At 71.9% G+C, this 55,649-nt stretch carries 55 protein-coding genes and 1 tRNA gene (2 of these 56 cut by a window edge); 28 read left to right on the top strand and 28 right to left on the bottom strand.

The genetic code is table 11. The annotated features are described in order from the left end of the window. The 5 genes from ACWCO8_RS35210 to ACWCO8_RS35190 all read left to right on the top strand — a co-directional run. Positions 1 to 961, top strand: partial view of a cytochrome P450 gene (locus tag ACWCO8_RS35210; RefSeq protein ID WP_451035611.1) — the 3' portion only. 287 nt of this gene lie to the left of the window's left edge; 961 of the gene's 1,248 nt are visible here — the last part of the coding sequence; its start codon lies beyond the left edge, outside the window; it ends in the stop codon at positions 959 to 961. 203 nt (positions 962 to 1,164) lie between these two features. Next, entirely contained in the window at positions 1,165 to 2,319 is a 1,155-nt protein-coding gene (locus tag ACWCO8_RS35205; protein ID WP_451035610.1) for a DUF2330 domain-containing protein, read from the top strand. Next, positions 2,316 to 2,987: an O-methyltransferase gene (locus tag ACWCO8_RS35200; RefSeq protein ID WP_451035609.1), complete on the top strand. Its 672-nt coding sequence runs from the start codon at positions 2,316 to 2,318 to the stop codon at positions 2,985 to 2,987. The genes ACWCO8_RS35205 and ACWCO8_RS35200 overlap by 4 nt, the downstream gene beginning before the upstream one ends. Before the next feature lie 97 nt (positions 2,988 to 3,084). Then, positions 3,085 to 3,420: an antibiotic biosynthesis monooxygenase family protein gene (locus ACWCO8_RS35195; RefSeq protein ID WP_451035608.1), complete on the top strand. Its 336-nt coding sequence runs from the start codon at positions 3,085 to 3,087 to the stop codon at positions 3,418 to 3,420. Next, entirely contained in the window at positions 3,417 to 3,896 is a 480-nt protein-coding gene (locus ACWCO8_RS35190) for a GNAT family N-acetyltransferase (protein ID WP_451035607.1), read from the top strand. Before ACWCO8_RS35195 ends, ACWCO8_RS35190 begins: the two co-directional genes overlap by 4 nt. Positions 3,897 to 3,915: 19 nt before the next feature. Here the strand turns inward: ACWCO8_RS35190 and ACWCO8_RS35185 are convergent, their stop codons facing one another. Continuing rightward, positions 3,916 to 5,973, bottom strand: a complete 2,058-nt coding sequence (locus tag ACWCO8_RS35185) for a DHA2 family efflux MFS transporter permease subunit (RefSeq protein WP_451035606.1) — start codon at positions 5,971 to 5,973, stop codon at positions 3,916 to 3,918. A gap of 436 nt (positions 5,974 to 6,409) precedes the next feature. Between ACWCO8_RS35185 and ACWCO8_RS35180 the strand changes: the two genes are divergently transcribed. Together ACWCO8_RS35180 and ACWCO8_RS35175 are read left to right on the top strand one after the other, a co-directional pair. Next, a complete protein-coding gene (locus ACWCO8_RS35180) occupies positions 6,410 to 7,183 on the top strand; it encodes a peptidoglycan-binding domain-containing protein (RefSeq protein ID WP_451035605.1) in 774 nt (257 codons plus the stop codon). Positions 7,184 to 7,375: 192 nt separating this feature from the next. Next, positions 7,376 to 8,026 carry an HAD-IA family hydrolase gene (locus ACWCO8_RS35175; RefSeq protein WP_451035604.1) on the top strand — a complete coding sequence of 217 codons (651 nt, stop codon included), beginning with the start codon at positions 7,376 to 7,378 and terminating at the stop codon, positions 8,024 to 8,026. 60 nt (positions 8,027 to 8,086) lie between these two features. Here the strand turns inward: ACWCO8_RS35175 and ACWCO8_RS35170 are convergent, their stop codons facing one another. Continuing rightward, positions 8,087 to 8,863: an ABC transporter permease gene (locus ACWCO8_RS35170; protein WP_451035603.1), complete on the bottom strand. Its 777-nt coding sequence runs from the start codon at positions 8,861 to 8,863 to the stop codon at positions 8,087 to 8,089. Between the two features lie 270 nt (positions 8,864 to 9,133). Here ACWCO8_RS35170 and ACWCO8_RS35165 point away from each other — a divergent pair, with 270 nt between their 5' ends. The 4 genes from ACWCO8_RS35165 (at position 9,134) to ACWCO8_RS35150 (ending at position 12,986) form a co-directional block, all read left to right on the top strand. Continuing rightward, complete coding sequence (locus ACWCO8_RS35165) at positions 9,134 to 9,832, top strand: HNH endonuclease family protein (RefSeq protein ID WP_451035602.1); 699 nt, start codon at positions 9,134 to 9,136, stop codon at positions 9,830 to 9,832. An 84-nt stretch (positions 9,833 to 9,916) separates the two neighbouring features. Beyond that, the gene (locus tag ACWCO8_RS35160) at positions 9,917 to 11,632 is read left to right on the top strand and encodes an alkaline phosphatase D family protein (protein WP_451035643.1); all 1,716 of its coding nucleotides are present in this window, start codon (positions 9,917 to 9,919) and stop codon (positions 11,630 to 11,632) included. A gap of 156 nt (positions 11,633 to 11,788) precedes the next feature. Next, the gene (locus tag ACWCO8_RS35155; protein ID WP_451035601.1) at positions 11,789 to 12,265 is read left to right on the top strand and encodes a DoxX family protein; all 477 of its coding nucleotides are present in this window, start codon (positions 11,789 to 11,791) and stop codon (positions 12,263 to 12,265) included. A gap of 91 nt (positions 12,266 to 12,356) precedes the next feature. Then, positions 12,357 to 12,986, top strand: a complete 630-nt coding sequence (locus tag ACWCO8_RS35150; protein WP_362015365.1) for a DedA family protein — start codon at positions 12,357 to 12,359, stop codon at positions 12,984 to 12,986. Here the strand turns inward: ACWCO8_RS35150 and ACWCO8_RS35145 are convergent. Both ACWCO8_RS35145 and ACWCO8_RS35140 read right to left on the bottom strand, forming a co-directional pair. Beyond that, positions 12,940 to 13,194: a DUF2277 domain-containing protein gene (locus ACWCO8_RS35145; protein ID WP_451035600.1), complete on the bottom strand. Its 255-nt coding sequence runs from the start codon at positions 13,192 to 13,194 to the stop codon at positions 12,940 to 12,942. The two genes, ACWCO8_RS35150 and ACWCO8_RS35145, sit on opposite strands and share 47 nt — an antisense overlap. Before the next feature lie 63 nt (positions 13,195 to 13,257). Further along, the gene (locus ACWCO8_RS35140; protein WP_362015290.1) at positions 13,258 to 13,482 is read right to left on the bottom strand and encodes a hypothetical protein; all 225 of its coding nucleotides are present in this window, start codon (positions 13,480 to 13,482) and stop codon (positions 13,258 to 13,260) included. Between the two features lie 191 nt (positions 13,483 to 13,673). On the opposite strand from ACWCO8_RS35140, the gene ACWCO8_RS35135 reads away from it, so the two are divergent. Further along, positions 13,674 to 14,432, top strand: coding sequence for a GntR family transcriptional regulator (locus ACWCO8_RS35135; RefSeq protein WP_451035599.1), 759 nt, complete (start codon positions 13,674 to 13,676; stop codon positions 14,430 to 14,432). Here ACWCO8_RS35135 and ACWCO8_RS35130 read toward each other — a convergent pair. The 3 genes from ACWCO8_RS35130 to ACWCO8_RS35120 all read right to left on the bottom strand — a co-directional run bounded on the left by ACWCO8_RS35130 (position 14,429) and on the right by ACWCO8_RS35120 (position 16,087). Then, positions 14,429 to 14,959: a DUF4231 domain-containing protein gene (locus tag ACWCO8_RS35130; protein WP_362015284.1), complete on the bottom strand. Its 531-nt coding sequence runs from the start codon at positions 14,957 to 14,959 to the stop codon at positions 14,429 to 14,431. The two genes, ACWCO8_RS35135 and ACWCO8_RS35130, sit on opposite strands and share 4 nt — an antisense overlap. A 260-nt stretch (positions 14,960 to 15,219) precedes the next feature. After that, positions 15,220 to 15,888 carry an HAD family hydrolase gene (locus tag ACWCO8_RS35125; protein ID WP_451035598.1) on the bottom strand — a complete coding sequence of 223 codons (669 nt, stop codon included), beginning with the start codon at positions 15,886 to 15,888 and terminating at the stop codon, positions 15,220 to 15,222. Between the two features lie 124 nt (positions 15,889 to 16,012). Continuing rightward, a tRNA-Val gene (locus ACWCO8_RS35120) sits at positions 16,013 to 16,087 on the bottom strand. Positions 16,088 to 16,262: 175 nt separating this feature from the next. Between ACWCO8_RS35120 and ACWCO8_RS35115 the strand changes: the two genes are divergently transcribed. From ACWCO8_RS35115 to ACWCO8_RS35105, 3 genes are all read left to right on the top strand, one after another. Then, complete coding sequence (locus tag ACWCO8_RS35115) at positions 16,263 to 16,994, top strand: DUF4097 family beta strand repeat-containing protein (protein WP_451035597.1); 732 nt, start codon at positions 16,263 to 16,265, stop codon at positions 16,992 to 16,994. A gap of 110 nt (positions 16,995 to 17,104) precedes the next feature. Next, positions 17,105 to 18,463, top strand: coding sequence for a hypothetical protein (locus ACWCO8_RS35110; protein WP_451035596.1), 1,359 nt, complete (start codon positions 17,105 to 17,107; stop codon positions 18,461 to 18,463). A gap of 10 nt (positions 18,464 to 18,473) precedes the next feature. Then, positions 18,474 to 18,683: an FmdB family zinc ribbon protein gene (locus tag ACWCO8_RS35105; protein WP_362015246.1), complete on the top strand. Its 210-nt coding sequence runs from the start codon at positions 18,474 to 18,476 to the stop codon at positions 18,681 to 18,683. A gap of 18 nt (positions 18,684 to 18,701) precedes the next feature. On the opposite strand, the gene ACWCO8_RS35100 is transcribed toward ACWCO8_RS35105, so the two are convergent. The 5 genes from ACWCO8_RS35100 to ACWCO8_RS35080 form a co-directional block, all read right to left on the bottom strand. Beyond that, a complete protein-coding gene (locus tag ACWCO8_RS35100) occupies positions 18,702 to 19,349 on the bottom strand; it encodes a response regulator transcription factor (protein ID WP_451035595.1) in 648 nt (215 codons plus the stop codon). Continuing rightward, complete coding sequence (locus tag ACWCO8_RS35095; RefSeq protein WP_451035594.1) at positions 19,340 to 20,542, bottom strand: sensor histidine kinase; 1,203 nt, start codon at positions 20,540 to 20,542, stop codon at positions 19,340 to 19,342. The genes ACWCO8_RS35100 and ACWCO8_RS35095 overlap by 10 nt, the downstream gene beginning before the upstream one ends. A 170-nt stretch (positions 20,543 to 20,712) precedes the next feature. Further along, entirely contained in the window at positions 20,713 to 21,570 is an 858-nt protein-coding gene (locus ACWCO8_RS35090; RefSeq protein ID WP_451035642.1) for an HAD family hydrolase, read from the bottom strand. A 20-nt stretch (positions 21,571 to 21,590) separates the two neighbouring features. Beyond that, positions 21,591 to 24,116 carry a phosphoribosyltransferase gene (locus ACWCO8_RS35085; protein ID WP_451035593.1) on the bottom strand — a complete coding sequence of 842 codons (2,526 nt, stop codon included), beginning with the start codon at positions 24,114 to 24,116 and terminating at the stop codon, positions 21,591 to 21,593. 18 nt (positions 24,117 to 24,134) lie between these two features. Further along, a complete protein-coding gene (locus ACWCO8_RS35080) occupies positions 24,135 to 25,316 on the bottom strand; it encodes an HpcH/HpaI aldolase/citrate lyase family protein (protein WP_451035592.1) in 1,182 nt (393 codons plus the stop codon). Between the two features lie 201 nt (positions 25,317 to 25,517). On the opposite strand from ACWCO8_RS35080, the gene ACWCO8_RS35075 reads away from it, so the two are divergent. Then, entirely contained in the window at positions 25,518 to 26,387 is an 870-nt protein-coding gene (locus ACWCO8_RS35075) for a TerD family protein (protein WP_451035591.1), read from the top strand. 9 nt (positions 26,388 to 26,396) lie between these two features. Here the strand turns inward: ACWCO8_RS35075 and ACWCO8_RS35070 are convergent, their stop codons facing one another. The 6 genes from ACWCO8_RS35070 to ACWCO8_RS35045 all read right to left on the bottom strand — a co-directional run bounded on the left by ACWCO8_RS35070 (position 26,397) and on the right by ACWCO8_RS35045 (position 30,784). Continuing rightward, positions 26,397 to 27,137, bottom strand: coding sequence for a TerD family protein (locus ACWCO8_RS35070; RefSeq protein ID WP_451035590.1), 741 nt, complete (start codon positions 27,135 to 27,137; stop codon positions 26,397 to 26,399). A 96-nt stretch (positions 27,138 to 27,233) separates the two neighbouring features. After that, the gene (locus tag ACWCO8_RS35065) at positions 27,234 to 28,376 is read right to left on the bottom strand and encodes a DUF475 domain-containing protein (RefSeq protein ID WP_362015227.1); all 1,143 of its coding nucleotides are present in this window, start codon (positions 28,374 to 28,376) and stop codon (positions 27,234 to 27,236) included. A gap of 29 nt (positions 28,377 to 28,405) precedes the next feature. Next, positions 28,406 to 28,981: a TerD family protein gene (locus tag ACWCO8_RS35060; RefSeq protein WP_451035589.1), complete on the bottom strand. Its 576-nt coding sequence runs from the start codon at positions 28,979 to 28,981 to the stop codon at positions 28,406 to 28,408. 122 nt (positions 28,982 to 29,103) lie between these two features. Continuing rightward, complete coding sequence (locus ACWCO8_RS35055; RefSeq protein ID WP_260226644.1) at positions 29,104 to 29,679, bottom strand: TerD family protein; 576 nt, start codon at positions 29,677 to 29,679, stop codon at positions 29,104 to 29,106. A gap of 113 nt (positions 29,680 to 29,792) precedes the next feature. Further along, positions 29,793 to 30,251, bottom strand: a complete 459-nt coding sequence (locus ACWCO8_RS35050) for a peroxiredoxin (RefSeq protein WP_451035588.1) — start codon at positions 30,249 to 30,251, stop codon at positions 29,793 to 29,795. A 110-nt stretch (positions 30,252 to 30,361) separates the two neighbouring features. Beyond that, entirely contained in the window at positions 30,362 to 30,784 is a 423-nt protein-coding gene (locus ACWCO8_RS35045) for a DUF3052 domain-containing protein (protein WP_362015218.1), read from the bottom strand. 409 nt (positions 30,785 to 31,193) lie between these two features. Here ACWCO8_RS35045 and aceE point away from each other — a divergent pair, with 409 nt between their 5' ends. Next, positions 31,194 to 33,926 carry a pyruvate dehydrogenase (acetyl-transferring), homodimeric type gene (aceE, locus tag ACWCO8_RS35040; RefSeq protein ID WP_451035587.1) on the top strand — a complete coding sequence of 911 codons (2,733 nt, stop codon included), beginning with the start codon at positions 31,194 to 31,196 and terminating at the stop codon, positions 33,924 to 33,926. A 66-nt stretch (positions 33,927 to 33,992) separates the two neighbouring features. Beyond that, positions 33,993 to 34,781 carry a potassium channel family protein gene (locus ACWCO8_RS35035; RefSeq protein WP_451035586.1) on the top strand — a complete coding sequence of 263 codons (789 nt, stop codon included), beginning with the start codon at positions 33,993 to 33,995 and terminating at the stop codon, positions 34,779 to 34,781. Here ACWCO8_RS35035 and ACWCO8_RS35030 read toward each other — a convergent pair. Both ACWCO8_RS35030 and ACWCO8_RS35025 read right to left on the bottom strand, forming a co-directional pair. Further along, the gene (locus ACWCO8_RS35030) at positions 34,762 to 35,157 is read right to left on the bottom strand and encodes a peptidase inhibitor family I36 protein (RefSeq protein ID WP_451035585.1); all 396 of its coding nucleotides are present in this window, start codon (positions 35,155 to 35,157) and stop codon (positions 34,762 to 34,764) included. The genes ACWCO8_RS35035 and ACWCO8_RS35030 overlap by 20 nt on opposite strands. A 178-nt stretch (positions 35,158 to 35,335) precedes the next feature. Beyond that, entirely contained in the window at positions 35,336 to 36,958 is a 1,623-nt protein-coding gene (locus ACWCO8_RS35025) for an MFS transporter (RefSeq protein ID WP_362015207.1), read from the bottom strand. A gap of 126 nt (positions 36,959 to 37,084) precedes the next feature. Here ACWCO8_RS35025 and ACWCO8_RS35020 point away from each other — a divergent pair, with 126 nt between their 5' ends. The 7 genes from ACWCO8_RS35020 to ACWCO8_RS34990 all read left to right on the top strand — a co-directional run bounded on the left by ACWCO8_RS35020 (position 37,085) and on the right by ACWCO8_RS34990 (position 44,657). Then, the gene (locus ACWCO8_RS35020) at positions 37,085 to 37,714 is read left to right on the top strand and encodes a TetR family transcriptional regulator (RefSeq protein WP_451035584.1); all 630 of its coding nucleotides are present in this window, start codon (positions 37,085 to 37,087) and stop codon (positions 37,712 to 37,714) included. Between the two features lie 194 nt (positions 37,715 to 37,908). Next, a complete protein-coding gene (locus ACWCO8_RS35015; protein ID WP_451035583.1) occupies positions 37,909 to 39,120 on the top strand; it encodes an alpha/beta hydrolase in 1,212 nt (403 codons plus the stop codon). Between the two features lie 111 nt (positions 39,121 to 39,231). Continuing rightward, positions 39,232 to 40,107 (top strand): DUF4429 domain-containing protein, encoded by an 876-nt coding sequence (locus tag ACWCO8_RS35010; RefSeq protein ID WP_451035582.1) that lies wholly within the window; start codon positions 39,232 to 39,234, stop codon positions 40,105 to 40,107. A gap of 163 nt (positions 40,108 to 40,270) precedes the next feature. Next, entirely contained in the window at positions 40,271 to 41,566 is a 1,296-nt protein-coding gene (locus tag ACWCO8_RS35005; protein ID WP_451035581.1) for a sensor histidine kinase, read from the top strand. After that, complete coding sequence (locus tag ACWCO8_RS35000) at positions 41,563 to 42,249, top strand: response regulator transcription factor (protein WP_362015195.1); 687 nt, start codon at positions 41,563 to 41,565, stop codon at positions 42,247 to 42,249. The genes ACWCO8_RS35005 and ACWCO8_RS35000 overlap by 4 nt, the downstream gene beginning before the upstream one ends. Positions 42,250 to 42,483: 234 nt before the next feature. Next, positions 42,484 to 43,464: an alpha/beta hydrolase gene (locus ACWCO8_RS34995; protein WP_451035580.1), complete on the top strand. Its 981-nt coding sequence runs from the start codon at positions 42,484 to 42,486 to the stop codon at positions 43,462 to 43,464. Beyond that, the gene (locus ACWCO8_RS34990; protein WP_451035579.1) at positions 43,461 to 44,657 is read left to right on the top strand and encodes an acyltransferase family protein; all 1,197 of its coding nucleotides are present in this window, start codon (positions 43,461 to 43,463) and stop codon (positions 44,655 to 44,657) included. The genes ACWCO8_RS34995 and ACWCO8_RS34990 overlap by 4 nt, the downstream gene beginning before the upstream one ends. A gap of 32 nt (positions 44,658 to 44,689) precedes the next feature. On the opposite strand, the gene ACWCO8_RS34985 is transcribed toward ACWCO8_RS34990, so the two are convergent. Beyond that, positions 44,690 to 45,703, bottom strand: a complete 1,014-nt coding sequence (locus ACWCO8_RS34985; RefSeq protein WP_451035578.1) for an aldo/keto reductase — start codon at positions 45,701 to 45,703, stop codon at positions 44,690 to 44,692. Beyond that, the gene (locus ACWCO8_RS34980; protein WP_451035577.1) at positions 45,700 to 46,143 is read right to left on the bottom strand and encodes a MerR family transcriptional regulator; all 444 of its coding nucleotides are present in this window, start codon (positions 46,141 to 46,143) and stop codon (positions 45,700 to 45,702) included. The genes ACWCO8_RS34985 and ACWCO8_RS34980 overlap by 4 nt, the downstream gene beginning before the upstream one ends. Positions 46,144 to 46,195: 52 nt before the next feature. On the opposite strand from ACWCO8_RS34980, the gene ACWCO8_RS34975 reads away from it, so the two are divergent. After that, positions 46,196 to 47,023 carry a serine hydrolase domain-containing protein gene (locus tag ACWCO8_RS34975; RefSeq protein WP_362015184.1) on the top strand — a complete coding sequence of 276 codons (828 nt, stop codon included), beginning with the start codon at positions 46,196 to 46,198 and terminating at the stop codon, positions 47,021 to 47,023. A gap of 21 nt (positions 47,024 to 47,044) precedes the next feature. Here the strand turns inward: ACWCO8_RS34975 and ACWCO8_RS34970 are convergent, their stop codons facing one another. Genes ACWCO8_RS34970 through ACWCO8_RS34950 form a run of 5 tightly spaced genes read right to left on the bottom strand, consistent with a single transcriptional unit; the run spans position 47,045 to position 52,682 of the window. After that, entirely contained in the window at positions 47,045 to 47,644 is a 600-nt protein-coding gene (locus ACWCO8_RS34970; RefSeq protein ID WP_451035576.1) for a hypothetical protein, read from the bottom strand. Then, entirely contained in the window at positions 47,641 to 49,068 is a 1,428-nt protein-coding gene (locus ACWCO8_RS34965; RefSeq protein ID WP_451035575.1) for an ATP-binding protein, read from the bottom strand. Before ACWCO8_RS34965 ends, ACWCO8_RS34970 begins: the two co-directional genes overlap by 4 nt. Then, positions 49,065 to 49,748 (bottom strand): response regulator transcription factor, encoded by a 684-nt coding sequence (locus ACWCO8_RS34960; protein ID WP_362015177.1) that lies wholly within the window; start codon positions 49,746 to 49,748, stop codon positions 49,065 to 49,067. Before ACWCO8_RS34960 ends, ACWCO8_RS34965 begins: the two co-directional genes overlap by 4 nt. Positions 49,749 to 49,797: 49 nt before the next feature. Next, positions 49,798 to 51,510, bottom strand: coding sequence for a murein biosynthesis integral membrane protein MurJ (gene murJ, locus ACWCO8_RS34955; RefSeq protein ID WP_451035574.1), 1,713 nt, complete (start codon positions 51,508 to 51,510; stop codon positions 49,798 to 49,800). Then, on the bottom strand, positions 51,507 to 52,682 hold the full coding sequence (locus ACWCO8_RS34950) for a lipid II:glycine glycyltransferase FemX (RefSeq protein WP_451035573.1): 1,176 nt from the start codon (positions 52,680 to 52,682) through the stop codon (positions 51,507 to 51,509). Before ACWCO8_RS34950 ends, murJ begins: the two co-directional genes overlap by 4 nt. Before the next feature lie 206 nt (positions 52,683 to 52,888). Between ACWCO8_RS34950 and ACWCO8_RS34945 the strand changes: the two genes are divergently transcribed. Then, a complete protein-coding gene (locus tag ACWCO8_RS34945; RefSeq protein ID WP_451035641.1) occupies positions 52,889 to 54,076 on the top strand; it encodes an Ig-like domain-containing protein in 1,188 nt (395 codons plus the stop codon). Positions 54,077 to 54,110: 34 nt separating this feature from the next. On the opposite strand, the gene ACWCO8_RS34940 is transcribed toward ACWCO8_RS34945, so the two are convergent. After that, complete coding sequence (locus ACWCO8_RS34940; protein ID WP_451035640.1) at positions 54,111 to 54,773, bottom strand: pirin family protein; 663 nt, start codon at positions 54,771 to 54,773, stop codon at positions 54,111 to 54,113. Between the two features lie 196 nt (positions 54,774 to 54,969). Between ACWCO8_RS34940 and fasR the strand changes: the two genes are divergently transcribed. Continuing rightward, positions 54,970 to 55,649: the 5' portion of a fatty acid biosynthesis transcriptional regulator FasR gene (fasR, locus tag ACWCO8_RS34935; RefSeq protein ID WP_362015164.1), read on the top strand. It continues 502 nt past the right edge of the window; 680 of the gene's 1,182 nt are visible here — the first part of the coding sequence; the start codon lies at positions 54,970 to 54,972; its stop codon lies off the right edge, out of view.

The raw sequence follows: 55,649 nt of genomic DNA, 5'->3' as shown, positions 1-55,649 counted from the left end.
GCTGATCATGCTCAACATGGACCCGCCGGAGCACACCCGGGTCCGCCAGATCGTCCAGCGCGGCTTCACCCCGCGCGCGATCCGGAGCCTGGAGTCGGCCCTGCGCGCCCGCGCCCGCACGATCGTCGAGGAGGCGAAGCGGAACGCCGCCGCCGACGGCTCCTTCGACTTCGTCACCCAGGTCGCCGTCGAGCTGCCGCTCCAGGCGATCGCCGAACTCATCGGCGTACCGCAGGAGGACCGCGCCCGGATCTTCGACTGGTCCAACAAGATGGTCGCGTACGACGACCCCGAGTACGCCATCACGGAGGAGATCGGCGCCGAGGCCGCCATGGAGCTCATCGGCTACTCGATGAACCTGGCCGCCGAGCGCAAGGAGTGCCCGGCCAAGGACATCGTGACCCAGCTCGTCGCCGCCGAGGGCCAGGGCAACCTCTCCTCCGACGAGTTCGGCTTCTTCGTACTCCTCCTCGCCGTGGCCGGAAACGAGACCACGCGCAACGCCATCAGCCACGGCATGCACGCCTTCCTCACCAACCCCGAACAGTGGGAGCTCTACAAGCGGGAGCGGCCGGCGACCGCCGCCGAGGAGATCGTGCGCTGGGCGACCCCGGTGGTCTCCTTCCAGCGGACGGCCACGCAGGACACCGAGATCGGCGGCCAGAAGATCCGGCGGGGCGACCGCGTCGGGCTCTTCTACTCCTCCGCCAACAACGACCCCGAGGTCTTCGAGAACCCCGAGGTCTTCGACATCACGCGCGACCCGAACCCGCATCTCGGCTTCGGCGGCGGAGGCCCGCACTTCTGCCTCGGCAAGTCGCTCGCGATCAACGAGATCGAGCTCATCTTCAACGCGCTCGCGGACGAGCTGCCCGACCTGACGCTCGCGGGCGAACCGCGACGGCTGCGCGCGGCCTGGCTCAACGGCATCAAGGAGTTGCAGGTCCGCGCAGGCGCCTGACGAAAGCCTGACGAAGCCTGACTACAGTCTGCGTACAGCCCGCCGACAGCCCGGGAGGCGGGGGCCTTCCCCCCTACGCCACGGCCCCCGCCGCCCGCCCTGCTGCCCGTTGGCCGTTGGCCGATGCCTTCCGGAACCGGACCCTCCCCCACCACGTCTGACCCGGCATGCGGGGGACACGAAGGACACACAGAATACTGGCCATGATCATCGCGCTGCTCGGGCTCCAGCTCGGCTCGCTGATCGCGCCGGCGTACGCGTGCGGCTGCGGGGCGATGATCCCGGACCGCAACCAACGGATCGGCGTCGACCGGGAGACCTCGGCGGTGCGCTGGGACGGCCGTACGGAACAGATCGTCATGCGCTTCAGCGTGCGCGGAAACGCCGAACGCGCCGCCTGGATCATGCCCGTACCCGCCCGCGCGGACGTGACGCTCGGCGACCCGGAGCTCTTCGACGCACTGGAGGACCTCACCGGGCCCGAGTACCGGACCCGGCACTACTTCTGGCCGCGCAGCCGCGACTGGCCCTTCGACCTCACCACCACGGACGGCGCGGCGGCCGAGCCGCCGTCGGCGGGCGCCCCGGACGTCGGCGTCGTCGGGCGCGAGCGGCTCGGCCCCTTCGACGTGGCCCGGCTGACGGCCACGGACCCGAAGGCGCTGAGCGGCTGGCTGGAGGAGAACGGCTTCGAGCTCTCCGACCGACTGTCCGCCGAACTGACGCCGTACGTCGAGCGGAAGTGGGAGTACGTCGCGGTACGCCTCGCCCCCGAGCCCACGGACACCGCCGACACCGGCACCTCGGGCACCTCGGGCGCCTCGGGCGCCACCGGCGACACCGGCACCTCGGGTACGAACCCCGCCCCCGCCCTCTCCGGCGACCTCACCCCGCTCCGGATCACCTTCGCCAGCACCGAACTCGTCTACCCCATGCGGCTCTCCCGCCTTGCCAAGAACCCGCAGTCCCTCGGCCTGTACGTCCTCGCCGACCACCGCATGGAACCGCGCGACGACATCGGCGGCGCGCGCCCCGAGGTGACGTTCGCGGGCGGGATCGAGGGGACGGAGGACGAGGCGCTCGCCGCGCTCACCGGCGGCCGGCCGGTCTTCCTGACCGCCCTCGACCAGGAGTTCCCCGAGCCGTCCCGGATCGACGGCGACCACGAACTCCGGGCCGTCGCCGACACTCCGTACCGCGAGGTCGTCTACACCGACCGGCTGCTCACGGTCGGAGACGGGATCCCGGTCTGGATCCTGACGGTCTCGGGCGTTCTGCTCGCGGCCGCGGGGACGGTCGGCGCGGTCGTGGCGGTCCGGCGTGCGCGGGCGAGGACTGAGGTACGTTCGGCCGTATGACTCAGGATCAATGGACCACGGTGGACCGTTACTTCACCGATCTGCTCGCCCCGAACGACGAGGCGCTCACCGCCACGCTCGCCGACTCGACGGCCGCCGGACTCCCGGAGATCGCCGTCGCCCCCAACCAGGGCAAGCTCCTCAACCTGCTCGTCGCCATGGTGGGCGCGCGTTCGGTCCTGGAGATCGGCACGCTCGGCGGCTACAGCACGATCTGGATGGCCCGGGCGCTGCCGGCCGACGGGGGCCGGATGGTCTCCCTCGAGTACAACGCGGCCCACGCGGACGTGGCCCGCGCCAACATCGCCCGGGCCGGCCTCGACAAGATCGTCGAGGTCCGGACGGGCGCTGCCCTGGACAGCCTGCCCCAGCTGGAGGCGGAGGGCGCGGGTCCGTTCGACTTCGTCTTCATCGACGCCGACAAGGTGAACAACCCGCACTACGTGGAGTGGGCCCTGCGCCTCTCCCGCCCCGGCACGGTGATCGTCGTCGACAACGTCGGGCGCGGCGGCGCGGTCGCCGACGCGGACTCGACGGAACCGGCGATCACCGGCACCCGCGCGATGTTCGAACTGATCTCCCGCGAACCCCGCCTGGACGCGACCGCGTTCCAGACGGTCGGCGTGAAGGGCTACGACGGCCTCCTGGTGGCCCGCGTCGTGGCGTAGGGGTGAACCCTCCGTTTCCCTCCGCGCGTGAGGGCGATGCCGGGCGCCGGCATCGCCCTCACGCCGCTTTGACCGGCGGATGTAGGAGACTGCACTCATGAGCATCGTCAAGATCAATGTCCTGACCGTCCCGGCCGAGCAGCGTGAGGTGCTCGAGCAGCGGTTCGCCGCCCGTGCGGGCGCCGTGGAGGGCTCCGACGGCTTCGAGTGGTTCGAGCTGCTGCGGCCCGTGGAGGGGACCGACCAGTACCTGGTGTACACCCGCTGGCGCAGCGAGGAGGACTTCCAGAACTGGATGAACGGTTCGATGAAGGCCGCGCACGGCGGCGGTGGCGGTGGCGCCGAGGGTTCCGGTGGGGAGCGGCCCAAGCCGGCGGCCTCGGGGTCGACGCTCTGGTCGTTCGAGGTCGTCCAGCAGGCCTCCCCCAAGTGACCGGCTGGTCGTTCTCGCCCGAGGACGTCCACACCCCCGAAGCGACGGCCCTGCGCCGCGACTACTACGACGACGTGGCGAGCCGCTACTGGCAGCGGCCGGCCACCGAGGCGGAGGTCGACGAGGGCCTGGCGGGCGACGGGGTCGAGCTGCTGACCCCGCCGACGGGCCAGTTCCTGGTCGGCCGGTACGAGGGAAAGCCGGCCGCGTGCGGTGGCGTGCTACTCCTCGACGCCGAACGCGCCGAGCTGACCCGGGTGTTCCTGCGCCACGCTTTCCGCGGCACGGGCGGCGCCGGGGCCCTGCTGGGCCGGCTCGAGGACGCGGCCCGTGACCTGGGCGCGCGGCGGATGGTCCTCAACACCCGCCTCGACCTCGTCGAGGCGCGCGCCCTGTACACGCGCCACGGGTACGGAGAGATCCCGGCGTACTGCGAGGGCCCGTACATGGACGTCTGGTACGGCAAGAAGCTGTAGACGCGCGCCCCGAAGGGGCTTACGCGTGGTGGTCGCGGGGCGGTTCCGGTGAGTGCGGCCGCTCCGCGTCCGAGCCGCTCAGCTCGGCCGTCAGCTCCTCCACCAACTGCACCAGGTCCGTGGGCCGGTCCGGCCCCCACCAGTCGCCGAGCAGTTCGGCGAGCGACTCCTCGCGCGCCTTCGCCAGCTTGATCGCCGTCGCGAGCCCCTCCTCGGTGAGGATCAGCTGCAGCCCCTCCCGGCGCGCCAGATGACGCTCCTCGACCTGCCGGGACGCCTCCGTGATGGCCCGCAGCGGTACGGGCGTGGTCTCGGCGAGCCGGGCGGGTTCCACGGTCCCGTGGCGGCGGATCCGCAACACCAGCCAGCTCGCGGCAGGGAGCAGATCGAGCCCCGCCTTCGCGGTGATCTTCTCGTAGATCGCCTTGCGGCCTTCGCGCGAGCCGAGCACGGACAGGGCCCGTGCGCACTCTTCGTACGAGGAGCGCTCCACGGGGTTGGAGGCCAGGGTCTGGCTGGTGTCGGGCGCGGTGACGGAGCCGCGCAGCTTGTCCTCCTTGAGGAACCAGGCGACGACGAAGGCGACGAGGACGACCGGCGCCGCGTAGAGGAAGACGTCGGTGATGGACGTCGAGTACGCGTGCACGACGGACTGCTGGAGGTCGGGCGGGAGGGCGTCGATGGCGCGCGGGTCGGCGGCGATCTGCTCGGGTCCGGTCCCCGGCGGGAGCGTCTGGCCGGCGAGGGCGTCGTCGAGTTTGGTGCGGAGCCGGTTGGTGAAGATCGTGCCGAAGACGGCGACGCCGAAGGAGGCTCCGATGGACCGGAAGAAGGTCGCGCCGGAGGTGGCGACGCCCAGGTCCTGGTACGAGACGGCGTTCTGCACGACGAGGACGAGGACCTGCATGACGAGGCCGAGTCCGGCGCCGAAGACGAAGAAGTAGAAGCTCATCTCCCAGGTGGAGCTGGTCTCCGTCAACTCGTTGAGCAGCAGGAGGCCGAGGGCCGTGATGCCGGTGCCGGCGATCGGGAAGACCTTCCAGCGGCCGGTGCGCGAGACGATCTGGCCGGACGCGGTGGAGGTGATGAGCAGGCCGAGGACCATCGGCAGCATGTGCACGCCGGACATGGTCGGGGTGACGCCCTGGACGACCTGGAGGAAGGTCGGCAGATAGGTCATCGCGCCGAACATCGCGAAGCCCACGATGAAGCTGATGACCGAGACGAGGCTGAACGTCCGGATCCGGAAGAGCTTCAGCGGCAGCACGGGCTCGGCCGCGCGCCCCTCCACGTACACGAACCACACCAGGAGTACGGCTCCGAGGACGGCGAGCCCGATGATCTGCGGGGAGCCCCAGGCCCAGGTGGTGCCGCCGAGGGAGGCCACGAGGACCAGGCAGGTGGCGACCGAGGCGATGAGGAACGTACCGAGGTAGTCGATGCGGTGCTTCGTGCCGTGCACCGGGATGTGCAGGACGGCGGCGATCACGAAGAGCGCGACGACGCCGATGGGCAGGTTGATGTAGAAGACCCAGCGCCAGGAGAGGTGCTCGGTGAACAGCCCGCCGAGCAGCGGTCCGAGGACGCTGGTGGCGCCGAAGACGGCGCCGAAGAGCCCCTGGTACTTTCCGCGTTCCCGGGGCGAGACGAGGTCGCCGACGATCGCCATGGACAGCACCATGAGCCCGCCGCCGCCGAGGCCCTGGACGGCGCGGAAGGCGATGAGCTGCGGCATGTTCTGCGCGATGCCGCAGAGGGCCGAGCCGACGAGGAAGATGACGATGGCGGCCTGGAAGAGCTTCTTGCGGCCGTACTGGTCGCCCAGCTTGCCCCAGAGCGGGGTCGCGGCGGTCGACGCGAGCATGTAGGCCGTGACCACCCAGGAGAGGTGCTCCATGCCGCCGAGCTCGCTGACGATCGTCGGGAGGGCGGTGGAGACGATGGTCTGGTCGAGCGCGGCGAGCAGCATGCCGAGCAGCAGGGCCCCGATCGCCACCATCACCGAGCGGTGGCTCCCGCCCTCCCCTGGTACCGGGCCGCCACCGCCGAGGTTCGCCGTGCGTTCGTCCTGGGCCATGGACACTCCTCGCTTCCGTTCCCTGCCACTGCCTCCACTGCCTCCGCTGCCTCCATCCTGAGCGGAATGTCCGATTACGGCCTGCGGAGGGGCACGGCTGTTCGCCTCGCCCACGTGGGCGGGCTGCATAATCGCTGCCAGTTGAACTGGGGAACTGGGGAGGGGACCCGCGATGACCGGACACATATGTCCTGAATGCGGTGGACAGAGACCGGGCTGCGCCTGCTACCAGGCGGAGGTCGCGGCGGCGGAGGACTTCGATCCGCTACGGATCCGTCCGTACGTGACGCTGGAGGAGCCGGGGGCGGGTGGGGCTCCTGGGGTGCCTGGGGCGCCTGAGGCTCTTGGGGCGCCTGGGGCGCCTCAGGCCTGGCCTGGCGAACCGCCGGTGCCGGTGCCGCCGCCGACGGCGGGCAGGCAGGACGCGGCGGAGACGATGCCGCTGCTTCTGCCGGGGATCGCGGATGCGCCGAAGGGCGGGGAGGGTCCGGAGGCTTCGGGTCCGGGGCCGGGTCCAGGTCCGGGTCCAGGCCTGGGGGAGCCGTACGACCCGTACGACACCGACCTGTACGGCGAGGAGGGCTACGGCGACGAGTCGTACGAGCCCGAGCGCCCCGTCACGCGGCGGCGCGGCGCCCTCGTGGCGCTGGCGGCGGCGGTCGCGGTCGCCGTGGTCGCCACGGCGGCGATCGCGACGGGGCTGCTCGGCGACGGCGGGACGGACGACCGGGCGGCCGTGCCCACGCCCACGGTCAGCGCGTCGGAGAACGTCGTCGTGTCGGAGGCTCCGTCCTCCCCTTCGTCGTCACCCCCGCCGCCCCCCACGGCCTCCGCCTCGCGCTCGGCGTCCCCCTCCGCCTCGCCGACGGCCACCCGGTCGCCGGCGGCCACCTCCACGGGCACCACGCCGACCGGACGGCCGACGCCCTCGGCCACCCGGACGACGACGGCACCCACACCGACCCGTCCCCCCACCCAGGCCGCACCGGGCCCGACCCTGCGCTACGGGGACACGGGAGCCGAGGTCGAGGAGCTGCAGCGGCGGCTCACGCAGGTGTACGCGTACGACGGCGACATCGACGGCAGATACTCCCGGCAGGTGCGGCGGGCGGTGGAGTGGTTCCAGTCGTACCAGTACATCGAGGAGGACGAGGAGGGCGTGTACGGCCCGGAGACGCGCCGCGCACTGGAGGCGCAGACGACGGGCTGAAGCCGGCCCGAGGTCACGGGCCGAGGCCGCCCCGGAGTCCGACCGAGGCCGGCCCGAGGTCCGCGATGCGGGACGGATTGGCGGAGAGGGCCCCTCGTTTTGTATCGTCGAGGAACAAAGTGGCCCCGCCCGCACCCCCTGACCGGCGGGCGGGACCGCTCTGCTCTCCCCCCACCCCTCCGGAGAACCCTGATGCCCACGCTCACGACGCACGCCCTCCTCCTCGACATGGACGGCACCCTCGTCAACTCGGACGCCGTCGTCGAGCGCTGCTGGCGGCGCTGGGCGGAGCGGCACGGGCTCGACGCGGACGAGGCGCTCAAGGTCGTCCACGGCCGCCAGGGGTACGCGACGATGGCCGTCCTCCTGCCGGACCGGCCCATGGAGCAGAACTACGCGGACAACCGCGTGATGCTCGCCGAGGAGACCGCCGACCTCGACGGCGTGGTGCCCGTACCGGGCGCCCCGGCCTTCATGGCCGCCATCGACGACCTCCCGCACGCCCTCGTGACCTCGGCGAACGAGGCCCTCGCCCAGGCCCGGATGGGCGCGGCGGGGCTGCGGATGCCGGGGACCCGGGTGACGGCGGAGCACGTCGGCGCGAGCAAGCCTGACCCGGAGGGCTTCCTCAAGGGCGCGGCGGAACTGGGCTTCGACCCGGCGGACTGCGTGGTCTTCGAGGACTCCGAGGCCGGCATCCAGGCGGGCCGCGCGGCGGGCATGCGCGTGGTGGGCGTGGGCCCGAGGGCAGCGGCCTTCGCCCCGGACGTCCACGTCACGGACCTCACGGAGATCACGGTCGAGGCCACGGAGGACGGCATCCGCCTGACGTTCGCGGAGTAACCCCAGAGGCCGCCCGCCCACCCTCTAACCCCGGAGGCCCACCCTCTGCCTCTCCGAGGCTCACCGGGCCCCCATCCCCGCACCACCCTCCAGCCCCCGCTCCCGCACGAAGGCCCCCCGGGCGACCAGCTCTAGCACCGCCGCGACGGCCACGGCCTGCACCACCATCAGCGCCACCAGCACGAACAGCTGCACCGCGCCCGCCTCCCACGGCGAGGCGCCGCCCAGCAGCATGCCCACGAACGCGCCCGGCAGCGTCACGAGTCCGACCGTCCGCGTCTGGTCGAGCCCCGGCAGCAGCGCGTCCGACGCGGCCCTCCGCGCCACCTCCAGGCGCGCCTCCCGCTCCGGCAGCCCGAGCGCGAGCCCCGCCTCCACCTCGCCCCACCGCGTCTCCAGCTCGTCCAGCGCCCGCCGCCCGCCCAGGACGGTCGCGGTCAGCGCGCCGCCGATGAGGATGCCGGTGACCGGGATGAGCGCCACGCCCCGTACCGGTACGAGCCCGGTGAGCAGCAGCACCCCGACGACCGGCCCGACGCCCGCCGCGATCGGCACCGCGGCCCACCGGCGGCCGTGCCCCGCGCCGGGGACGACGCGCCGTCCGGCGGTCCAGACGGCGACTCCGTACATCACCACCAGGAAGCCGAGCAGCAGCGGCAGATACCGCATGACCCAGCCGATCACGAGCGACACCGCGATCAGTTGGACGGCCGCGCGCCCGCCCGCGACCAGGGAGTCGCGGGCGCGGCCGAGTTGGGCGAACGCGACGACGCCCGCGGCCACGAGCAGCAGAACGGCGAGAACCACCGCAAAGGTGACGTTCACTTCCAGAAGCACACGCCAACCCTAGGGCCAGGAAACGGAACTGTCGTTCCGTCACACCCCTTGATGTGACGTGCCCATGTCGCCACCCTGTTACCTGGCGCACCCCCCACCGAAACCTGGCGCCGCCACGATGACCGGGCGCCGGGCGCACCCGCCCGCACAGGCACCCGCCCACAAAGGCACCCGCCCACACAGGCACGCCCGCACAGGCACCCGGACAGCACCACCAAGGAACCGGCAATCCCCCCACACACCCGCACCCCCACCTCCCAGGGAGTCCGCATGCCCGCCGCAAGCGCAACCAGCACCCCCACGATCAACGTCTACGCGCGTGGAACGGCCCGCCGCATAGCCCGCCGCGCGACCGTTCTCGCCGCCACCGCCGCCCTCTCCGTCACCGGCCTCCTCGCCACCGCGCCGAGCGCCCAGGCGGCCATGCCGACGCCGGTCAGCGCGGCCACGGCCCGTACGTACCTCGCCTCGCTCACGGTCAAGGCGGAAGGTTCCTCCTCCGGCTACAGCCGGGATCTCTTCCCGCACTGGATCACCCAGTCCGGCGCCTGCAACACCCGCGAGGTCGTCCTCAAGCGCGACGGCTCCGGCGTCGTCCAGGACTCCAGCTGCGCGGCCGTCAGCGGCACTTGGTTCTCCGAGTACGACGGCGCGACCTGGACGGTCGCCTCCGACCTCGACATCGACCACATGGTGCCGCTCGCCGAGGCCTGGCGCTCGGGCGCGAGCTCCTGGACCACCGCCAAGCGCCAGCAGTTCGCGAACGACCTGACCCGCCCGCAGCTCATCGCCGTCACGGACAACGTGAACCAGTCCAAGGGCGACCAGGACCCCGCCGAGTGGCTGCCGTCGCGCACCTCGTACCGCTGCACGTACGTCCGCGCGTGGGTGCACACGAAGTACTACTGGGGCCTGAGCGTCGACTCCGCCGAGAAGAGCGCCCTCCAGTCCGTCCTGAACGGCTGCTGAGACGGCGGCTGAGATCGCTTCCGCCACCCCTCTGTCGTTCCGTACGGTACGGGCTTGGAACGACAGAGGGGGACGGGAAGAACGATGGCGGCCGGACTGAGGCTCGGACCACTGCTGCGGTACGTCGACGGGGTCACGGGCGACTCCGCGACGATCTGGGTCGAGACGGACCGCCCGTGCACGGCGGAGGTACGCGGCATCACCGGCACCTCCGGGGCCGGCGGCTCCTCCGGTGTCTCCGGGGCCGGCGGCTCCACCCGCACCTTCCAGGTGGCGGGCCACCACTACGCCCTGATACCGGTGACGGGTCTGACCCCCGGCACGACGACGGAGTACGAGGTACGGCTCGACGGCCGCACGGTCTGGCCGCAGCCGGACTCCCGCTTCCCTCCGAGCACCATCCGCACCCCCTCCCTCTCCCCCTCGGGGCCTGAGGGCGAGGTCAAGGTGGCGTTCGGCTCGTGCCGCTGGGCTGCGAAGCCCGCCAAGGGCAGGGACCCGGTCGGCCCGGACGCGCTCGACACGCTCGCGACGCACCTCGCGGCCGACCCCGAGGCGGCCGAACGCCCGGACCTGCTGGTCCTGTTGGGCGACCAGGTGTACGCGGACGAGACCTCGGCCGACACCCGCCGCTGGCTCGCGGCCCGCCGGGACCCGCGCGACCCGCCGGGTTCGGAGGTCGGGGAGTACGAGGAGTACACCCGGCTCTACGACGAGTCCTGGGGCGACCCCGAGGTGCGCTGGCTGCTCTCCACCGTCCCCAGCTGCATGATCTTCGACGACCACGACGTCATAGACGACTGGAACACCAGCGCCGCCTGGCTCGCGCGGATGCGGGCCACCCACTGGTGGGGCGAGCGGGTGCTGAGCGGACTGATGTCGTACTGGGTGTACCAGCACCTGGGCAACCTCTCCCCCGCCGAGCTCGACGCCGACCCGCTGTACGCGGAGATCCGCTCCGTACCCGACGGCACGGACCGGCTGCGGCGGTTCGCGGCGGAGGCGGACGCCGATCCGGCGTGCGTGCGCTGGAGTTACCGCAGGGACCTCGGGCGGACCCGGCTGCTGATGATCGACACCCGGGCGGCCCGCCTCCTGACGGAGGGCGCGCGGGCGATGCTGGACCCGGCGGAGGCGGCCTGGGTGCGCGAACAGGCGCTCGTGGACCGGGGCTCGTACGACCATCTCCTCGTCGGCACCTCGCTGCCCTGGCTCATGCCGCCCCTGATCCACGACGCGGAGGCCTGGAACGCGGCCCTGTGCCGGGGCGAGCGCGGCGGCCCCGGGGGCCGCTGGGCGCGGTTCGCGGAGGATCTGCGGCAGCGGGCGGACCTGGAGCACTGGGCGGCGTTCCCGTCCTCGTTCGAGGCCCTGACGCGACTGCTCGCGGAGGCGGGCAGCGGCCCGGAGGCGCCGGCGACGGTGTGCGTCCTGTCCGGGGACGTGCACCACGCGTACGTGGCGGAGCCCGACTGGACGGAGGGGGCGGTCGAAGCGCCACCCGAGGCGCGGGTGGTGCAGCTGACCTGCTCGCCCCTGCACAACGCGATCCCGCGCTCGGTACGTCTGGGCTTCCGCTTCGGCTGGAGCCGCGCGGGCCGCGCCCTGGGGCGCGCGCTGGCCCGCCACGGCCGAGCGGGCCGCCCGCTGATCGACTGGCGCCGGGCGGGAGGCCCGTGGTTCGGCAACCAGCTCATGACGCTGACCCTGCGCGCCCGTTCGGCCCGGCTGACGCTCATCCAGGCGCGGGGGAACGGGCGGCTGGAGAAGATCGACGAGCGGAGTCTCGAAAGGAGTTGAGCGGGGCGGGGGCCTCCTCGGGCGAGCTCCGGGGGCGACAGGACCGAATGTTGAAGTTGCAAGTACTACTCAGGCATGCCTAACCTGTCGACCTCATCGGTTCCGTCCCCCCGCGTCCCGACCCCTCGGGACCGACTCGACCGAAGGAGTCCCCCCATGAGCCCCAACCCCAACTCCAATCCCCATCCCCAGCCCCATCCCCAGCCCCTGGGCGACCGACTGACCCAGGCCCAGCCGTACGCACTCGCTGGGTTCCGCATCGTCATAGGCCTGCTCTTCGCCTGCCACGGCGCCGCCACGCTCTTCGGCGTCCTCGGTGACGGCCCCACGGCCACGGCCGGCACCTGGCCGGGCTGGTACGCGGCGGTGATCCAGCTGGTCGCGGGCGTCCTGGTGCTCGTCGGCCTGGGCACCCGTACCGCCGCCTTCCTCGCCTCCGGCTCGATGGCGTACGCGTACTTCTCGGTCCACCAGCCGGAGGGGCTCTTCCCGCTGGAGAACAGCGGCGAGAGCTCGGCGCTGTTCTGCTGGGCGTTCCTGCTGCTCGTCTTCACCGGGCCGGGCGCCCTCGCGCTCGACCGGGTCTTCGGCGGAGCCCGCGAGGAGCGGCGGAGCGAGCCGGTCGCGGCGTAGCGGCGAGGACGGACGTCATCCGTACATGAGCGGATTCCGGCCCCTGCCGGAATCCGACCCCCACCGCCGCGTACGCTTCTGCGCTGTGAACGTGCTCGACAGCATCGGGTCACTGCGGTCGCTGACCGCGGGCCCCTGGATCTACGCGGCGGTGGCCACGTCGGTACTGCTCGACGTCTTCCTGCCGGTGCTGCCGAGCGGAATCCTGGTGATCACGGCCGCGACGGCGGCGGCGACCGCCACCGCGGCCTCCCCGGACGTACCGTCCGTCGTCCCGCTCCTCCTCGTCGCGGCCACGGCCTCGGTGCTCGGCGACTTCGTCGCGTACCGGCTGGCGTGGCGCGGCGGGGCCCGGCTCGACCGGGCGATCTCCCGCTCCCGCAGGCTGACGCGCGCGCAGGAACGTCTCGGCACCGCCCTCGCGCGCGGCGGCGGCCTGTTGGTGGTGATCGCGCGGTTCGCCCCGGCGGGCCGCTCGGTGGTCTCCCTGGGCGCGGGCGCGGCGAAGCGCCGGATCGTCGACTTCCTGCCCTGGTCGGCCCTCGCGGGGGTGGCCTGGGCGAGCTACAGCGTGGCGCTCGGCTGGTTCGGCGGGCTGTGGCTGGGCGCGACCTGGGTGGGCGTGGGCGTCTCCGTCCTCGCCCTGTTCCTGGCGGGGGCGCTGGCGGCCTACGTCATACGGCGTCCGGCTGCGGCTCCCGCACCGGCTCCGGCTTCTTGAGCCCGCGCACTTCGAGCCGGTCGAGGAGTCGTGCGGTCGCGTCGGCGATCTCGTCGACGGCCTGATCGAACACCTCGCGGTTGTGCGCGGCGGGTCGGTGGAAGCCGGACACCTTGCGGACGTACTGCAGGGCGGCGGCGCGAATGTCGTCCTCGGTGGCCTCGTCGGGGAGGACCGGGGGCCGAAGGGTCTTGATGCTGCGGCACATGCCTCCAGTGTCGCGCAAGCCACTGACAGCAGCCCGGGGGCTACGACGTACGTGTCCGCGGGGCTACGACGTAAGCCCGCGCCGACTCCTGGCATTGATCTCGGCGGCCCGGGCCCGGAGCTCACGCATGGGAGTGGCGAGCTGGACGTCCCGGGGATCGGCCTCCCACTCGCGGCCGCCGTTGACGGGCCGGATGAGGTAGCGGCCGGCGACGCTGTCGACGTAGAAGCCGACAAGCCCGGTGGCAGTGTCGCGTACGAGGTCACCGACCTCGGGAGTTGCCTGCACGAATGCCTCCGTCCCGTAGCGAGGGATCTCTAGAGATACACCCAGAGAAGCCCGATGACTCCCCCCTGTCAACGTATCTCTAGAGATGTCCCCCGATGGATGGATCACTCGCACACGTCGGCGCAGACGCGTGCACCAGGTCGCCGGAGTGCGCCGTAGGGTGTCCCGCAGACGAAGGGAGTGGTCCACCCATGACTGACCAGGACAGCGGTCGTCGGCCCAAGTACCAGCGCATCGCCGACGAGTTGAGAACCGCCATCCAGTCAGGCGCCTTCGCCCCCGGCGACCGGCTCCCCGGTGAGAACGATCTGATGACCACGTACGAGGTGGCGAGGATGACGGCCCGACAGGCGCTCTCGGTCCTGCGCAACGAGGGCCTGGCGGAGGCCCGCAAGGGCGCCGGCGTCTTCGTGCGCACGTTCCGCCCGCTGCGCAGGCGGGGCATCCCCCGGCTGGCGCAGGACCACTGGGGCACGGGCCGCTCGGTGTGGTCGGCGGACATCGAGGACCGCGCACTGGTGGTGGACCAGATCGAGGTGGCCGGAACGACGGCGGACGCGCGAGTGGCGGGGGCCCTGGGCCTCCCGACCGGCGCACCCCTCTGCATCCGAAGCCGCCGCTTCATCCTGGACGACAAGCCGGTCCTGCTGTCGGTCTCGTACCTCCCGGCGACCCTGGCTCAGGACACCCCGATCGCGACTCCGGACACGGGCCCGGGCGGCACGTACGCACGACTGGCCGAACTGGGCCACCAGCCGGTCCACTTCCGCGAGGAGATCCGCTGCCGCATGCCGACGGCGGACGAATCGGAGCGATTGGCACTGGAGTTCGGCACGCCGGTGATCTTGATCGCCCGTACGGCGTTCACGGAGAAGGGGGTGGCGGTGGAGCTCAACGAGATGACGCTGGACTCGGCGTCATACGTACTGGAATACGACTTCGACGCCTAGCCCTGACTGCGAGACCGGGCCCCAGGCACTCCGGTGTTCTGCTGCACATCGGCATTGACCTGCCCACCAAGGGTCATGACATTCAGGGTCGCCGAATTCTCACTGGCGATGGCCTTCTCGACACGAGCGACAAGAAGGGTGAAGCATTCCCGCTCGGAGAGCCCGTGGTAGGGCCCGACGCGCGCGGCGAAATAGACCCGCTCGTGCCCGAGAAGCTGCTCGGTGGACCGATAGTTCTTCCACTGCTCGCGATACCGATACACGCTCTCCAACGACACGGAGGCGACGACGACAAGGCTGAGCACGGTGGCGGTGACCTTGGCGAACCCAAGATCCAGATTGACGAGCACAGGCACGAGCGCCCCACCGACAACAGCCAGCGTGCGCATGCGCAGATGCATGGCCTTCATCTTGGTGGCCTTGACGTCGTACCACTCCTGATACTGCGTCAACCGACTCTCGACATACCGCTCGGCCGTCATCACGCCGCCCACCTCAGCATCCGGCGCATCCCCCACATCAACCATGCCCGGAGTACACCCTTCCCACCCCACACAGTCAACCGCCACCGCGAGCTGCGCGCCCCGCCGTGCGACGGATGCCCACTTGCGCTGCTCACCCCTACCCCGCACGGTTTCGTTGAAAGCTGCTCGGCACAGAGGCGCCACCACGAGCCCCTCGCGGTCAAAGGCCCGCAGCCATGATCAGCGAGGGGCCTTCGAACCGGTGCGGGCCGAGGTGGTCGAGAGACGGCTCCGACGCCGTGATCGCACCAACCGCAGCAAGACTATTCCAGCCGGCGGGGATGCGGTCCGGAGACGAAGTCGAGGATGTCGCGGACCGCTTCGCGCAAGGTGCCGAAGTGGCGATGCACCCCGTCCACCGCTGCGGGGGCGTTGACGCCCCACACCGTCATCCCGGCACGCAGCCCGGACTGCACCCCGGAGAGGGCGTCCTCGATGACAAGACAGTCCTCCGGTAGCGCACCAAGTCGCGCAGCAGCCTGCAGGTACGGGACCGGCGACGGCTTGCCTTCCTCCACAGCGGCCGCATCCACGAGAACTTCCGGGACCGGCAAGCCCGTCCGCGCGAAACGTCCCCGCACCCGGTGCTCATAGTTCGAAGTCACCAGCGCCCAGGCCCCGGGCCGCAACGCACTCAGCAGCTGCGAGGCACCGTCGAAAGCCGCATAGACGCCGCACCGGACGTCCTCGTCCTCCAGCTCGTGCAGTACGGCAAGGCACTTCTGAGGGTCCTGGTCGGGAGCGACCTGCGCGAAGGTCTCCAGAGGCCTCGTGCGCAGCGCGACGCGGTAGACCTCATCAGCGTCCAGCCCGTACCGCTCCGCCCACGTTCGCCAGACCAGGCGCTGATTGTCCACGGCGTCGATCAACGTGCCATCGACATCGAACAAGACATAGCTCATCGCACCAGACCGGCCGGGTTCACTGATCACGCGTCGATCATGCCATCAGGCTCTGAGCAGGCGGTTTGCGGGCAGGACGCGAAGAACGCCACGGACCACGGTTGGCCACTACCGTCAAAGGCCCCGGACCATGATCGGTCCGGGGCCTTTGTGCTGGTGGGCGCGGACGGTTTCGAACCGCCGACATCTGCTTTGTAAGAGCAGCGCTCTACCCCTGAGCTACGCACCCGTGGAGTGAGGCAACAGCGTACATGGCCCATGGGTGGGTCCCGCAAACCGGTTCTTCACGGGGGATAGCCCCACCATCGAGGGGGTGGTCGCCGGATCGTGGTGGGCGGGGGGCGTGCGTAGGTTGGGGGCGTCCGTTTGTGGGGTTGGGGGTTGTTGTGCGTCGTGGTCGTGCGTTGGTCCTTGCTGGGGTCGTCTTGCTGGGGGGTGCTGGGTGTGGGAGTGGTGATGTCGGGCGGGCTCCCGTTGAGGAGAAGAGCTTCGGCTTCTCCGGGGACACGCTCGTCGTCGATTCCGACGACTCCGAGCTGGTGATCGTGCCCGCCGACGTCAAGGACGTGCGGGTCAGTCGGCAGGTCGACGGGTGGGTGTTCCTGGGTAATGGGCCCGATGCCTCCTGGGGGCTCAAGGACGGGCGGCTCACTCTGCGGGTCGAGTGCGATGCCGTGGCCTCCGACTGTGAGTCCGTTCATCGGATCCAGGTGCCCCGCGGTGTCGCCGTCACCGTCGAGGACGACAACGGGAAGGTGACGGCCGAGGGGTTCCAGTCCGATCTGAAAGTGCGGTCGAACAACGGGGCCGTCCTCGTGCGGGGGTCCTCCGGGGCCCTCGATCTGACCAGCGACAACGGGGAGGTCGTCGTCGAGGGCGGCACCACCTCCCAGCGGGTCGTCGCGCGGTCCGACAACGGGGCCGTGCGGATCTTGCTCAGTGCTGTGCCAGTGAGTGTTGATGTTGTCAGTGACAATGGTTCCGTTGATCTCGCGCTGCCCAGCGCCTCTTACGACGTCGACGGGCGTAGTGACAACGGGAGCGTGGAGATTGATGTGCCCACGCGACCCGGCAGCGCCCATGTCGTGAGCGCTCGGAGCGAAAACGGGGAAGTCGTCGTCCGTACCGCGAACTGACGGGCCCGTGTGTTCGTCCTTACCTGGTGGGAGAATGAACCGGACCGGGGCACGGCGGGACAACAGCGCGGGAGAGGGACGTGGCGGCTACTCACCGTAGGGGTGCATCCATGCGTGCCTTGGGCGGGAGGGTGGAGGGGGTAGGGCCTGGTCCTGTGCGGCTTGGGCTTATGTTGCCTCTGCTCGTGCTCGGGCTGCTTCCCGCCGCCTTCGCCTCGGGTGGCAACCGGCGCTGGTTCGGTGGGCGTGGTGAGAGTCAGCGGGCCGAGGCGCAGGCCGCCAAGGACGCCGCCGCCGCCGCGTTCTACGAGCTGGACACCGCCCAGCGCGATCTGCGGATCTCCATCGAGACGATCACCGCCGTCGACGACTCCCCCGGCGCCCGTCGGGCCGTCGACGGCTTCGCCGCCCTCGGCCGGCGGATCGACGAGGTCAGCCACGCCTACATCACCGCCGTCGACGCCCACGACCTCGACCGCGACGAGCTCGACGCGGCCACCGCCAACCGCGCCCGCGGCGAGCTGACCCGTGCCAAGGACGAGCTCGTACGGGTCAAGGGCGAGCTCGACCGGTTCGAGCAGGGGCTCGGGCCGCTCCTCGACACCGCCGAGACCCAGCTCGCCCGGCTCGCCCCCGCCGTGGAGCGGGCGCGACAGGCGCTCCGGAACGCGAGCACCGCTCTCGACACCGCCCGCGAGGCCGGGCTCCGCGCCGACGACCTCGCCACCCGGCTCGCCCGCCTCGGCCCCGAACTCACCCGGCTCAACGAGGGCGCCGGCCGTCACGGCGTCGCCGAGACCCTCCAGCGCGCCGACCGCGTCCTGCGCGACGCCGAAGCCGTCCGCACCGAGGCCGAGCGCCTCCCCGAGCGGGCCGCCGAGACCAGCAGGCGCCTGGTCTCCCTCCGTACCCGCGCCGAGGCGCTCACCACCCGGGCCGGCGGCGTCGAGCCCATCCTCTCCGAACTCCGCCGCCGCTTCTCCGCCGCCTGCTGGCAGGACCTCCAGCACGTGCCCGACCAGGCCGCCGAGACCGTCCGCAAGGCCGAGGAGAAGCTCACCGAGGCCGCCAAGGCCCGCGACGAGCAGCGGTGGCCCGACGCCACCAGCCTCCTCGCCACCGCCCGCGCCCTGCTCAACTCCACCGACGAGGCCGTCTCCGCCGCCGGCGACCGGCTCCGCCGCCTCGACGCCGTCGCCAAGAACCCGCAGGACGAGATCGACCGCGCCCGCTTCGCCGTCCGCGACGCCCAGCGCCTCGCCATGGCGGGCCGGAACACCCCCGACCCCCGCCACGCCCGCCCCCTCGACGACGCCGTCGCCCGGCTCGACCGGGCCGTCCATTCCCTGGAGGAGGGCCGCCACCCCGACTACTGGCACTTCCTCACCGAGCTGGAGGCCATCCGCGCCTCCGCCGCCCACGTCGTCGAGCAGATCCGGGAGGACCGGGGCGGCGGCCGGCACCGCTAACCTCGTCACCATGCCTCGTTACGAGTACCGCTGCCGCTCCTGCGGAGACACCTTCGAGCTCAACCGGCCCATGGCCGAGTCCTCCGCCCCCGCCTCCTGCCCCGCCGGGCACGAGGACACCGTCAAGCTCCTCTCCGCCGTCGCCGTCGGGGGGACCGCCCAAGCAGCCCCCTCCCAAGGCGGTGGCGGTGGGTGCTGCGGTGGCGGCTGCTGCGGCTAGCGCCCGCGCCGGCAGGCTCTAGCTGCCCAGGTAGCGCAGGACCGCCAGGACCCGTTTGCTGTAGCCCTCGCCCCCGACCGTCAGTTCCAGCTTGTCGAAGATCGCGTTGATGTGTTTCTCCACCGCGCTCCGCGACACGTGCAGCCGGCCGGCGATCGCCGCGTTCGTGTGGCCCTGGGCCATCGCCGCGAGCACCTCGCCCTCCCGGGGCGTGAGCCGCGCCAGTGGATCGGTGTGCGTGGTGCGGACGAGCAGTCTGCGGACGACCTCCGGGTCGAACGCCGTCCGCCCCTCGCCCACCCGTTCCAGGGCGTCCAGGAACTCGTCCACCTGCGCCACCCGGTCCTTGAGCAGGTAGCCGACCGCGCCCGACTCGCCCGTCAGCAGCTCGGTGGCGTACCGCCGCTCCACGTACTGGGAGAGCACGAGCACCCCGACCTCCGGGCGCTCCCGCCGGATCTCCAGGGCCGCCCGCAGCCCCTCGTCGGTGTGCGTGGGCGGCATCCGGACGTCGGCGACGACCACGTCCGGCGGGTCCGCCCGGACCGCCGCGAGCAGCTCGGTCCCGGTGCCGACCGCCGCCGTCACCTCATGGCCCTCCTCGACCAGGAGCCGTACAAGCCCCTCCCGTAGCAGCGTCGAGTCCTCCGCCAGGATCACGCGCACGGCAGGACCGCCCGTACGACCGTCGGCCCGCCCGCCGGGCTGTCCACCGCGAACCGCCCGTCCAGCGCCGCCGCCCGGCTCGCGAGCCCGCTCAGGCCGCTGCCCGACGCGTCCGCGCCACCCACCCCGTCGTCCGTCACCCGTACACTCAACTCCTCACCTTCCAGGGTTACTTGTACGTCGATACGGGTCGCGCCCGCGTGCTTGACCACATTGGTGACCGCCTCCGAGACGAGGAAGTACGCGACCGTCTCCACCGCCCTCGGGAGCGGCCGCCCCACGACGTACCCGAGCCGTACGGGCAGCGGGCTCCGCTCGGCGACCGTCTCCAGGGCCGCCCGCAGGCCGCCCTCGTCGAGCACGGCCGGGTGCACCCGCCAGGCCACCTCGCGCAGTTCGGCCAGCGCGCGGCGGCTCTCCTCGTGGGCCTGGAGCAGCAGCGCGTCGGCGGCCTCCGGGTCCCGGGCCCGGAGCCGGCGGGCGCGGCCGAGGAGCATGCCGAGGGCCACGAGCCGCTGCTGGACGCCGTCGTGGAGGTCGCGCTCGATCCGCCGCCGCTCGTCGTGCACGACCTCCATCACCTCGGCCCGGCTCGTCGCGAGCTGGGCGATCCGGGCCTCAAGGGCGTCGGCGTGGCGGGGCCCGAGGAAGTACCGGGCAAGGCCGTCCTCCAGGGCGACGACGCCGAGCGCGCCCTGGGCGGAGAGGAAGAGCAGGAAGAACCCGCCGACGCTGCTGAACGCGACCAGCCAGGGGTGGTTGATGTCGGTGATCAACCAGCCGTAGAAGACAAAGGTGCCCAGGCCGAGTCCGTACGCGGCGCAGCCGAGCACGACCGCGCCGAGGAGGCCGAGCGGCCAGCGGGCGGCGAGGTACCGCGCGGCGGCGCCGTCCTCGTGGACCGGGGGCAGGCGGGTGTCGAGGAGGCGGCCGAGCCGGGCGCGTTCGAGGCGGGTGAGGGCGCGGGCCGCGGCGGTCACCGGGCGCAGCACGGCCCGTCTGCCGCGCGGCCAGGCGAGCACGGGCAGCAGAGCGATACCGGCCAGGACGCAGCCGAGCAGCTCCAGCACGGCGGTCCCCGCACCGAGGCCCAGACCGAGCCCGAGCCGCAGCCAACGGGCGAGGTACGCGACGATCCGCGCCCGCCCCTCCTCGGAGGCGGGCGCATCAGCGGTCCGCAGCGCGTTCGTCATGAACCGTCACGCTAGCCCGAGCGCACCACCGCCCGCCCTGCGGAAAACCGCACTACTGACGCGCTACCGACGCACTACCGACTTTCAACGCCCGACTCTTCACGCCTGACGCCTCACCCCTCACGCCTCACGCCTGACTCATCACGCCCGACTCTTCAACGCCCGACTCCTCACGCCTGGCTCTTCACGCCCGCCTTCGCCTGCTGCCCGGGCAGCGTGACCGACGCGGCGTGCTCCGCCACCGCCGTACGGAACCGGCGGAGGATCTCCTCACCGGCCGCCACGCCGCGCTCGGCCAGCACGTCGAGGTGCGGGGCGGTCCAGGACGTGTCGGCCAGCTCGCCGTGGCCCGGGCGCCAGGCGCGGTCGGCGGCGAGCAGCAGGTCCGCGTCGAGGAGCGAGTCGCCGGCGGCCAGGACGAGGCCCGCGCCGCAGCGCCGGGCTACCTCGCGCATCGCCGCGCTCTTGGTGAGCGGCTTCGGCACCGCGTACACCTTGCGGCCCTGGAGCGAGACCGTCCAGCCGCGCTCCTCCGCCCACTCGCCGAACCGCTTCAGCCACTCCTCCGGCATCCGCTCGCGCTCCACCACCAGGTACGCGAACAGGTCCTCGGCCACCCGGTGCTTGCGCACCCAGGACAGGTCGGTGGTCGCGGTGAAGTACGCGCGGATCTCGGAGAGCGGCGCGCACTCCTCCGCGAGCCGGCGCAGCACGGAGGCGTGCCAGTCGCCGTCGGCGAGGCCGTCGACGAGGATGTGCCCGCCGTTGGCGCAGATCGCGTACGCCGGCGCGGTGCCGGGGAGCTGGATCCGCTGGTACTGCTTGCGGGTGCGGGTCGTCGTGGGGACGAAGACGGCCTCGGCGGCCAGCTGTTCGAGGAGTCCGGCCGCCTCCTCGGTCAGGTACGAGAGCGGCTTCGACTCGTGCACCTCGACGCTCAGCAGCCGAGGCGCCTGCGCGTCCGGCATGCCGAGCGCGAGCGCGGCAGAGGAGTAGATCAGCGTGCGGTCGAGGTCGCTCGCGACCATCACCGTGCTGTTCACCGAAGTCACTGCGCAACCACCGTCTTTCCGTCGGCGCCCGTGGCGCCCCTTGTGAACTGGGGATGGATCAGACCCACGCAGGTGTACGGCAGTCCGTCGACCTCCTCGACGGGGACTCCGCGCTGCTCGGCGAGGAGGCGTACGTGGGCGAGGTCGGCGCCCGCGCCGCGCTTCGCGAGGATCTTCCAGGGGACGCGGCGCAGCAGGACCCGGGTGGTCTCGCCGACGCCGGGCTTGACCAGGTTGATGTCGTGGATGCCGTACTCCTCGCTGATCCGCTCGACGGCCGCCCAGCCCTCCCAGGTGGGCGTGCGGTCGGCGGCGAGGAGCTCCTTGACCGCGGTGTCGACGTCCTCGGCGACGTCGTCGTAGTGGGCGGCCACGGCGTCGAGGAAGGCGTTCGAGACATCGGCGCCGGCCAGTTCGCGGTAGAACTTGCCGCCGTGGAAGTCGTCCGGTCCGACGAGGTCGGCGCGGAGGACGGTCCTCGATATCAGGCCGGAGACGGTCGAGTTGAGGCAGGCGGAGGGGATGAGGAAGTCCTCGCGGGTGCCGTAGGTGCGGACGCAGGAGCCGGGGTCGGCGAGGACGGCGATCTCCGGGTCGAATCCGGGGAACGCGCGGAGCGCCTCGGCCAGTTCGCGGGTGATGGCGCCCTTGCCGGTCCAGCCGTCGACGAAGACGACGTCGGCCGGGTCGTGGTGGGCGGCGAGCCAGCGCAGCGCGTTGGCGTCGATCCCGCGGCCGCGGACGATGGAGACGGCGTAGTGGGGTAGTTCGAGGCCGTGCCGGGCCTGGGCCCAGCGGCGCATGAGGACGCCGACGGGGGTGCCGGCCCGGGCGAGGGAGACGAGCACGGGCGTGCCCTTCTTCTCAGCGAGGACGGTCTCGGTGACGGTGCCGACCGCGCGGGCGATCCGGGCGGCGGAGGTCTCCAGGGCGGCGTGGAAGAGCTCCTGGTACTGGTCGCTCGGCTGGTACTCGACCGGCAGCGACTCGGCGTAGTGGGCGCCGCCGCTCTGGATGGCCTCCTCGCGCTCCTCGGTCGGGGCCTCGAGCTCGACGTCCGAGAGGTCCTGGAGCAGCCAGCCGACCTCCTCGGGGGCGTACGAGGAGAAGGCGGGGCCGCGGAGGGGCTCGGACAGCATGGAGCTCCTTTCGGGAGCTTCGGTGGCGGGAGCTTCGGTGGCGGGAGCGGATGCGTGCGCGGGTACGTACGACGGGACCACCGCGAGGACCACCCGCGGGATGTGCCCGGCCAGCTGGGCCAGCAGGCCGTCCTCGGCGTGGAGCTCCGGGGTGTCGGCGACCGAGTCGACGACGGCCACGACCGCGTCGAAGCCGGCGCCGGCCACGTTGTACGCGTACCGCTCGCCGGGGCCGTCGGCGGGCGTGTCGTGGGCGGGGAAGACGAGCCGGGTCCTTATCGCGTAGCCCGGGTCGTCGACCGCGAGGACGGGCGAGCGGGTGGTCGTGGAGTACGAGACGTCCCGTCCGGCCCGCTCCAGGGCGACGGCGAGCCGCAGCGGCGCGTACATCAGCTCCTCGAAGCCGAGCACGAGCACCCGCCGCGCGCTCCCGAGGGCCGCGTCGAGGCGCTCGGTCATGGCGGGCAGGGCCTCGTCCAGGGCGGCGGCGTGGGGCGCGCGGAAGCCGTGCCGGCCGCCGTCCGGGACGTCGGCGGGCCAGCCGAGGTCGACCCGTACGGGGGCCGTGCGGGGCGCCCGGGGCGGCGGGACGGGCGCGGCCCCGTGAGCGGTCTCGTGGGCGGTCTCGTGGGCGGACCCGTGCGCGGACCCGTACGCGGCCTCGTGGGCGGCCGCCTGCTGCGCGGCCTCCTCCGCGGCGACCAGCGCCTGGCCCTTCTCCAGGACCCCCTCCGGGAGCCGTACGGTGCCGGCCGCGCCGGTCACCAGGTCGACGCGGGCGCCGATCTCCTGGGCGAAGCCCGCCAGGCGGCCGAGGTCGGCGGCGGAGCGCATGTCGACGAGGGCCACGACCACGTACCGCTCGCGCGGGTAGCGCTCGTGCAGGTCGCGGATGGTGTTGAGGACGGTGTTGCCGGTGGAGAACTCGTCGTCGACGAGGACGAGCGTCCCGTCACCGGCCAGCAGCTTGGGGTCCTCGGGGAGCAGCAGGTGCGAGGTGGCGTGGGAGTGGGACTCCTCGAAGCCGCCCGCGCTCGGCACGCCGTCCACGGGCCGCCGGGTGGAGTGCAGGTACGGGGCGTGGCCGAGGCCGTCGGCGACCGAGTGGCCGAGACCGGTGGCCGTCTCCGCGTACCCGAGGACCACGGCCCGCGCGGCCTCCTCGTCGCCGAGCAGCTCGCGCACCCGCAGACCGAGCGAGAAGCCCGCGCCGTGGACGACGCTCGGCCGCTGGGGCACGTGCTTGCCGAGCACGTTGGAGACCAGCAGATGCGCGCGCCTGGGGTTGCGGCGCAGCGCGAGGCCCAGCAGGCCAGGGAGCTGCTCGTCGCCGTCCAGTTCGACGCCGAGTCGCTCGGCGACCCACGTTCCCGACCACACCACGTTCCGGTTCACCTTCCGTCAGCCGGCCAGGCCGGCGGTGAGCAGATCGACGAAGCCGACGTCCTCATGGGCGACGCCGAAGACCTCGGCGCGCATGAGGGTCCGTTCGGCCCACGCGCGATGCGGCTTCACCTCGTTCATCTTGTTCGTGTACGCGGAGCGCAGCACGCCGCCCCCGCCGCGCTCGGGGCGCAGGATGTCCTGCGCGTCGCTGTACTCCTCGTGGGTGACCACGGAGAGTGCGTGCACCGGCACCACGTGCGTGGGGTGGATGCAGGTCTTGCCGAGCAGGCCGTTGGCCCGGTCGAGTTCGATCTCGCGCAGCAGCCCGTCGAGGTCGTGCTCGATGAGCGCGGTGCGCAGGTCCTCGGCGCGGCCCTCCAGGAAGGGGCTGCGGCGCAACTGGGGCTTGAACATGCGCTCGCCGAGCCGGAAGTACTCCCAGACGGGTCCGGTGATGGTGAAGCCGGTGCCGTCGGAGCGGCCGAGGACGTTGACGACGTCGGCGATGACGTTGGCGACGAGCTGGACGTCGTAGGCCGTCATGTCGGGCGAGCGGCGCAGTCCGTAGGCGGAGCAGAAGTCGGTGACGCCGAGGCGGAGCGCGAGGACCCGGTGGCGGTACTTGTCGACGGTCGTGGCGATGCCGGCGAGGGTCTCGGCGCGGGTCTCCAGGTGGAGCAGCTCGGGCGACTCCAGGACGGGCATGGCGAAGAGTCTTCTGCCGCTCGACCGCTCGGCGGTGGTGAGGGCCTCCAGGAAGGCCCGGCCGCGGGTCTCGGTGAACTTGGGCAGTACGAATCCGGACAGCAGACGGACGGTGTCTCCGAGGCGGCTGACCAGATCGGTGATCTGGTGGGGCTCGCGGACCCGGATGAAGAGCAGGGGTACGTCCGGGCCGCCGGGGTCCGCCTCGGTGAGCCGGGCGAGCTCGGCGAACTGGTGGACGAGGTTGCTCTCGGCGGCCTCCACGTCGGCGTCGGCGATGGAGTCCTCCAGGCACAGCACCATGGAGACGACCCCGCGTGCGGCCTGTTTGCGCACGTCGTCGGCGAGGCGCGGGCGGGTCGCCGGGCTGTAGAGAGTGGCTCCCAGGGCGACGGCGAGCGTGCTCGCGGGGGCGTCCGCCGTGAACTCGGCCGGCTCCTGGTGGAAGAGTCCGGCTCTCGCGGAGGCCGGGATGTGCCCGAAATGACGCATGTGACTCCCCGGACTGCCTCGGTGGGCCCTGACAACATGTGGCCGGTAATAGTACGTAGGTGCGGGTGTCCTTAGTTCCCCTCGTGTATGAAATCCAAGTAACTCGTCCGCATACGTCTCAAGCCTCGCATGCGCCGAGGTGGGACGACGCGCGGTTCGGTACGGCCCCCGCGTTGTCCGGCGGGCGGGCGGGAAGGCAGGATGACGGTCATGACGCACGCGATGCTGAAGGGCTCGAACGTCCCTCTCGACACCGCGGCCGTACGGGCCGTGCTCCGCTGGACCCCGGGCCCCGGGGTCCCCGACGTGGACGCCTCGGCGCTGCTGCTCGGCGCCGACGGGCGCGTGCGCTCCGACGAGGACTTCGTCTTCTACAACCAGCCGCGCCATCCCTCGGGACTGGTGCGCCGGCTGCCGAAGAAGCGGGTGGCCGAGGGGCTGACGGACACCGTGGAGGCCGAGCTCGGCCGGCTCGACCCGTCGGTCGACCAGGTGGTGATCGCGGCCTCCTCGGACGGCGACACCTTCGGCCGCGTCTCCGACCTGCGGATCCTGCTCTACGACGCGACCGCGGCGGACCGGGAGCCGCTGGCCCTGTTCGACGTGAAGGCGGAGACGGGCGAGGAGACCGCCATCATCTGCGGCGAGCTGTACCGCCGCGGGGACGGCTGGAAGTTCCGTGCGGTCGGGCAGGGCTATCCGACGGGTCTCGTCGGTCTCGCCACCGACTTCGGGATCTCCGTCGACGACGGCACGGAGGAGGCCGGTACGGCGCCGGACTCCGGCTCCACACCGGCGCGGGGGCAGGATCGTGCCGCGGCCGTCGACCTCGACGCGACGGTCGTCCAGTCGCCCTCGGCCGGCCCCGGCCCCGTACCGCCTGCGCCGCCGACCGTGCCGCCGCAGCCGACCACTCCCCCGGTCTCCGCCCCGCCCGGCTACGGCTACCCGCAGCCGGTCACGGGCGACCGCCCGGGGTACGGCTACCCGCAGCCCGCCGCTTCCGCCGCGCCCGCCCCCGACCCGAACTTCCGGCTGCCGCCGATGGGACCGCAGTTCGCCCGCCCGTGACACCACCGGTCAGGCCTTGGTCTTGTAGCCGCGCCCCCACTGCAGACCCCAGCCGTAGAGCCGGTCCAGCTCGGCCTGGAAGCCGTACACGAACTTCACCTCGCGGCGGACGATCAGCTCGTCCTTGACCTTCTCGACGCTGAACACGGCACAGGAGCGGGCCTGCGGGGCCCGCTCGTCGAGTTCGATCTCGATCCGCGGCCCGTTGCTGGGGTAGAGCGTCACCTTGGCGTGCGTGCGGTCGAAGGCCGGGGTCTGGTCGTAGATGTAGACGAAGAAGAGCAGCCGCTTGATCTCGTCGCGGTGGTCGAGGTTGACGAATATCGTCTCGCCGGACGAGCCGCCGAACCGGTCGTCGCCGCTCAGGTTCACGTACGGCGGGGCGTTCAGCGAGCCGAAGAAGCTGCCGAGCGGCTGGACGACGCCCTTGCTGCCGTCGGCCAGCTCGTACAGGCAGCCGAGGTCCAGGTCGACGTTGACCATGCTCTGGGTGTGCGCCTGGACGACCTCGGGCTTGAAGAGCTTCGAGGGGTGGCGCAGCAGCTGGCCGCTCTGCCGGGAGCGGCCCTCGATGTCGGAGGTGCGCATCCGCCAGGAGAGGTTGACGCGCAGATTGCCGGTGGCGGCGCCCTGTTGGGTGAGGGAGACCGTCGGCCGGCGCTTGGTGAGATCGATGGTGTTGCTGGCGGCGCTGCCCGAATCGAACTGCGCCCACGCCCTCCCCGGAAAAAGGCCGTCCCAGAAGCCCACGCGCCCCACCCCCCACTCGGAAACCCGGTCGTACGCCGCGGGGCGGCCGGGTGCACCGGCCGCCCCGCAGTGAAGCGTTCCTCATTGCCGGGGGTGTCACACCCCGGACGACACCTCGGTCTTGCCCGAGGAGTCAGCTTTTCCCTCGGCCGCCGCGAGGGCCTTGTTGCGGCGCACGGAGGACCAGAACGACCAGCCGATGAGGGCGACACCGATGAGGCCGGTGACGAGCTCGGGGATCTGGTACCGGATGCTGACCATCAGGATCAGGGCGAGAGCGCCGATGGCGTAGTGGGCGCCGTGCTCCAGGTAGACGTAGTCGTCGAGGGTGCCCTGGCGGACCAGGTAGACCGTCAGCGAACGGACGTACATGGCACCGACGCCGAGGCCGAGCGCCATCAGGACGATGTCGTTGGTGATGGCGAAGGCGCCGATGACACCGTCGAAGGAGAACGACGCGTCGAGGACCTCGAGGTAGAGGAACATGAAGAAGGCGGCCTTGCCGGCCAGCTGCACGGCGGAGACCTTCTTGCCGCTGCGCTTGGCCTCCTCCTCGGCCTCGTGCTCGCGCTCCTCTTCCTCCTCCAGCTTGTTCTCGAAGAAGCCGGAGAGACCGCCGACGATCAGGTACGTGATGAGGCCGAAGACGCCGGAGAGCAGGACGGTCGACGTCTTGTCGGCGTGTCCGGCGTGCTGGTGGGCCTGGGTCGCGAAGGTCATGGCGCTGATCGCCAGGACGATCAGGGCGATGCAGACCGACAGCATGTCGATCTTGCCGAGCTTGGCGAGCGGCCGCTCCAGCCAGCCGAGCCACTTGATGTCACGGTCCTCGAAGATGAAGTCGAGGAAGATCATCAGCAGGAACATCCCACCGAAGGCCGCGATCGAGGGGTGCGCGTCGGTGACGAGCTGCTCGTAGCGCTCGGCGTCGTTGAACGCGAGATCGACGGCCTCGATCGGGCCGATCTTGGCGCTGATCGCGACGATGACGACGGGGAAGACCAGCCGCATGCCGAAGACGGCGATCAGGATGCCGATCGTGAGGAAGATCTTCTGCCAGAAGGCATTCATCTTCTTCAGGATTCCGGCGTTGACCACCGCGTTGTCGAAAGACAGCGAGATCTCGAGGACGCACAGGATCGCGACGATCCCGAACGCTTCCCACCCCCCGTAGAGCACCGCTGCGACCAGTCCGAGCGCCGTGATGGCGAACGACCAGCCGAAGGTTTTCAGTACCACTGTCTACCCCATCGTGTAATTACGCGGCTTTACGAAACGTTGACCCCGAAGTCTAGAGCGATGCCCCGGAGGCCGGACGCGTACCCCTGTCCGACCGCCCGGAACTTCCATTCGCCTCCGTACCGGTACAGCTCGCCGAAGATCATCGCGGTCTCGGTGGAGGCGTCCTCGGAGAGGTCGTAACGGGCGAGTTCCTGGCCGTCCGCGCGGTTCACGACGCGAATGAAGGCATTGCTGACCTGGCCGAAGGTCTGGCCGCGATTGTCGGCCTCGTGGATCGAGACCGGGAAGACGATCTTGTCGCAGTGGGCCGGGACCCTGACCAGGTCCACGATGAGCGACTCGTCGTCGCCGTCACCCTCGCCGGTGAGGTTGTCGCCGGTGTGTTCGACGGAGCCCTCGGGGCTCTTGAGGTTGTTGTAGAAGACGAAGAACTCGTCTCCCATCACCCGGCCCGACTGGCACAGCAGGGCACTGGCGTCGAGGTCGAAGGGGGCTCCGGTGGTGGAGCGCGCGTCCCAGCCGAGGCCGACCAGCACCTGGGTGAGGTTGGGTGCGGCCTTGGAGAGGGAGACATTGCCTCCCTTGGCGAGCGTGACGCCCATGTGTGTGTCCTCCCCGGTGAAGCTGCGGTGTGCCCGCTGATGGTCCTGCTGGGTTTCTGCTGGTGAGGCACGTCCGGCGCCGCACGGAGTGTGCGGCGCCGGACGTTTCAGTGCTGCGCGACTCAGACGTTGACGCCGAAGTCGGCGGCGATGCCGCGCAGGCCCGAGGCGTAGCCCTGGCCGACCGCGCGGAACTTCCACTCGTCGCCGTTGCGGTACAGCTCGCCGAAGACCATGGCGGTCTCGGTCGAGGCGTCCTCCGAGAGGTCGTAACGGGCGATCTCGGCGCCGCCGGCCTGGTTCACGACGCGGATGAACGCGTTGCGGACCTGGCCGAAGGACTGCTGGCGGTTCTCGGCGTCGTAGATCGAGACCGGGAAGACGATCTTGGCGACATCGGCGGGCACGGTGGCCAGGCTGACCTTGACCTGCTCGTCGTCGCCCTCGCCCTCGCCGGTGAGGTTGTCACCGGTGTGCTCGACCGAGCCGTCGGCGCTCTTCAGGTTGTTGAAGAACACGAAGTCCTGGTCGTTGCGGACCTTGCCCTCCGGGCTGACCAGGATGGCGCTGGCGTCGAGGTCGAAGTCCGTACCGGTGGTGGTGCGGACGTCCCAGCCCAGACCGACGGTGACGGCGGTCAGGCCAGGGGCCTCCTTGGTCAGCGAGACGTTGCCGCCCTTGCTGAGGCTGACTCCCACGAGTCCCTCCATGTGGTTTCCAGGGGCAGCGCCCCCGTCGTGCGTTGGCATTCGGATCAACGAGTGGATCCTAGTGACGGGTTCCCGGCCTGGACAGACGATTCGCCCGGATCTCAGAGAGTGTCGAGCGCCTTGACGTAGTCGTCGATGTCGCGGGCGTCCGGAAGGTCGTTGACGACGCTCCAGCGGACGACGCCTTCCTTGTCGATGATGAAGGTGCCGCGCACCGCGCAGCCCTTGTCCTCGTCGAAGACGCCGTAGGCGCGGGAGGCCGCGCCGTGCTGCCAGAAGTCGGAGAGCAGCGGGTACTCCAGGGCCTCCTGCTCGGCGAAGACGCGCAGGGTGTGGATGGAGTCGGTGGAGACGGCGAGGAGCTGGGTGTCGTCGTTGACGAACTGCGGCTGGTTGTCGCGCAGCTCGCCCAGCTCACCGGCGCAGACGCCGGTGAAGGCGAACGGGTAGAAGAGCAGGACCACGTTCTTCTCGCCGCGGAAGTCGGACAGGCGCACGGTGCGGCCGTGGTTGTCCTTGAGCTCGAACTCCGGGGCCTTGGTCCCGACCTCGATGGCCATGACGGACGTTTTCCCTTCCCTGGGCCGAATCGGTGAGCCCACCCTACGGCTCCCACGCACGGAGCCCCCGCCGAGCGTATTCGGCGGGGGCTCCGGTGCAGGGTTTTGGATCAGCGCTTCGGGGCGGCCAGGCGGGTGCCCGTCCAGTCCTTCGCGACGCTGATGCTCTTGGTCTGGGAGAGACCAGCGGTCTGCGCGGCATCTTGAATGTCGCTCGGCTCGATGTAGCCGTCGCGGCCCGTCTTCGGCGTCAGCAGCCAGATGTTGCCGCCGTCGTCCAGGAAGCCGATGGTGTCCACCAGTGTGTCGGTGAGATCTCCGTCCTCGTCACGGAACCAGAGCAGGACGGCGTCGGCGACGTCGTCGTAGTCCTCGTCCACGAGGTCCGAACCGATGGTGGACTCGATGCCTTCACGGAGATCGAAGTCGACGTCTTCGTCGTAACCGATCTCCTGGACCACCTGTCCGGGCTCGAACCCCAGCCTCGTGGCCGGGTTGGTCCGCTCCTCCGCGTGGTCCGCGGTCGCGCTCACGGCTTGCCTCCTGATCATGTATCGGAAAATGCTTCAGCCGCACGCGTACGCGCGGCACTGGCCGTAGTCCACACGGGCGGGGCGGATCGCGCAAGTACCCGGCCGCCGAGACCGCCGAAACGGTGACGTTTGGGGCCGTCTCGCCGCATCCTCCAAGTCGGTTCCACTCCGCTCCGTGACATATGGCACACGCTTCGTCCCACTTTGCGAACTTCCGCGGCTTCAGTCTGCCGAACGTCCTGACGAAACGCATGCGCGGGTTGGGCGTAAGGTTGCGATTTGACCCGACCAGGCGCCCGAGAGGGGTTACCCCTCGGTAGAGATGACGTTTGACTCCGACGGGGTACACGATGGACATCCCGGCCGGCGTCCGGCCTCCGTGGGCTCCACCGACAAGTGAAGGAACAGCGTGGCTTCCGGATCCGATCGCAACCCGATCATCATTGGCGGCCTTCCCAGCCAGGTCCCGGATTTTGATCCCGAAGAGACCCAGGAATGGCTCGACTCCCTCGACGCGGCCGTCGACGAGCGGGGTCGCGAGCGAGCCCGCTATCTGATGCTCCGGCTCATCGAGCGCGCCCGTGAGAAGCGCGTCGCCGTGCCGGAGATGCGCAGCACGGACTACGTCAACACCATCGCGACCAAGGACGAGCCGTTCTTCCCGGGCAACGAGGAGATCGAGCGCAAGGTCCTCAACGCGACCCGCTGGAACGCGGCGGTCATGGTCTCGCGCGCCCAGCGCCCGGGCATCGGGGTCGGCGGCCACATCGCCACCTTCGCCTCCTCCGCCTCGCTGTACGACGTCGGCTTCAACCACTTCTTCCGGGGCAAGGACGAGGGCGACGGCGGCGACCAGATCTTCTTCCAGGGTCACGCCTCGCCCGGCATCTACGCCCGCGCCTATCTGCTCGACCGGCTCGGCGAGACCCAGCTCGACGCGTTCCGCCAGGAGAAGTCGAAGTTCCCGAACGGTCTCTCCTCGTACCCGCACCCGCGGCTCATGCCGGACTTCTGGGAGTTCCCGACCGTCTCGATGGGCCTCGGCCCGCTCGGCGCGATCTACCAGGCCCGGATGAACCGCTACATGGAGGCGCGCGGCATCGCCGACACCTCCAAGTCGCACGTCTGGGCGTTCCTCGGCGACGGCGAGATGGACGAGCCGGAGTCGCTCGGCCAGCTGTCCATCGCGGCCCGTGAGGGCCTGGACAACCTGACCTTCGTCGTCAACTGCAACCTCCAGCGCCTCGACGGCCCGGTGCGCGGCAACGGCAAGATCATCCAGGAGCTGGAGTCGCAGTTCCGCGGCGCCGGCTGGAACGTGATCAAGCTCATCTGGGACCGCTCCTGGGACCCGCTGCTCGCCCAGGACCGCGACGGCATCCTGGTCAACAAGCTGAACACCACGCCCGACGGCCAGTTCCAGACGTACGCCACGGAGACCGGCGCGTACATCCGCGACCACTTCTTCGGCGACGACCAGCGACTGCGCTCGATGGTCGAGTCCATGACGGACCACCAGATCCTGCACCTGGGCCGCGGCGGTCACGACCACAAGAAGATCTTCGCGGCCTTCGCGGCGGCCAAGGCCCACAAGGGCCAGCCGACCGTCGTCCTGGCGCAGACCGTCAAGGGCTGGACGCTCGGCCCGAACTTCGAGGGCCGCAACGCGACCCACCAGATGAAGAAGCTGACGGTCGACGACCTCAAGCGCTTCCGCGACCGGCTGCACATCCCGATCACGGACGCGCAGCTGGAGAACGGCGCGCCGCCGTACTACCACCCGGGCCGGAACTCCGAGGAGATCCAGTACATGCACGACCGCCGCAAGGCGCTCGGCGGGTACGTGCCGACCCGTGTCGTGCGGGCGAAGCCGCTGGTCCTCCCCGAGGAGAAGACCTACGCCCCGGTGAAGAAGGGCTCCGGCCAGCAGTCGATCGCCACCACGATGGCCTTCGTCCGGCTGCTCAAGGACCTCATGCGGGACAAGGAGATCGGCAAGCGGTTCGTACTGATCGCCCCCGACGAGTACCGCACGTTCGGCATGGACTCGTTCTTCCCGAGCGCCAAGATCTACAACCCGCTGGGCCAGCAGTACGAGGCCGTGGACCGCGAACTGCTCCTCGCGTACAAGGAGTCCCCGACCGGACAGATGCTGCACGACGGCATCTCCGAGGCCGGCTGCACGGCCTCGCTGATCGCGGCCGGTTCGGCGTACGCCACGCACGGCGAGCCGCTGATCCCGGTCTATGTCTTCTACTCGATGTTCGGTTTCCAGCGGACCGGCGACCAGTTCTGGCAGATGGCCGACCAGCTCGCGCGCGGCTTCGTGCTCGGCGCGACCGCCGGCCGTACGACGCTGACCGGTGAGGGCCTCCAGCACGCGGACGGCCACTCGCACCTGCTGGCCTCGACCAACCCGGGCTGCGTCGCCTACGACCCGGCGTTCGGTTTCGAGATCGCGCACATCGTCCAGGACGGCCTGAAGAGGATGTACGGCCCCGACGCCGAGGACGTCTTCTACTACCTGACGGTCTACAACGAGCCGATCCAGCACCCGGCCGAGCCCGAGAACGTGGACGCCGACGGCATCCTCAAGGGCATCTACCGCTACAAGGCGGGCGAGGCCGGCGCGATCCCCGCGCAGATCATGGCCTCCGGTGTCGCCGTGCCGTGGGCGGTGGAGGCGCAGCGGATCCTCGCCGAGGAGTGGAACGTCCGCGCCGACGTCTGGTCGGCCACGTCCTGGAACGAGCTGCGCCGCGAGGCCGTGGAGGTCGACCGGCACAACCTGCTCCACCCGGAGGAGGAGCAGCAGGTCCCGTACGTGACGCGCAAGCTGTCCTCCGCGCAGGGCCCGTTCGTCGCCGTCTCCGACTGGATGCGCTCGGTCCCGGACCAGATCTCCCGCTGGGTGCCCGGCACGTACACCTCGCTCGGCGCGGACGGCTTCGGCTTCGCGGACACCCGGGGAGCGGCCCGCCGCTTCTTCCACATCGACGCCCAGTCGATCGTGCTCGCGGTCCTCACCGAACTCGCCCGCGAGGGCAAGGTCGACCGGTCGGCCCTCAAGCAGGCCATCGACCGCTACCAGCTGCTCGACGTCGCGGCCGCCGACCCGGGCGCGGCGGGCGGCGACGCGTAGCGGCGTACTCGTGGGGTGTGGGTGCGGGGGACAGTGCGCCCCCGCACCCCCCATACGATTCCCGGCATGAAGGAAAGCTGGGAGAAGCGCACCCAGACGCCACTGCTGATCATGGCAGTGGCGTTCGGCATCGCGTACGCCGTACCGATCGTGGCGCCGGACGCGAACCCCTGGATCCACGAACTCTGCCTCGCGGTGGAGTGGGTGGTGTGGGGCACGTTCGCCCTCGACTACGCCGTACGACTGGCGCTCGCTCCGAGCAAGCGGCACTTCGTCCGCCACCACCCGCTGGACCTGCTGGCCGTGGTGCTGCCTCTGGTGCAGCCGCTGCGGCTGCTGCGCTTGGTCTCGACGCTCCTCCTCGTGGGCCGGCGGGCCCGGATGGCCCCGCAGATAACGCTCACCACCTACGTGGCGGGCGCGGTGGTCGGGCTGATGATGTTCGGCTCGCTGGCCGTGCTCCATGTGGAGCGGTCCGCCCCGGACGGCAACATCAAGACCCTCGGCGACGCCGTCTGGTGGTCGTTCACCACGATGACGACCGTCGGGTACGGAGATCACGCCCCCACCACGGGACTCGGCCGCGTCCTCGCGGTGGGGCTGATGCTCTCCGGGATCGCCCTCCTCGGTGTGGTGACCGCCAACATCGCGGCCTGGTTCATCTCCCGCTTCGAGCGGGACGACGCCGTCGAGCGCCGGCAGACCGAACTCCTGGAGGCGCTGACCATGGAGGTCCGGGAGCTGCGCGCCGAGGTGTCCCGGCTCTCCGCCCCGGCTCCCGCGGCGAGCGCCATGCCGAGCGCCGTGCCGCCGCAGGGGGAGATCCCCGCAGCGCCTAGCGCTCCCAGATCTTGAAGGCTCTGACCTGGTACGGCGTCTGGGGCACCCATGTCCCGCGCCCCGGGTAGGTCTCGAACTCGCCCGTCTCCGCGCACTCCGCGGACTGGTATGTGGTGACCGGCCGCCCCGTCCGGTTGGCGAGGGCCCGGGCGCTCGCGCCCGCCGGCAGGGCGACACAGCTCTCGATGTCGGTGTCGGCCAACTCGTGCGTCCATGCCTGCCCCCGGAAGTCCTCCTTGGGCCAGAGGCAGAGCTGCCCGGGCCCGCAGGCGCCGAGCTTGGGCGCGGGAGCCGCGGCGGCAGCCGCAGGTAGGGCGGTGCCCGCCGTCAGCAGGATGGCGGCCAGAGCGGCCCGGAGCGCGTAGGCCGGTCGTGCGTGCTTCTTTTCCATGTCGGTGAACCCCCCGTTTCGTCACTCTCCGTAATCAGAACTCTGACGGACGTCACCGCCTGTTGGGAAGAGGCCAAGGCTTGATTCACCCGGACAGGTGAAAGCCCCGCCGGACGGACGCCCGGCGGGGCTTTCACCTGCGTACAGGGGCTATCGCCTGCGTACAGAAAACGCCAGGTCAGATGTGGGCCGCGCCCGCACCCGCCTCCGCGTTCTCGCCGCGCTTGGTCAGCGTGGCGACCAGGGCCGCGACGACGGCGACGACACCGGCGACGGTGAACGCGAGGCCCATGCCGTCCAGGAAGGTGCCGTGGATGACGCCGCCGATCCGGTCGAGCATGTCCGGGGTCATGTTGGGCGCCTTCGCCAGCTCCTGCGGGACCATGCCGAACTCGGCGGCCTCCTCGAGACCCGGCGCGGGAGCGCCCGGGATCCCGGCGGCCGTCCAGTTGTCCGCGAACGCGCTGGAGACCTTGGAGGACATGACCGCGCCGAGCACCGCCGTACCGAGCGCGCCGCCGACCTGCATCGCGGCCTGCTGCAGACCGCCGGCCACACCGGAGAGCTCCAGCGGGGCGTTGCCGACGATGACCTCGGTCGCACCGACCATGACCGGGGCGAGGCCCAGGCCGAGCAGCGCGAACCAGAGCGACATCGTGAACGTACCGGTCTCCGCGGAGAGCGACATCATGCCGAACATCGCCGCGGCGGTGGCGACCATGCCGCCCACCAGCGGGATGCGCGGGCCGAACCGGGTGATCAGCGCACCGGCCAGCGGCGAGGAGACGATCATCATCGCCGTCAGCGGCAGCAGGTGCAGACCGCTGTCGATCGGGCTCAGGCCCTTGACGCCCTGGAGGTAGAACGTCACGAAGAACAGGCCGCCCATGAAGGCGAAGGCCATGAGCACCATCAGCACCACACCCGCGCTGAGCGGGACGGAGCGGAACATGGCCAGCGGGATGAGCGGCTCCTTGACCTTCGTCTGCCAGAGGGCGAAGACGAAGAAGAGCAGGACCGAGGCGCCCAGGCAGCCCCAGGTCTTGCCGCCGGTCCAGCCCCACTCGGCGCCGGCGTTGATGAGGCCCCAGACCAGGGACCCCATCGCGCCGGAGAGCAGCACGATGCCGAAGATGTCGAAGGAGCGCGGGGCGTTCTCGGCGCGGTGGTCCTTGAGGATCACCAGACCGAGCACCAGCGCGAGGACACCGACCGGCACGTTGATGAAGAAGACCGACTGCCAGCTGACGTGCTCGACGAGGAAGCCGCCGAGGATCGGGCCGCCGGCCGTCGAGGCGCCGATGACCATGCCCCAGATACCGATGGCCATGTTCAGCTTCTCGGCGGGGAAGGTGGCGCGCAGCAGGCCGAGCGCGGCCGGCATCAGCAGGGCGCCGAAGAGGCCCTGCAGCACGCGGAAGGCGATGACGAGGCCGATCGAGTCCGAGAGGCCGATCGCGCCGGACGCGGCGGCGAAGCCCGCGATGCCGATGAGGAAGGTCTGGCGGTGGCCGAAACGGTCACCGAGCTTGCCGGCGGTGATCAGGGCGACGGCGAGCGCGAGGAGGTAGCCGTTGGTGATCCACTGGAGCTGGTCGAGCGTGGCTCCGAGGTCGGCCTGGATGGCCGGGTTGGCGATCGCGACGATGGTGCCGTCGAGCGCCACCATCATCACGCCGGCGGCGACGGCGAACAGGGTCAGCCAGGGGTGGCCGCGCAGGCCTTTCGACGGAGCCGGGGCGGGGCTCCGGTCACCCCCCTGACCCTGCGGGGCCTTTTCCACGGTGGTCTGACTAGTCATGCGAAAGAGGCTAGTGTCAGCGACTGACAATTGACAAAGCAATTCATGCGACAGTAACTGTCACTTAGCTCACAGGTACGCTGAGCAGCACGAAGCGACGGAAAGCGGCCGAAAGGGGGCCAGCGGGTGACGATTGCCGGTCTGCGGGAACGGAAGAAGCAGCGCACACGGAACGCGCTGCTCCGAGTGGCCCTGGAGCTCTTCACGACCCAGGGGTACGAGCAGACCACCGTGGACGAGATCGCCGACGCGGTCGAGGTCTCCCAGCGCACGTTCTTCCGCTACTTCGCCTCCAAGGAGGAAGTCGCCTTCGCCGTCCAGCAGACGGTCGAGGAGCGCTTCGTCCAGGCCCTGGCGGAGCGGCCGCCCGAGGAGGGCCCGCTCGACGCCCTGCGCAACGCGGTGCTCTCCGCCTGGGACAGCATCGGCGAGGCGATCATGGAGGTCGTGCCCGTCGAGCTGTATCTGCGGACCTTCCAGATGATCGAGTCGACCCCGTCCCTGCTCGCCACGCACCTGCGCCGCTCCATGGAGATGGAGGAGGCCGTCGCCCGCCTCGTCGCCGCGCGCGAGGGCGTCGACGTGGACGAGGACCCGCGGCCGAGGATCGTCGTCGCCGCGTTCAGCGGCGTCATGCGGGTGACGGGCCAGCTCTGGGGCCGGGGTACGGACCTGAGCCTGGAGGGCATCCGCGCCCTGACCGAGGACTACATGGACCACCTGGGGCCGGCGCTGGCGCGGGACTGGCGGAGCTGACGTACCGGTGAGTTCGCGCCAGGGAGCGTCTCGTACGTCGTATACGAAACGCACCCGCCCGTACGTCTCGTACGCCGTACACGGACCGGCCCGTACGTCCTCCCGTACGGAGCGTTACCACATCGCGCCTCCCCGCGTGATCCCCCTCACTCGGGCGCCCGGGCCGCCATCCCCGTCTCCTAGGGTGTGGCGCAGTGACTTCCTTCGACTCCTCCCCCACCCTCTCCGTCTGGCGCCTGCTGCTCGCGCTCGCCGTCGTGTTCGTCATGCTGGCGACCACCGGCTGGACCACGATCAGCCATCAGCGCGGGCCAGGGGAGTCCCGCGAGGCCGCGCTCGCGTCCTGGGCGCACGGCAGGATCGGTCACCGGGTGCTGCCCGACCCGGCAGGCCCCGCCCGTACGATCGCCGCCTTCTTCGACGCGATCGGCCCCTCGCAGGGCGCCTTCCTCGCCGACGCGCACCCGCTCGTCGTCGGCAACCTCGACGGCGCTCCGGTCACCCTCCGCTACCGCGCCAACCGGGTGTCCCTGGAGCGGGCCCTGGACTCCGAGCGGAAGAGGGTCGACAACGCCCGACTGACCACCGACGGGCGGCGCGAGGCCGTGCGCAGGGCGCACCGGTTCGCCGCGCTCATGGAGCCCGGCCGGCAGATCCTCTCCTTCGACCCGACCGGCGGCGGCCGCATGGCCGAGGTCCTCGGCGATCTGGACCGGGCGCGGCGGGTCTCGGTGATCGTGCCGGGCGTCGACACCAACCTGCTCACCTTCCAGAAGACCGCCCGCCGGTACTCGGCCCCCGTCGGCATGGCGCAGTCGCTGTACGCGGCCGAGCGCAAGGCCGCGCCCGGGAGCCGTACGGCCGTCATCGCCTGGGCCGACTACACCACGCCCGTCGGGGTCGGCATCGACGCGATGACGGGGCGGCTCGCCTCGGCCGGCGCGGTACGGCTCGTGCGCATGGCGGACGCGCTGCCCGGTGACGCGCGCGTCAGCCTCTTCTGCCACAGCTACGGCTCCGTGCTGTGCGGGGTCTCCGCCCCGAACCTGCCCGCCCGGGTGACGGACGTCGTCGTGGCCGGGAGCCCGGGCATGCGGGTGGAGCGCGCCGCCGAACTGTCCACCCGGGCCCGGGTGTGGGCGATGCGGGACGCCGACGACTGGATCGCGGACGTGCCGCACCTCGCGGTCGGCGGGGTCGGGCACGGGGCGGATCCGGTGGAGCCGGAGTTCGGCGCGCGGCTGCTGTCGGCGGCGGACGCGGTCGGCCACACCGGCTACTTCGAGCCGGGCACGAAGAGCCTCGACAACTTCGCGGCCATAGGGGTCGGGGCGTACGAGAACCTCACGTGCGCGAGCGCCGACAGCAAGTGCCGCCGGGGGATTTCGGGCGCGGACGGGGTCTGACGCGGACTGACCGGGTCGGGTGCGGACTGACGCGGTCCGCAGCCCCGCGCGCCCGCCCGGCGCGCACGGACCCCCGGCGCAGGGGCGACGCGCGGGCGCACGCCGCCTACGATGAGGCCCATGGGTGATGTGCTGGCCGGAATTCATGCCACCTGGGAGTTCGAGAGCGACGCCGTCGTCATCCGGTTCGAACGGGGGATCCGCACACCGAAACTCTTCCAGGCGCTCGGCGAACGGCGTGTCCCGCACGAGGCGTTGGCGTCCGTGACGCTCACTCCCGGCAAGCGGGGCACGGTCGTGCTGCACGCCGAACCGCGGCGGGGCGCCGATCCGCTGATGGAGGCGGCCGCGGGGCAGTTGCACGAGGGCAGCGACCCGTACCGGCTCGTGCTGCCGGCGGAGCGCGAGACGCTGGCCGAGTACTACCGGGACGAGCTGCGGGAGCGGCTGGTCGGCGGGCCCGGGGACGAGCCCGCCGGCGGTTTTCTGGTCGCCACGCAGCAAGGGCCGCAGTCCTTCAAGGCGTACGACGGGACGGCGAGCTTCGACGGCTCGTCGGAGGTGTCGTTCCGCTGGTTCTGGACGGGCGCGTCCTCGGAGAAGTGGAAGGCCGGCGACCAGACGTTCTCGGTACGGGACCTCAGCGGGGTCGAGTGGCGCTCGCCGGACGTCTTCGACGGGTACCTGCGGCTGCTGCCGCGCTCCGGGGAGCCCCGGTCCGCCCAGGCGGACCGTGACCCGGGGGCCGTCGTCTTCGGCCTCGGCTACGGCTCGGTCCACAAGTCGCTGCCGTTCGCCGCGGCGGTCCTGGCGTCGATCCGGGGCGCGGGCCGCGCGGCCCCGTCCCCCGTGGACGCGCTCCCGGAGGCACGCGACCCGGCCGGGATCGCGGAACGCATCCGGCAACTGGGTGAGCTCCACCGGGCGGGCCTGGTGACGGACGACGAGTTCGCCACGAAGAAGGCGGAGCTGCTGGCGGAGCTGTGAGGGACGGGCCCCCGTGAGGGGCCCCTCCCGAGGGCCCGGGCGGGCCCCTGGCCGCCGGAAGACCCCCAGGTCCATGCCCCCGCCTCATACCCCGGTATCACCCCCCGGTCCGCCCCCAGGTATGACGTACGTTGCGCTCCGGGCTGCCTAATCTGGGCTGGTCATGAAGAAGACATCCCTCTCCCCCGGCCTCGTGGCGCGGATCGCGCCCGCGCGGACGGCCCTGCGGTCGCTCGGGGTCGCGCTCGCGACGCCCACCGAGCCCGGTGCGCCGCTCTTCGCCGATGTGGGCAACCGGTGGCTGCGGCTGCTCCCGTACGTCCTCGCCCTCGGCTTCGTCTGCTCGCTGCTGCCCGCCACCGTCACCGTCCTCGCCAACGACTACGGCGTGAACGGCGCCCTCGCCGGCGCGCTCGCCACCGCGCAGACCGCGCCGCTGCTGCTCGCCGTCACCCGGCCCCTCCAGGCCTGGTGGATCATCGGGGTCGCCGATGTCCTCGGCGCGATCGTGCTGCTCCAGGCGGACGGTCTCGACGGCCGGTCCTGGCCGTGGACGCCCATGGTCGTCGTCGGCTACCTCGCGCTGATGCTCGCCCTCGCGCTCCGCGAGTCCCGCAAGGCGCTGCTCGGGGTGTGGCTGGTCACCGGGGCCGCCGGGTTCGTGCTCGTGGCGCTCGCCCCGCGGCACGACGACGGCGTCCACGTCCTCCTCTTCGTCCTGAGCGGGATCGTCCTGCTCCTGACGGCGACGCTGCGCGAACGCGGGGACGCCGAGCGCCGCACGCAGGAGGAGCGGGCCCGGACCACGCTCCTGGAGGAGCGCGCCCGGATCGCGCGGGAGCTGCACGACGTCGTGGCCCACCACATGTCCGTGATCACCGTGCAGGCGGACTCCGCGCCGTACCGGATCCCGGGCCTGCCGGAGGCCGCGCGCGAGGAGTTCACCTCGATCGCCGCGAGCGCGCGGGAGTCGCTCACCGAGATGCGCCGGCTGCTCGTGGTGCTGCGCAGCGAGGGCACGGAGGGCGAACGGGCCCCGCAGCCCGGCCTCGACCGGGTGCAGCAGCTGATCGAGGCGTCGGTACGGGCCGGGGTGCCGGCCGAGCTGTCGATGGCGGCAGACCTCCAGGATCACAGTGACGTACCGCAGGCGGTGGATCTGTCGGCGTACCGGATCGTGCAGGAGGCGCTCGCGAACATCGTCCGGCACGCGCCGGGCGCGAAGACCCGGGTGTCGGTCAGGTCCGAGGACGGCGCGCTCCTCGTCGTGGTCGTCAACGGGCCCGCTCCCGGCCCCACTTCGCCGCTGGAGCGCGGGGACGGGACGGGGCACGGCCTGGTCGGCATGCGGGAACGCGTACGGTTGACCGGCGGCACGCTGGACACCGGGCCGCTGCCGGACGGCGGCTTCCGGGTCGCCGCACGGCTTCCGCTGCGTACGGAGGAAGACGGCACGTGACCATCCGGGTGATCATCGTCGACGACCAGGCCATGGTGCGGGCGGGGTTCGCCGCACTGTTGTCGGCGCAGGCCGACATCGACGTGGTGGGCGAGGCGCCGGACGGCCGGCAGGGCGTGGACGTGGCCCGGTCGACGCACCCGGACGTGGTGCTCATGGACGTACGGATGCCGGAGATGGACGGGCTCGCGGCGGCGCGCGAGATCCTGGACCCGCCGGTGGGGGTCACGCACCGCCCGAAGGTGCTGATGCTGACCACGTTCGACGTGGACGACTACGTGTACGAGGCGCTGCGCGCGGGCGCGTCGGGGTTCCTGCTGAAGGACGCTCCGCCGGCGGATCTGATCGCGGCGGTACGGGTGGTGGCGGCCGGCGAGGCGCTGCTCGCGCCCTCGGTGACGCGGCGGCTCATCGCCGACTTCGCGGCGTCGCGGCCGGCCCCGCGCGCGGATCGCGCGGCGCTGCGGCTGAACGGTCTGACGCCGCGTGAGACCGAGGTACTGGAGCTGATCGCGCGGGGCCTGTCGAACCAGGAGATCGCGGACCGGCTCGTCCTCGCGGAGCAGACGGTGAAGACCCACATCGGCCGCGTGCTCGCCAAGCTGGACCTGCGCGACCGCGCGCAGGCCGTGATCTTCGCGTACGAATCGGGCCTGGTCACCCCGGGGGACGCGGGCCGGTAGCCCGGCCTCCTCCTCCCTCACCCCGGGGGGACGCGGGCCGGTAGCCCCCAGCCCCCTCCTTCCCCCTGCGCGCTACGGGGGAAAACCCCACCCCCTCACGGGGGTTCGCTCCTCGTCCGACCCCTACCCCGGTATCAGTCGGGACTTGGCCCCCCGGTGTGACGTGCCGTCATGCGTCCTCTTCCTACCTTCCTCTCGCCAACGCCGAGAGACACGAAGAGGGAGGGACGCCCCATGCGTCGCTACACGAGGACCCTGGTCGCCGCCGCGATCGTCACGACCGTGGTGGCCGGGACCGCGGGATGGGCGTCCGGGCACGCGCAGCAGGCCGTGACCGGGGCGCCCGTGGGCGCGGAGGCCTGGCGGGCGGACGGGCTGCCGGACCCGGAGCGGACGAGCCCCGCCGAGACGGCCGCGTTCTTCGAGGAGCTGAGCCCCGCACGGCAGCGGGAGTTGGTGCGCGCGCACCCCTCCGTCGTCGGCAACCTCGACGGCGTGCCGCCGCGGCTGCGGTACGAGGCGAACGCCCGCGCCCTCGGCGGGCAGTACGCCGGTCAGCAGGTCCTCGCCTCCGACCCGCGCGGCCGGGGCCAGGTCGCCCTCGTCTACGGCGACCTCGACACCGCCGAGCACGTGGCCGTCGTCGTACCCGGGTCCGACATCGACGCCGGGAACGTCCGGCCCCTCACCGACATGGCCGAGTCCCTGCGCCGCGCCACCCACGGCCGTACCGCCGTCGTCGCCTGGGCCGGCTACACCACGCCCCTCGGCGTCGGCGTCGACGCCGCCACCGGCGAGCTCGCCGAGGCGGGGGCCGAGCGGCTGACCCGGCTGACCGACGGGCTGGCGGCCGTCGGGGCGCCCGCGCCGTCCGTGTTCTGCCACAGCTACGGCTCCGTCGTCTGCGGTCTCGCCGCCGACCGGCTCAAGGCCAAGGACCTCGTCGTCTTCGGCTCCCCCGGCATGCGCGCCGCGAACGTCGGCGAGCTGAACACCTCCGCCCGCGTGTGGGCCGCCAAGGACCCGTCCGACTGGATCGACCGGATCCCGAACGTCGAGTTCGCGGGGCTCGGGCACGGCGAGGACCCCACCGACCCCGCCTTCGGCGCCCGCCGCGTCCCCGCCGACGACGCCCGCGGCCACAACGGCTACTTCGCGCCCGGCACACAGTCGCTCCGCACCTTCGCCGCCATCGCCCAGGGGGATGTCCGATGAACGCGCTCGTCGAACGCATCGAGTCCCGTACTCCCGCCCATCGCGACCGCGCGATCGACGGCCTGCGCGCCCTCGCCCTGCTCGCCGTGCCGACCGGGCACTGGCTGCTCGGCGGGTTCACGCTCTCCGCCGACGGCGCGATCCACAACGCCAGCCCGCTCGCCACCTTCGGCGGTCTCGCGCCGGTCAGCTGGATCCTGCAGATGCTGGGGATCTTCTTCCTGGTCGGCGGGTACGCCTCCGTCCTGTCGTACCGGCGCCACGAGGGCTCCACCGGTGAATGGCTCAAGGGCCGGCTCGCCCGCCTGGGCCGGCCGGTGCTCGGGGTCACTGCCGTCTGGGCCGCGCTGCTTCCGCTGCTGCACTTCGGGTTCGGGGTGCCGGGCGACACCCTGCGGACGGCGTCCACGCTGGTGATCCAGCCGCTCTGGTTCGTCGGGGTGTACACGGTCGTCACCGCCCTGACCCCGCTGTGCGTGCGCGCCGCCCGCCGGGCGGGCGTGTGGGCCGCCGCCCCGCTGCTCGGCACCGTCGCCGTCGTCGACTTCCTGCGCTACGGGCCGTACGCGGACGCCATGCCGTCCTGGCTGAGCCTGCTGAACATCCTTCCGGGCTGGCTCTTCGCCTACCAGCTCGGCGTCTCCTGGGGCGAGGGCCGGCTCACCCGGCGCCACGCCTGGGGGCTGCTGCTCGGCGGCGCCGCGCTCTTCGCCGCGCTGCTGCTCGCCTTCGGCTACCCGGCGTCGATGGTCGGCGTGCCGGGCGAGGTCCGCACCAACTCCCACCCGCCGTCGCTTCTGGTCCTCGCCCTGGCCGCCGCGCAGAGCGGCGCGGCGATCCTGCTCCGCGACCGGCTCGGCGAACTCCTGAAGCGGCCCGCGCTGTGGGCGCCGATCGTGGTGATCAACCTGTCCGCGATGACGATCCTGTGCTGGCACCAGACGGCGATGCTCGCCGCCGCGATCCCCGCCTCGTACATCGGTGAGGTCCCGGGCCTGGTGGGCGCGCCGGACTCGGTCGGGTGGATCCTCGCCCGGCTGGCGTGGATGCCGCTCTTCGCGGGGCTGCTCGTCCTGATCGGGCGGTACGCGCGCCGCTTCGAGGCCCCGTGGACCCGCACCGGCCCCGCCCGCCGCACGGTGGCGGGACTCCTCGCGGCGGGCTTCGCGATGTTCGCGCTGGGGCTGGCGTGAGGGCTGGGGCCGGGGTGACTCCGCAAGGAGTGCTACTCGCGGGCCGCCGAGGTGGAGCTCATGTCCGGGTAGCGGTCGCCCGCGACCTGGCCCGCGATCGGCTCCAGGGCGGCGAGCTCCGCCTCCGTGAGCGTGATCCGCGTCGCCGCCGCGTTCTCCAGGAGACGGCTGCGCTTGCGGGTGCCCGGGATCGGGACGACCGTCAGGCCGTGGACGGCGGCGCGCTGCTGGACCCAGGCGAGAGCGACCTGCGCCGCCGTCGCGCCGTGGTCCGCCGCGATCTTGTGGACCGGGGCGAGCAGGGCCGCGTTCCGCGCCGCGTTCTCGCCCGTGAAGCGGGGCTGGTGCGCGCGGTAGTCGCCGCCCGACAGGTCCTTCGAGGCGTCCGCGAAGGCGCCGGTCAGGAAGCCCCGGCCCAGCGGCGAGTACGGCACGAACGTCACGCCGAGCTCCGCCGCCGCGCCGACCGCGCTGCGCTCGACGTCACGCGAGAAGAGCGACCACTCCGACTGCAGGGCCGCGATCGGGTGCACCGCGTACGCCTCGCGGAGCTCGGCGCCGGTCACCTCGCTCAGGCCCAGCTGCCTGACCTTGCCCTCCTGGACGAGCTCCGCCATCGCCCCGACGGACTCCGCGAAGGGGATCTCCGGGTCGCGCCGGTGCATGTAGTACAGGTCGATCGTCTCGATGCCGAGGCGGCGCAGGCTCGCCTCCACGGCCTGCCGGATGTACGCGCGGTCGTTGCGGACCGCCCGGTAGTGCGGGTCGTCGGCGCGACGCTCTATGGCGAACTTGGTGGCGAGGACGACCTCGTCGCGGTGGCCCGCGAGGAAGGGCGCCAGGAACTCCTCGTTGGCGCCGCTTCCGTAGATGTCGGCCGTGTCGATCAGGGTGACGCCGGCCTCCAGGGCGGCGTCGAGGGTGTCGCGGGCGGCGGCCTCGTCGGTGTCCCCGTAGAACTCGCTGATGCCCATGGCGCCGAAGCCCTGGACGCCGATCTCGGGTCCGTCCTGACCGCCGAGCCGTACGGTGTCGATGGTGGTCATGAGGTGGTGCCTCCACTGGTGGTTCGGGTGGTGTTTCCGCTGGTGTTTCCGCTGGTGGTTACGTCTGTAGTGCCGTAATGGCCGATCTTGATGTCGAGCACGGCCAGCGCGTCCTGGAGCTCGCCGATCCGGGCGAGCACGTCCCGGCGGGTGCTCTCCAGGAGCTCGCGGCGTTCGTCGCGGGTGTGGTCGCCCTCCCGGATCAGCTCGGCGTACCGCACCATCCCGGCGACCGGCATCCCGGTCAGCCGGAGCTTGCCTACGAACGCCAGCCAGTCCAGATCGCGCTGGGAGAAGCGGCGCTGCCCGGTGTGCGAACGGTCGACGTGCGGCATCAGACCGATCCGCTCGTACCAGCGCAGGGTGTGCGCCGAAAGCCCGGTCAGGGCGGCGACCTCGCTGATGGTGAAGTGGGCGGCGCTGCTCTCGATCACGCTCATGACCTCCACGCTAGAACCTTCGAGCGCGCTCTAAGCAAGTAGGCTCGGCCCCATGTCGTTGCAGAGCCTGGCGTTGATCGAGAACTGGCCCGTCCCCACCGCGGCCGCCGCCGTCGTCCGCGCGGACGGCACCCTGGCCGGGTCGCACGGCCCCACCGGACAGCGGTTCCCGCTCGCCTCGGTCACCAAGCCGCTCGCGGCGTACGCCGTCCTCGTCGCGTACGAGGAGGGGGCGATCGACCTCGACGAGCCGGCCGGGCCCGAGGGCGCGACGGTCCGGCACCTCCTTGCCCACACCTCGGGGCTCGCCTTCGACGAGCAGCGCGTGATGGCCGCGCCCGGCACCCGCCGGATCTACTCCAACACCGGGTTCGAGGCGCTCGGCGACCATGTCGCCAAGGCGACCGACATCCCGTTCGCCGACTACCTCCACCAGGCCGTCCTGGAGCCGCTGGGGATGGGGTCGACGACGCTGGAGGGCTCGCCCGCCAAGGACGGCGTCTCGACCGTCGACGACCTGGTGCGGTTCGCGGCCGAGGTGCAGGCACCCCGGCTGCTCGACGCACGCACCGTCCTGGACGCGATGACGGTGACGTACCCCGGTCTGACCGGCATCCTGCCCGGCTACGGGCACCAGAGGCCGAACGACTGGGGGCTCGGCTTCGAGATCCGCGACGGCAAGGCGCCGCACTGGACCGGGGCTTCGTCCTCGCCGCGTACGTTCGGCCACTTCGGGCAGTCGGGCACGTTCCTGTGGATCGACCCGGACGCGCGGGCCGCGTGCGTCGCGCTCACCGACCGGCCCTTCGGGGCGTGGGCGGTCGAGGCATGGCCGCCGTTCACGGACGCGGTCCTCGCGGAGCTGCGCGCCGGGGCCTGATCGCCTCGGCCGGTCGGCCCGCTATTGGCCGCAGGTCTGGGCGGCCAGGGTGCCGTCCGGGCCGCTGAGGCTGATCGCGGCCAGTCCTGCGGGGTCCTTCGCGAAGACCGTCGTGCAGACGATCTGCTGGACGGCGAGCGGCTCCAGGGCCTTCACCGGGCGCGTGGACCGCACCAGGAACGTCGGCATGCCGTACGTCCCCATCTTGACCGCGTTGTCGCTCACGTACAGCTCGTGCCGCCCCTCCGGGATCCTGGAGCGCAGGCCGGCGGCGCGCTCGCGTTGGTTCGGGCCGGCCAGGAGGGCGGCGAGTGCCTTCATGGGGCGGCCCGTGCGGCCTCCCACGTCGGTCTCCCGCAGGTCCGCCGTGCCGGTGGCGGTCGGGTCGGGGTAGTGGCCCTGGTCCATGCCCTGGCCCTCCCGTACCACCGGCGCCAGACGCCCGTCGCCGCTGACGAGGAAGAGCGTCATCCGGAGCGCGGGCGGCGGATGGACGACGACGGACGCCGCGTCGCCGGACTCCACGACGTCGGTGCCCTGGACGCCGCACGCCCCGAGGGTCAGGAGCAGGGCGGCGGCGAGGGCGGCCCGGCGGTACGGGTGCGCGGCGGGATCGTTCACAGCGGGATCCTCACGACGAAGACGGCCCCGCCGTCGGGGCGGTTGGCGGCCAGGACGGTGCCGCCGTGGAGCCGTACGTTCTCCTGGGTGATCGCGAGCCCCAGGCCGCTGCCCGCGGAGCGGGTGCGCGCCGGGTCGGCCTTGAAGAAGCGGTCGAAGACGTGCGGGAGGACCTCGGGCGCGATGCCGGGACCCTTGTCGGCGACCTCGGTGACCACCCACGGGCCTTCGGTGTACAGCCGTACCGTCACCGGCGGGCGGCCGTGCCGCAGCGCGTTGCCGACCAGGTTGGCGACGACCACGTCGAAGCGGCGCGGGTCGAGCCGGGCCCGGATGCCGTCCGGGAGCTCCGGGACCAGCTGTTCCGGGTCGGTCCAGTGGCGGCTGGTCAGGGTCCTGCGGATGGTCTCGGCGACGTCCACCTCGTCCGGGTTCAGCTCGGCGGCGCGGGCGTCGAAGCGGGAGATCTCCATCAGGTCCTCGACCAGGTCGGCGAGTTTCCCGGTCTCGGCGCTGATGAGCCGGACGGCGGCGGCCGTGTCGCTGTGGAGGTGGGCCGCGTCCTCGTCGAGGACCTCGGTGACGGCGAGCATCCCGGCGAGCGGGGTGCGCAGTTCGTGCGAGACGTCGGAGGCGAACCGGCGGGCGCGGGCCTCGGCGCGCTGCAACTCCGCGACCGAGCGTTCGAGCGCGGCGGCGGACTCGTTGAACGTCCGGGCGAGGTCGGCGAGTTCGTCGCTGCCCTTGGCCTGGATACGGGTGTCCAGCTCGCCCCGCCCCATGCTGTGCGCGGCGCGCCTGAGGTCCCGTACGGGGCGCAGCACGCTCCGGGCGGCGATCAGGGCGGGGACGAGCGCGACGGCGAGGGCCGGCAGGACGCCGCCGCGGGCGGCGGCCACCATGGCGTCGATGTTCTCCTGCTCGCCGCTCATGTCGACGACGGCGTAGAGGACGAGTCCGGTGGGCAGGCCGTCGGCGCCGGGGCCCGGCTTGAGGAGGGCGGGGACGGCGATCGTCAGATAGGCGGTGCCGTTCTTGACGACGCGCTGGAAGCTGGTGTGCGTGGTGCCCTGAGCGCGGGCGCGGAGTTCCGGGGTGAGGACGGTGGAGGTGGGGCGGTCCGTGGAGGAGACCCGGAGGGCGCCGTACTCGGCGTAGACCCGCCAGGGCCGCGGTTTGCCCTGCTTGGCCATCAGGAGGAGCGAATCGCGCAGCGCGTCCCGGTCGACGGGCAGCTCGGTGCTGTACTGCCCGACCATCTCGCGGAAGGCGGCGACGGCGTTGTCCTGGGCCTGTTCGAGGATCGCGGTGCGCGCGGCCTGGTAGGTGAGCGCGGCGGTGGTGCCGCAGCCGACAGCGGCGACCAGGAGGAAGGCGAGGACGAGCCGGGTACGGAGACCGAAGGGGCGCAGGCGGCGCTTCACAGCGGCCCGAAGCGGTAGCCGAAGCCGCGCAGGGTCTGGATGTAGCGGGGGGTGCCGGGGGCGTCCTCGATCTTGTTGCGGAGCCGCCGGACGCAGGCGTCCACGAGGCGGGCGTCGCTGTGGTAGCTGTGCTCCCAGACGTGTTCGAGGAGTTGCTGGCGGCTGAAGACCTGCTCGGGGTGGGCGGTCAGATGCAGCAGCAGTTTGAGCTCGGAGGGGGCGAGGGCGAGGCGTTCGCCGGACTTGGCGACGGTCAGCCCGGCGCGGTCGATGGCGAGTTCGCCGTGGAACTCGACGGCGGGACGGCCCGCCCCGGGTATCTCGATGCGGCGCAGGACCGCGCGGATGCGGGCCTCGATGACCTCGGTGCGGGCGGGTTTGACGATGTAGTCGTCGGCGCCCGCCTCCAGGCCGACGACGACGTCGAAGTCGTCGCCGCGCGCGGTGAGCATGATGATCGGCAGCTGGCTGGTCTCCCGGACCCGGTGGCAGACCTGGACGCCGTTCATGCCCGGCAGCATCAGGTCGAGCAGGACGAGGTCGGGACGGAACTCGGTGAGCAGCGCGAGCCCCGCCTCACCGGTCGCGGCGGCCCGCACCTCGTGACCGCGCCTGCGCAGCCCGAGTTCGACCCCTTCGCGGACGGAGGGGTCGTCTTCTATCAGGAGCACGCGAGGCATTCGTGGAGTATCCCAAGGTGAGGAGGGCAAGCGGCGGGGTGGCCCCTGGTCAGCCGCTGCGCGGCCGCGGGATCACGCGCAGGCGCCGCCCTGTGGTCGTCAGGAGGGCGCTCACCTCGGTGAGCCCGAGCGGCCGGGCGAGCAGCCCGAAGACCGCGAGGACGGCGAGGCCGCCCGCGAGGGCGGCGGGCAGCGCGCCGGCGGGGGCGGTGGAGTCGGTGGCGAGCAGCCCCCAGCCCGTGGCGGGGAGGGCGACCACGACAAGGCGTACGAGCGAACCGGCGGCACCGGCGCCTCGTGCGGAGGCGGGCGCGGAGGCCCCGAGGCGGCGGCGGAGCGCGTACGCGGTCAGGGCCCAGCCCGCCCACAGCGCCAGCGAGTAGCCGGCCGCGATGCCCGCGACCGCCCAGGTCGGGGGCAGGAGCCGGTACGCGGTCAGGGAGAGGCCCGCGTTCAGGGCGGCGATCACCAGGTTCAGGAAGAACGGGGTCTTCGTGTCGCGCAGCGCGTAGAAGGCGCGGGTGCAGACGTACTGGCCCGAGAAGGCGACGAGGCCCGGCGCGAAGGCCATCAGGATCCACGCCATCGCCCGGACGTCGGCCGCGTCGGTCCTGCCGTACTGGAAGACCAGGCTCATCAGCGGCACCGCGAGCGCGAACAGCGCGCAGGCCGCCGGAACGACCGCGGCCGCCGAGGCGCGCAGCCCGTACGAGACGTCCCGCCGCACCCCCGCGAGGTCGCCGTCGGCGGCGGCGCCGCTCATCCTCGGCAGCAACGCGGTCACCAGGGAGACGGTGACGATGCCGTGCGGCACGGCCCACAGCAGGTAGGCGTTGTTGTACGCGGCGAACCCGAAGCCGCCCCCGCCGCCTTCCAGCCTCTCCGCCTGCGCGCCCGCCGCCGTGGCGAGCTTCGTCGTCACCCAGTACGCGGCCTGGTTGGTGAGGACGAGCAGCACCAGCCAGCCCGCCGAGCGCATCGGCGCGGTGAGCCCGCTGCCGCGCCAGTCGAACCGCGGCCGCCAGCGGAACCCGGCCGCCCGCAGCGACGGCACAAGCGCGAGGGCCTGGAGCGCGATGCCGGCCGTCGTGCCCCAGCCGAGCAGCGCGGTCTCCCCCGCCGTCAGTCCGCCGGAGCCCGTCACCGCCGTCGCCACGTACAGCCCGAAGACGGCGATGACGACGACGTTGTTGAGGACCGGCGTCCACATCATCGCGCCGAACCGGCCCCGCGCGTTCAGGACCTGACCGAGCAGGGTGAACAGGCCGAGGAAGAAGATCTGCGGCAGGCAGTAGCGGGCGAACGCGACCGTCATCGACTCCCGCGCGCCGCTGTAGTCGGTGTACGCGTCGATGATCGCGGGCGCCGCGAGCACCGCGCCCGCCGTCATCACGAGCAGGGCGCAGACGCAGATCGTGAGGAGCCGGTCGGTGTAGGCGACCCCGCCGTCCTCGTGCTCCTTGGCGGCCTTGACCAGCTCGGGCACGAAGACCGCGTTGAGCGCGCCGCCGAGAAGCAGTATGTAGACGATGGTGGGGATGGAGTTGGCGACCGCGTACCCGTCGGCGATCCCCCCGACGCCGAGCGCCGCCGCGACGATCGCCGAGCGGACGAAGCCGGTGGCGCGCGAGACCAGCGAGCCGGCGGCCATGAGCGCGCCGCTGCGCAGCACGGACGGGGTGGCGCGGTGCCTCGGCCCCGCTCCCCCGCCCTGCCCCGGTCCCGATGCCGGCTCCTCCGGCTTCGCGACGGTGGTCGTCATCGGCGGGCCAGGTATGCCTGGAACGCCCGGTACAGCGCGTGGTTGGTCGTGCCGGCCAACGGTGTCTCCCACTCCCCCAGCGTCTCGACGGCCTGCCCGCCCGTGCCGAGCTTCCAGCGCAGCAGACCGTGGGCGCGGTCGTCCGGATCAAGAGTGGAGGGTATCCCGCGCATGTCGTAGACGTCGGCGCCGAGCGCGTGGGCATCGAGCATCATCCGCCACTGCAGGGCGTTGGAGGGGCGGACCTCGCGGCGGTGGTCGGCGGAGGCGCCGGTCTGGTACCAGACCCGCTTCCCCACAGTGATCATGGTGTGGGCGGCGAGGGTCTCGCCCTCGTGACGGGCGAGGTAGAGCTTCATCCGCCCGGGTTGCTCGGCGTTGAGGACCGCGTACTGGCGTTCGTAGTAGGAGAGGGAGCGCCCGAGGCGGAATCCGTCACGCTCCTCGGTGATGCGCAGGAGCCGGAAGAAGTCCGGCAGGTCGGCCGCCGAGCCGACGACGACCTCGACGCCGGACTTGCGGGCCTTGCGGACGTTGCGCCGCCACTCCTGGTTGAGGCCGTCCCACAGGTCGTCGGAGCTGCGCCCGGTGAGCGGGACCTGGTAGACGTGGCGGGGCTGGGCGTCCGCGCCGTCGGAGTCGCTGGTCGAGTCGCCGCCGCAGCGGCGCCAGCCGCGGGAGCGGAGCCGTTCGGCGACGGCGGTGCCGAGCGGGTCGACCTCGTCGGCGAGGACGTCGGAGAGCCGCCGCCCGGGGCCCGTGTGCGCCTTGAGGGTGGCGGCGTTCCAGCGGCGGAAGGCGGGCGAGGGCCCGATGCGTACGGCGAAGGCGCCGGCGGCGCGCAGGTGCTGGAGCAGCGGGGTGAGCCAGCCGTCGATGTCCGGGTCGGACCAGTCGGCGACGGGCCCCTCGGGGAGGTAGGCGAAGAACTTCCGGGTGCCGGGGAAGGGCCGCAGCAGGACGAGGGCGACACCGGTCGGCCCGGTCCCCGACTCCGGTCCCCAGCCGACGAGTTGGTGCCGCCAGCCGTCCTTGACGTCGGCCCAGGAGGGGCACTGGAGGAAGCTGGGGCGCGCCTCGCCTCGGGCGAGGAAGGCACGGTACGTCTCGACGGTGACGGGCTCGAGCCGAGTGGCCTGCGGCGGTGCGGCCGTCACGAGCAGAGCTGACACAACGTGAGCCTCCTTGTTCCGCCCCTCGGTCGGGGGTCGCACAGGATGCTCACAGCCGGTCTTGACCGGTCCGCGCGTCGTGTGTGACCGGACGATGACCGTTCCTCACCACCCCTTGTCACAGAGCTCTGGAGGCCGATTTCGCGGCTTACAGTCCGGGCATCCCACACTTTTTTCCGGAGGTTTCCGTGGTTTCCGTGCCGTCCTTGGTCCCCGCACGCACCCGAATACGCCGGTCGCTCGCGGCCGTCGCCCTCTGCGGCTCGCTCGCCGCCTGCTCGGCGGGGGCGGTGGGCGCGCCCCGTACGACGCAGAGCCCCGGGGCCGCGGAGCAGGCGGAGACCCCGGCGAAGGTGACCGTGGTGAGCCCGGCGGCGGGGCGGACGGTGACGGTCACGGCCACCGGCGGGACGCTGCGGACGGTACGGGTCGTGGACGCGGAGGGCGCCGAGCTGAAGGGCCGTACCGGAGCCGGCGGGACGTCGTGGATCTCGGACCGGAAGGCGGTGCCGGGCACGTCGTACCGGGTCGAGGCGACGACCCGTACGGCGGGCGGGAAGGAGGCGACGAGCAGCTCGACGTTCAGGACGGCGCCGGCCGCGCGGGTCAACAAGCTGACGCTGGCGCCGGGGAAGAACACGACGGTCGGGGTCGGTCAGCCGCTGTCGATCGTGTTCGACCGGCCGGTGACGAACCGGGCCGAGGTGGAGAAGCAGCTCAAGGTGACGACCTCGAACGGGACGGTCGGCTCGTGGGGCTGGCTGAAGGACTGGTCGGGCAAGGACCGGGTGGACTGGCGGCCGAAGGAGTACTGGAAGCCGGGGACCCGGGTGGACCTGGACGCGACGCTCGACGGGACGGACTCGGGCGGCGGCTGGTTCGTCCGGGACTACCGGACCGGGTTCACGGTCGCGGGGACGGCGCAGGTGGTGAAAGTGGACCTGGACCGCAAGCGGCTGGTCCTGGAGCGGGACGGGCGGGCCGTGCGCACGATCCCCGTATCGGGCGGGACGCCCGGGGGCGACAAGCGGTCGTGGCGGGGGACGGCGGTGCTGATGGCGAAGGAGGGCACGATCAACATGAACTCGGAGACGGTCGGGCTCGGCGACGCCTACGACAAGATGGTCGACTTCTCGATGCGCCTGACGTGGTCGGGGATGTACGCGCACGCGGCGCCGTGGAACGCGGCGTACTTCGGCCGCGCGAACCGCAGCTCGGGCTGCATCGGCATGAGTGACGCGGACGCGACCTGGTTCTACGGCCAGGTCCGGCCGGGCGACCCCTTCGAGATCAAGGGCGCGGACACGAAGGGCACGGTGGCGGAGGGCAACGGGTACGGGGCCTGGAACGTGAGCTGGGAGGGGTGGCGCGCGAAGAGCGCGGGGGCTCGCTGACGCGAGCGGGGGTGGGGCGCCGGAGCGGGTCGGCTCAGGGCGCCGCGCGCATCTCCCACAGCAGGATCTCCGCGTCCGAGGTCGCCAGGACGGCGAGGTCCCGGGCGGTGGTGACGCGGGCCGCGTCGCCGGGGGTGAGTTCCTCGCCGTCGAGGCGGACGGTGCCGCGCACCACGTGCGCGTAGACGAGGTCCGCGTCCGGGACGGCCGTGCGTTCGCCCTGTTCCAGGCGCCGGACGTGGAGCATCGCGGCGGCCTCCGGGAGGGCGTACGGGGTGGAGTCGGCGATGCCCCGGACGATCTCGTACGCGGGGTCGCCGCCCGGCTCCAGCGGGGCGAGCCACATCTGGACGAAGACCAGGGGCACGTCGCCGTCGTTGCGCTCCTCGTGCCGGACGCCCCCGGCGGAGCTGAGCCGCTGGACGTCCCCGGGGCGGACGACGGTGGTGTGTCCCGCGGCCGTGTCGTGGTGGGTCAGCTCGCCCTCGACGACCCAGGTGACGATCTCGGTGTGCCGGTGCGGGTGCTCGGCGAATCCGGCGCCGGGGGCGAGCCGCTCCTCGTTGCAGGCGAGCACGGCGCCGAAGCGGAGGTTGTCGGGGTCGTAGTGCGGCCCGAACGAGAACGCGTGCCGCGTCTCGATCCCGGCCACCTCGTCGCCCCCGGGGTACCGCTCACCGGCCCGCTGAATCCGCATCACGCCCCCACGGTAGCCGCCACGCTCCCCGCCGGATCCGCGCCCACGGCGGGCGTACGGCAGGGCCGCCCGCGGAGGCCCGCCCGCTCGAGGCCACCCCTTACAGACCGCCCCGCACCACGCCCCCGACGGGCCCGGCGCAAGGAAACGGCCCCGACCCCGCACCCGGGCGTCCCGATAAGGCAGTCTTGTCCCCGTGTCTGAACCCACGAACGCCGCTCATCCGCATTCCGCGACCCTGAAGCGCCTCGAACAGTCCTCCGGGCGGCTCGCCGCCAACGCCATTGCCCGTATGGACGAGACGCTGCCGTGGTACCGCGCCATGCCGCCCGAGAACCGGTCGTGGATCGGGCTGGTGGCCCAGGCGGGCATCGCCGCGTTCACCGAGTGGTTCCGGCACCCGGAGACCCCGCAGGCCATCTCGACCGACGTCTTCGGCACCGCGCCCCGCGAGCTGACCCGCGCGATCACGTTGCGGCAGACCGTCGAGATGGTCCGCACCACCATCGAGGTCATGGAGACCGCGATCGAGGAGGTCGCCGCCCCCGGCGACGAGTCCATCCTCCGCGAGGCCCTCCTCGTCTACGCCCGCGAGATCGCCTTCGCGACCGCCCAGGTCTACGCCCAGGCCGCCGAGGCACGCGGTGCCTGGGACGCGCGGCTCGAGTCCCTCGTCGTCAACGCGGTCCTCTCCGGCGAGGCCGACGAGGGCGCCGTCTCCCGGGCCGCCGCCCTCGGCTGGAACTCGCCCGACCACGTGTGCGTCGTCCTCGGCACCGCCCCCGACGGCGACAGCGAGCTGACCGTCGAGGCGATCCGCCGCGCCGCCCGGCACGCCAAGCTCCAGGTCCTCACCGGCGTCCTCGGCGACCGGCT

This window comes from Streptomyces sp. NPDC001927 (assembly GCF_053594455.1).
The sequence above is the reverse complement of the archived record's forward strand: the minus strand, read 5'-3'. Positions and strand labels throughout refer to the sequence as shown.

Bases quoted from the DNA above. Each gene is read 5' to 3' on its own strand.
- ACWCO8_RS35205 (WP_451035610.1), top strand. From the start codon at position 1,165: ATGATCATCGCGCTGCTCGGGCTCCAGCTCGGCTCGCTGATCGCGCCG.
- ACWCO8_RS35200 (WP_451035609.1), top strand. From the start codon at position 2,316: ATGACTCAGGATCAATGGACCACGGTGGACCGTTACTTCACCGATCTG.
- ACWCO8_RS35195 (WP_451035608.1), top strand. From the start codon at position 3,085: ATGAGCATCGTCAAGATCAATGTCCTGACCGTCCCGGCCGAGCAGCGT.
- ACWCO8_RS35185 (WP_451035606.1), bottom strand. From the start codon at position 5,973: ATGGCCCAGGACGAACGCACGGCGAACCTCGGCGGTGGCGGCCCGGTA.
- ACWCO8_RS35180 (WP_451035605.1), top strand. From the start codon at position 6,410: ATGCCGCTGCTTCTGCCGGGGATCGCGGATGCGCCGAAGGGCGGGGAG.
- ACWCO8_RS35175 (WP_451035604.1), top strand. From the start codon at position 7,376: ATGCCCACGCTCACGACGCACGCCCTCCTCCTCGACATGGACGGCACC.
- ACWCO8_RS35165 (WP_451035602.1), top strand. From the start codon at position 9,134: ATGCCCGCCGCAAGCGCAACCAGCACCCCCACGATCAACGTCTACGCG.
- ACWCO8_RS35160 (WP_451035643.1), top strand. From the start codon at position 9,917: ATGGCGGCCGGACTGAGGCTCGGACCACTGCTGCGGTACGTCGACGGG.
- ACWCO8_RS35155 (WP_451035601.1), top strand. From the start codon at position 11,789: ATGAGCCCCAACCCCAACTCCAATCCCCATCCCCAGCCCCATCCCCAG.
- ACWCO8_RS35145 (WP_451035600.1), bottom strand. From the start codon at position 13,194: ATGTGCCGCAGCATCAAGACCCTTCGGCCCCCGGTCCTCCCCGACGAG.
- ACWCO8_RS35135 (WP_451035599.1), top strand. From the start codon at position 13,674: ATGACTGACCAGGACAGCGGTCGTCGGCCCAAGTACCAGCGCATCGCC.
- ACWCO8_RS35130 (WP_362015284.1), bottom strand. From the start codon at position 14,959: ATGGTTGATGTGGGGGATGCGCCGGATGCTGAGGTGGGCGGCGTGATG.
- ACWCO8_RS35110 (WP_451035596.1), top strand. From the start codon at position 17,105: ATGCGTGCCTTGGGCGGGAGGGTGGAGGGGGTAGGGCCTGGTCCTGTG.
- ACWCO8_RS35105 (WP_362015246.1), top strand. From the start codon at position 18,474: ATGCCTCGTTACGAGTACCGCTGCCGCTCCTGCGGAGACACCTTCGAG.
- ACWCO8_RS35095 (WP_451035594.1), bottom strand. From the start codon at position 20,542: ATGACGAACGCGCTGCGGACCGCTGATGCGCCCGCCTCCGAGGAGGGG.
- ACWCO8_RS35090 (WP_451035642.1), bottom strand. From the start codon at position 21,570: ATGGTCGCGAGCGACCTCGACCGCACGCTGATCTACTCCTCTGCCGCG.
- ACWCO8_RS35080 (WP_451035592.1), bottom strand. From the start codon at position 25,316: ATGCGTCATTTCGGGCACATCCCGGCCTCCGCGAGAGCCGGACTCTTC.
- ACWCO8_RS35075 (WP_451035591.1), top strand. From the start codon at position 25,518: ATGACGGTCATGACGCACGCGATGCTGAAGGGCTCGAACGTCCCTCTC.
- ACWCO8_RS35060 (WP_451035589.1), bottom strand. From the start codon at position 28,981: ATGGGCGTCACGCTCGCCAAGGGAGGCAATGTCTCCCTCTCCAAGGCC.
- ACWCO8_RS35050 (WP_451035588.1), bottom strand. From the start codon at position 30,251: ATGGCCATCGAGGTCGGGACCAAGGCCCCGGAGTTCGAGCTCAAGGAC.
- ACWCO8_RS35035 (WP_451035586.1), top strand. From the start codon at position 33,993: ATGAAGGAAAGCTGGGAGAAGCGCACCCAGACGCCACTGCTGATCATG.
- ACWCO8_RS35030 (WP_451035585.1), bottom strand. From the start codon at position 35,157: ATGGAAAAGAAGCACGCACGACCGGCCTACGCGCTCCGGGCCGCTCTG.
- ACWCO8_RS35025 (WP_362015207.1), bottom strand. From the start codon at position 36,958: ATGACTAGTCAGACCACCGTGGAAAAGGCCCCGCAGGGTCAGGGGGGT.
- ACWCO8_RS35010 (WP_451035582.1), top strand. From the start codon at position 39,232: ATGAGGCCCATGGGTGATGTGCTGGCCGGAATTCATGCCACCTGGGAG.
- ACWCO8_RS35005 (WP_451035581.1), top strand. From the start codon at position 40,271: ATGAAGAAGACATCCCTCTCCCCCGGCCTCGTGGCGCGGATCGCGCCC.
- ACWCO8_RS34995 (WP_451035580.1), top strand. From the start codon at position 42,484: ATGCGTCGCTACACGAGGACCCTGGTCGCCGCCGCGATCGTCACGACC.
- ACWCO8_RS34990 (WP_451035579.1), top strand. From the start codon at position 43,461: ATGAACGCGCTCGTCGAACGCATCGAGTCCCGTACTCCCGCCCATCGC.
- ACWCO8_RS34985 (WP_451035578.1), bottom strand. From the start codon at position 45,703: ATGACCACCATCGACACCGTACGGCTCGGCGGTCAGGACGGACCCGAG.
- ACWCO8_RS34980 (WP_451035577.1), bottom strand. From the start codon at position 46,143: ATGAGCGTGATCGAGAGCAGCGCCGCCCACTTCACCATCAGCGAGGTC.
- ACWCO8_RS34975 (WP_362015184.1), top strand. From the start codon at position 46,196: ATGTCGTTGCAGAGCCTGGCGTTGATCGAGAACTGGCCCGTCCCCACC.
- ACWCO8_RS34960 (WP_362015177.1), bottom strand. From the start codon at position 49,748: ATGCCTCGCGTGCTCCTGATAGAAGACGACCCCTCCGTCCGCGAAGGG.
- murJ (WP_451035574.1), bottom strand. From the start codon at position 51,510: ATGACGACCACCGTCGCGAAGCCGGAGGAGCCGGCATCGGGACCGGGG.
- ACWCO8_RS34940 (WP_451035640.1), bottom strand. From the start codon at position 54,773: ATGCGGATTCAGCGGGCCGGTGAGCGGTACCCCGGGGGCGACGAGGTG.